The organism is Phytobacter diazotrophicus (assembly GCF_052061655.1).
Classification (GTDB): Bacteria; Pseudomonadota; Gammaproteobacteria; order Enterobacterales; family Enterobacteriaceae; genus Phytobacter; species Phytobacter diazotrophicus.
Genome location: NZ_CM125428.1, coordinates 113651 through 171321, shown reverse-complemented (window position 1 = coordinate 171321; position 57671 = coordinate 113651). Strand labels below are relative to the sequence as shown.

Below are 57671 nucleotides of genomic sequence, written 5' to 3'. Positions count from 1 at the left end.
TCGCATCTCTTAACCAGAAACGTCAATACGTTACGCTAAATGACTGTTGAGGCGGCTTTGTCGCAGCCTGATGGGATCGATGCAGGCTAATGCGCTGGTCGGGCAGGCTTCCACACAGGCAGGTCCGGTTTCACGGTGCAGACACAGGTCGCATTTTTGCGCCTGTACCTGGTCATTTTCCATCGTCACCTGCATGGCGCCGAACGGGCAGGCCAGCATGCAACTCTTACAACCGATGCACAGCGTCTGCTCCACATACACCGCGCCATTGACCCGGCTGATGGCCCCCACCGGACAAACATTGGCGCATGGGGCGTCTTCACAGTGACGACAGGTAACCGCCGTGGAAAAAGAGCCGGTTTTTACCACGCGAATCCGTGCGCTGAAGGTTTGCGGGGAGATCGCCGCGCAGTCCTGATCCTGCTGGTGTGAGACCACACAGGCGACTTCACAGGTACGACAGCCGATACATTTGGTCGAATCCGCAAGTATAAAACGGTTCATTTCTCCACACCCCTGATACAGAAAAATTCCGTTCAGAGTGCCAGAGAATGAACCGTCTTCGCTTTGATCCCGATGGGGAAAGCGGGTAAATCGTTCATTTGCCTGATCACATCTGGCCTTCTGCCTACACGCGCAGCGTAAATCCCAGCTCGTTAGAGATAGCCTGCGCCGTATCACGCAGCGGTTTGAGCAGGTTTTTCTCGCCAATCTGTTTCAGGCGTGATGTAGAAAGCGAAATAGAGATGGCGTACGGCACGCGGTGGTGAATATCGAACACCGGGACGGCAATGCAGGAGACGCCCAGCTCATTCTCTTCACGATCCATCGCCATACTGGTTTCGCGGATCTGCGCCAGCTCATCGTACATCGCGGGCAGGCCGGTAATGGTATTACGCGTCAACGGTTGAATCTGTTCCTGATGCGTCTCCCAGTACTCTTTCACATAATCGGGCTGACCGAAGGCCATATAGATTTTACCCATCGCCGAGCAGTACAGCGGCATATGCTGACCAATATAGGCGCGCGTACGTAGCATGCCCGTCGTCGGTTCCAGTTTGTAAATCAGAATGGCGTGATCGTCTTCGCGGCTGGAGAAATTGATGGTTTCCCCGGTCGCCAGGTTCAGCGCTTCCAGATGCGGCGCGGCAACATGGATAATATTCAGCGATGTGAGCGCCTTTTGTCCAACAGCGATAAATTTTGTGGTTAAGCGATAACTCCCGGCAGCGGGCGCGGGGGTCACGTAGCCACAGGATTGCAGCCCTTGCAGCAATCGGTGCACGGTACTTTTATTCAGCCCCGCCAGTTCGGACAAATGCGCCAGCGGGCAACCGTTCGGGTAATTGCTCAGTATCTCTATCAACATCAAACCGCGAAACAAGCTCTGGCTTCCTGCCGGCCTCTCTTTCTCCTGCGTGTTTTCACTCTCTTTGGTGTTCATCGCTTTCGCCTCCTTTTTGTGGCGACCTGATGGTAGCGCAAAGTGTGTTTCACTTCACGATCTGAACAGAAAATTTGTAATTTATTGATTTTATTACATTTCAAAAATATATCCAGCAATTGCTTTGTCAAAATATGATCGCTATATTTGAAATCAGATTTCGCATAGTGAAATTTACAGGTCGCACAACGTTCTCATTCCCTCGGTGGGAGGTCATCTTAAATGGCAGAAGCAGCAGTGTTATCTCCTTTGTTATCCATGCGCCATATCGTTAAGCGCTTTGGGGGAAATGTGGCGGTCAACAACGTCAGCCTGGATATCTATCCGGGCAAGGTTGTGGCGCTGCTGGGGGAGAACGGTGCGGGCAAATCCACGCTGATCAAAGTGCTGGCCGGTGTCTATTCCCGCGACGGTGGCGAAATCCTGTTTCGCGGTGAGCCGGTGGATTCTGCCGCCGCGCTGCGCCGGGGCAACGAGCAGCCTATTGCCTTTATCCATCAGGATTTAGGTCTGGTGGAGTGGATGACTGTCGCGGAAAACATGGCGCTGGTGATGGGTTTTCCCCGTCGCTTTGGGCTGATTGACTGGGCGGCAACACGCCGTCAGGCGCAAAAAGCGCTGGAAGACATCGGCATTCAACTTGATCCGGATGACCGCGTGTTCGACCTCTCCCGCACTGAAAAATCGCTGCTGGCAATAGCCCGTGCGGTAGCGGTAGATGCCTCGGTGCTGGTGCTTGATGAACCGACGGCCTCCCTTCCCGCGGACGATGTTCGCCACCTGTTCCGGGTAATGAACATCTTGCGGGAAAAACAGGTCGGCATGATTTATATCACCCATCGTCTGGATGAGGTGATGGAGATGGCCGATTCCGTCTGCGCCATGCGCGATGGTTGCTATGCAGGTGGTGGTGACATCGACCACTACACCCTGCGTGGTCTGGTCGAACTGATTGTTGGCGAAAGTCTGCGTGACGACCAGCGCCAGGCGTTACCCGACGGTGATGCGCCGGTGCTGTTAAAGATGGACAACGTCAAAGTGGGTGATACCGGCCCCGTCTCTTTCGAGCTTCGTGCCGGTGAGATGGTGGCGCTCGCCGGTCTGCGCGGCGCCGGACAGGAAGAGATTGGACGTTTGCTGTTTGCCTGCCGTACGCAGGAAAGCGGGCAAATCACATTAAATGGCGTGCCGTTTACGGCGACAACACCAGGGGAGGCGATGTCTGCGGGCGTCTCTTTTGTCGCAGGCGATCGCCTTCATGAAAGTCTGATTCCGGGCATGATGGTGCGTGAAAACTTGTTTATGAACCCGTGTAAACACGGTCACGCCCCGCTGTCCCGCTATAACGAAAAAAGCGAAGCGCCGATGAGCTGGGAGAAAATCCGCCAGTTCGATGTCCGGCCAGCGCAGATCAACATTGAAATCAGCGCGTTGTCCGGCGGCAACCAACAAAAAGTCGTGATGGCGCGCTGGCTTTCACTCAATGCTCCACTGCTCATTCTGGAAGACCCGTCCGCGGGCGTTGATGTCGGCGCGCGTGCGGAAATCTATGACCTGCTCAATCAGGCGCTGCAAAACGGCGTCGCCATTCTGGTCATCTCCAATGACCTGGAAGAGGTGGCGCATATCTGCAACCGGGCGCTGGTATTTAACCGTGGGCAAATTGTCGGCGAGCTTCTCAACCAGGATGTCACCTTCGCCAGATTGCTCGAACTGGCGTCAGGCAGCGGCACACTACATTAAGTCGGAGTGCGTTAGTTATGGCTAAAACATCAATGAAATCGACGGCCCTGGAATCACGCGTATCGCTTCATGAACACGGTGCCGCCGCCTGGCTTGGACAATTAACCACTCGTTACGGCCTGCCCGTGATCTGCGTGGTACTGGTTATCGTTTTTTCGCTGACGACGCCTTCATTCGCTTCACTGCTGACCTTACAGGCCATTCTCGACAGTAAATCGAAAATCGCTCTGCTGGCGCTGGCGGCAACCATCCCGATGATTGTCGGGAAAATTGACCTTAATGTTGGCTTTGGCATCGTGCTCTGGCACATCCTCGCCATCACGTTGCAGGTGGAATATGGCTTTTCCTGGCCGGTGGCCGTGGCCATCGTGCTGGCGCTCTCCGCGCTGTATGGCCTGCTGAACGGCATTCTGGTGGCGCTGGCCGACATCGATAGCTTCGTGGCTACGCTCGGCTCCGGTACCGTGCTCTACGCCATCGCGCTCTGGCACTCCGGTGGACGGCAGATTGTCGGCGACTTACCGGACGCCTTTATTGCCCTGCACCATTCAGATCTGTTTGGCATTCCGGTGGTAGCTTTTTATGTCCTGTTTGCCGCCGTAGTGCTGTGGATCATCACCGAACACACCCCGATTGGTCGCTGTATGTATGCGGTGGGCGGTAATCCGATCGCGGCTGCGCTCAACGGCATCGCCGTTAACCGTTACACCATCGGCGCCTTTATCGCCTCCAGCACCTTAACCGGGTTTACCGGGGTGATCATTGCCGCTGAGCAGGGCGTGGGCCAGGCCAGCGTCGGCATGGACTATCTGCTGCCTGCCCTTGTGGGGGCGTTCCTTGGCAGTACCACTATTCGTCCGGGGCGCGTGAACGTCTGGGGCACGGTGGTCGGGATTGCGGTACTGGCGATTGGTATCGCCGGGATTCAGCAGTTTGGCGGCGCATTCTGGGTCGAGCCGCTGTTTAACGGTGCGACGCTACTGTTGTCGATTACCCTGGCCGGTTATGCACAGCGCCGCCGGGCATTAAATAAAAAACTGGTGCAGCGTGCTCAAACGACCGCACCGGGCTCCTCTGTTACCCAATGACTCTCGCGTAAGGAACTGAAAATGTATAACAAAATAGTTCAATGCTGTCTGGCTGCCGGGTTGATGATGGCAAGCGGTTTCGCCCTGGCCGAGGACAGCTATGTTCAGCAGGCGCAGGCGGCGATTGCCAAAGCGACCGCGCCTGTCACCGTGTGGGATGGCCCAACGCAGGGCCCGGCGTTACAGCCGAACAAAAAGATTATCTTCATCGCGTCTGACATGAAAAACGGCGGCGTGCTGGGCGTTAAAGAGGGGCTTGAAGAAGCGGCAAAAATCGCGGGCTGGCAACTCGACGTGCTGGACGGTGCGGGTTCGGTAAAAGACCAACTGGCGGCGCTGAACCAGGCGATTGCCCGCAAACCGGACGGTATCGTGATCGGTGGCTGGAACCCGAACGTCGCCAAAATCCCGCTCAAAAAAGCGGTGAAAGAGGGAATCGTACTGACCGCATGGCACGCTGTTCCGGCACCGGGTCCGGTTCCGGCCTACAACATTTTCTACAACGTGACCTCCGACTCTAACGAAGTGTCACGCATGGCGGCACTCTACGCCGTCGCGAAATCCAACGGCACGGCAAAGGTGCTGATTTTCACCGACTCGCTCTACCAAATCGCTCTGGATAAAGCCAACGCGATGAAGAAAGTGATTGAGCAATGCAGCGGCTGCCAGGTGGTTGAATTTATCGATACCCCGCTTGCCGACACCTCTAACCGCATGCCGGGCATGACCTACAGCCTGATGCAAAAATATGGTGATAAGTTCGAATACTCTTTGGCCATCAACGACCTGTACTTCGACTTTATGGCCCCGGCCCTGCAAACCGCGGGTAAAGGTACGGATGGCAAACCGCCGTACAACATCTCAGCAGGCGACGGTTCCGTTACCGCCTATCAGCGCGTACGCGATGGCAAAGCGCAAGTCGCGACCGTGCCAGAGCCGCTGAAACTGCACGGCTGGCAGCTACTGGATGAGTTCAACCGTGCCTTCGCCGGTAAACAACCTTCTGGCTATGTCACCCCGGCGCACCTGGTCACCAAAGAAAACATCAGCGCCGACGGCGGCCAGAACAATGAATTCGACCCGGGTAACCAGTATCGCGATCACTACAAAGCCATCTGGGGAGTGAAGTGAGATGTTAGCCGTCGCGGGCAGTTTTGAACGCCTGTGTTCTCCGGCCATCTGGGCGGAAGGCCCGGTGTGGCTGGCAGAACAGCAGAGCGTGATTTTCAGCGATGTGAAGGGCAACAAGATGTACCGCTGGAGTGCGCAAAACGGCGTCAGCGTGTTTCGCGCTGAGTCCCACTTTGCCAACGGCAACGCGCTGGATAACGAAGGGCGTTTATTAACCTGCGAACATGGCCGTCGCGGTATCAGCCGGACAGATAAGCAGGGGAATCACACCCTGCTGGTGGACAAAATCGACGGGCTGCGTTTCAACTCGCCCAACGATATCGCAGTGCGCCAGGACGGGTCGATTTGGTTTACCGACCCACCCTACGGCATCGTCGGCGACGAAGAGGGTTATCGTGCGGCAAGCCAGGTCATCGGCTGCTACGTCTACCGTTTTGATGAAGCGGACAAGCGGGCGACGATCGCCATCAGCGATACTCAGCGCCCTAACGGGCTGGCCTTCTCGCCGGATGATAAATGGCTCTACGTGGCGGATATGTCGATTATTGATTTTCCGACGCAGGGCCGCCGGGAAATTCGCGCCTACCGTCTCGACGGCGATAGCGCGGTATTTTCTCACGTGGTCACCCAGGTTGCGCCGGGTATTCCGGATGGCTTTTGCGTTGACCCGACGGGGAATATTTTCTGTAGTTGCGAGACCGGTGTTTTGATTTTCTCGCCGCAGGGGAGGCTGCTGGAAACGATTCCCGTCCCTGAACGCGTCTCTAATTGCACGTTTGGTGGGCCTGACGGAAATACGCTGTTTATTACCGCGACCACATCGCTTTACCGGGTGACCATCGCCCCCTCCCGTATTCAGGGATAAACAGGATTAATACCGAAGCGCACCGGCCCTGCCGGCGCGTTTTCACAACCCAACATAGTTTAGTGGAATGCCATTCCACTATGTAAAACGAAGATGTGATGGAGAAAGCGTATGTTATTGAGTTTTTCTGATCTTAAAAATGAGTTTAACCGTGTCCTGCTGGCACGCGGTGTGGCGGCAGAAACCGCCGATGCCTGTGCGGAGATGTTTGCCCGCACCACCGAGTCAGGGGTCTATTCACACGGCGTAAACCGTTTCCCGCGCTTTATCCAGCAACTGGAAAATGGCGACATCATTCCGGATGCGCTGCCAAAACGCATCACGTCGCTGGGGGCGATTGAACAGTGGGATGCCCAGCGTTCTATCGGCAACCTGACCGCGAAAAAGATGATGGACCGGGCGATTGAACTGGCCTCCGACCACGGTATCGGCCTGGTGGCGGTACGTAACGCTAACCACTGGATGCGCGGCGGCAGCTACGGCTGGCAGGCAGCGGAGAAAGGCTACATCGGTATTTGCTGGACCAACTCCATCGCCGTTATGCCGCCGTGGGGTGCGAAAGAGTGCCGTATCGGGACTAACCCGCTGATCGTAGCCATTCCGTCCACGCCGATCACCATGGTGGATATGTCCATGTCGATGTTCTCCTACGGCATGCTGGAAGTGAACCGCCTGGCGGGCCGCCAGTTGCCGGTTGAGGGTGGCTTTGACGACGAAGGTAAGCTGACCAAAGACCCGGCGCCGATTGAGAAAAACCGTCGCATTCTGCCGATGGGCTACTGGAAAGGTTCTGGCCTCTCTATCGTGCTGGATATGATCGCCACCCTGCTGTCCGATGGCTCTTCCGTGGCCGCCGTCACCGAAGACAACAGCGACGAGTTCAACATTTCGCAGGTCTTTATCGCCATCGAAGTGGACAAACTGATCGACGGCGCCACCCGTGATGCCAAGCTGCAACGCATCATGGATTACATCACGACCGCTGAACGTGCCGATGAAAATGTCCCTGTGCGTCTGCCGGGCCATGAATTTACGCGTCTGCTGGAAGAAAACCGCCGCAACGGTATCACCGTTGACGACAGCGTGTGGGCGAAAATCAAGTCGCTCTAAGGATTATCATCATGATTTATGGACATATTTCTCAACCCAATGCCTGCCAGTATCCGGCAGCGATTGAAAAGGCACTGGAATTCCTGCGTACCACGGATTTCAGCAAGCTGGAGCCGGGCGTGGTGGAAATTGAGGGGCGCACGATTTACGCGCAGATCCTCGATCTGACCACTCGCCCTCACGATGAGTTGCGCCCGGAAGTGCATCGCCGTTATCTGGATATTCAATATTTATATTCCGGCGAAGAACAAATCGGTGTCGCCATTGATACTGGCAATAACGTGGTGAGCGAAGAATTACTTGAGCAGCGCGATATTATTTTCTATCACGACAGTGAAAACGAATCGTTGATTGAAATGGTGCCAGGTAATTACGCCATATTTTTTCCGCAGGATGTCCATCGTCCTGCCTGTAATAAACACAGAGAAACAGCGATCAGAAAAATAGTCGTTAAAGTTGCGGTTTCCGCATTGAATTAATCCGTTGTTTATTTATCGATACCTGATAAATAAAAGGAGCGAAACATGAAAACGAATGACGCCGGTTATATTATCGGCGCATACCCCTGTGCGCCTTCGTTTCACCAAAAAAGCGAACAGGAAGAGAAGGAATTCTGGCGTTTACTCGCGGATACGCCGCACATTCGCGGTCTGGAGCAGCCGTGCCACGAAAACCTGCACGCTTATGGCGATGAGTGGCTGTTCCGGCACACGCCGGGCGAATGGCAGATTGTGGTCACCGCGATCCCGGAGACCATGCGTCGTCGCAGCGGCGGTAATCTGGCCTTCGGTCTGGCCTCCAGCGATGAAGAACAACGTCGGGCATGCGTCGAGTTCCATCGTCATTTGCTGAACAAAATCAATGCGGTAAACCAGCGCTTCGCCAATAAAGTGATATCGCTGGAGCTGCAGGCTGCGCCGCTGGGCGGTAACGCTGATGTGGCACAGGCAACCGATGCGTTTGCCCGCTCCATCAAAGAAATCGCCAGTTGGGACTGGTCATGCTCGCTCGTACTGGAACACTGCGACGCCATGAACAAGCCCGCACCGCGCAAAGGTTTCCTGCCGCTGGAAAACGTGCTGGATACCCTCGCCGGTTACGACATTGATGTGTGCATTAACTGGGCGCGTTCCGCGATTGAAGGGCGTAATACCACCCTGCCGCTGGAACATACTCAGGCGGTGAAAGCCGCAGGAAAACTGGGGGCGCTGATGTTCTCCGGCACCGCCACCGAAGGGCCGTATGGTGAATGGACTGACCTGCATACGCCTTTCGCCCCTTTCTGCCCGGAAAGCCTGCTCACGGTAGAAAGTGCTAAAGAATTATTTAATGTGGCTGACACAGCAAAATTACAGTTTGCCGGTATTAAGTTGCTGGAAATTGATGCTAATGCTGATGCGAATCATCGCATAGCCATATTACGCGATGGCGTTACCGCGTTAAACAAAGCCAGACAATAAATATAAAGCGTCAATTTAATCGCAAGGCCTGTTACTTTTAACGAGAGATTAATATGAACACTTCCTCTTACGCTACATCTGCGGATATTCCGCGCCAACGCTGGTTAAGAATTATTCCCCCTATTCTTATCGCGTGTATTATTTCTTATATGGACCGCGTGAATATCGCATTCGCAATGCCTGGCGGGATGGACAAGGATTTAGGCATTACCGCCACCATGGCAGGTTTGGCTGGCGGTATTTTTTTCCTCGGTTATCTCTTCTTGCAGGTACCGGGCGGGAAAATCGCCGTGCACGGCAGCGGTAAAAAATTCATCGGCTGGTCACTGGTCGCCTGGGCGGTCATCTCTGTGCTTACCGGTATTGTCACCAACCAATATCAACTGTTAGCACTGCGTTTCCTGCTCGGTGTGGCGGAAGGCGGTATGCTGCCTGTGGTGCTCACCATGATCAGCAACTGGTTCCCGGATGCCGAACGTGGTCGCGCAAATGCTATCGTCATTATGTTCGTCCCGATTGCCGGGATCATCACCGCCCCGCTCTCCGGCTGGATCATTACCGCACTCGACTGGCGCTGGCTGTTCATCATCGAAGGTCTGCTGTCACTGGCTGTTCTGGTGCTGTGGGCGCTGACCGTGTATGACCGTCCGCAGGAAGCCCGTTGGATTAGCGAAGCCGAGAAGAAATATCTGGTGGAAACCCTGGCCGCTGAGCAGCGCGCCATTGCGGGTAAAACCGTAGTCAATGCTTCGCTGGGCGCGGTGTTGTCTGACCGTACCATGTGGCAGTTAATTGCCCTGAACTTCTTCTATCAAACCGGGATTTACGGCTACACCCTGTGGCTGCCCACCATCCTCAAAGAGTTGACCCACACCAGCATGGGCCAGGTCGGGATGCTTGCCATTCTGCCTTACGTTGGCGCTATCGCCGGGATGTTCCTGTTCTCTTCGCTGTCCGACCGAACCGGTAAACGCAAGCTGTTCGTCTCCCTGCCGCTGATTGGCTTCGCCACCTGCATGTTCCTCTCCGTCACCCTGAAAGAGAGCATCTGGCTGTCGTATGCCGCACTGGTTGGTTGTGGCTTCTTCCTGCAATCCGCTGCCGGGGTGTTCTGGACCATTCCTGCTCGTCTGTTCAGCGCGGAAATGGCCGGTGGCGCACGCGGGGTGATTAACGCCCTGGGTAACCTGGGTGGCTTCTGCGGTCCGTATGCCGTGGGTGTGCTGATCACCATGTACAGCAAAGATGCGGGCGTCTACTGCCTGGCGGTGTCTCTGGCGATTGCCGCGCTAATGGCGCTGCTGCTGCCGGCGAAGTGTGATGCCAACAGCCCGCGCGTGGGCGCGACGAATACGGCCAAACGTGCGGTCTGATGCCCTCACCCCAGCCCTCTCCCACAGGGAGAGGGTGAAAAAACAGGACAAAAAGATGAGTGAAAAAGAGACCTTCTGGCTGGGTATCGATTGTGGCGGTACTTATCTGAAAGCAGGACTGTACAACAGCCAGGGTAAAGAATTTGCTATTGAACGCCAGTCCGTCCGCACTCTTAGTCCGTATCCGGGCTGGGCGGAGCGCGACATGGCGGAACTGTGGCAGCACTGCGCGGCGACCATCTCACGCCTGTTGCAACGTACCGGCATTGGCGGTGAAAACATTAAGGGCGTGGGTATCTCCGCTCAGGGCAAAGGGCTGTTTTTACTTGATAAAAATGACCAGCCGCTGGGCACCGCGATCCTCTCTTCCGACCGCCGCGCCATGGAAATCGTCAAGCGCTGGCAGCAGGACGGCATTCCGCAAAAGCTCTACCCGTTAACGCGCCAGACCCTGTGGACGGGACACCCGGCCTCGCTGCTGCGCTGGGTAAAAGAAAACGAGCCGCAACGTTACGCACAGATTGGCTGCGTGATGATGGGTCACGACTACCTGCGCTGGTGTCTGACCGGCGTGAAGGGGTGTGAAGAGAGCAATATCTCTGAATCCAACCTCTACCATATGACCACCGGGCAGTATGACCCCTGCCTGACACAATGGCTGGGCATTAGCGAGATAGACCCCGCGTTGCCGCCAATTGTGGGTTCTGCAGAAATCAGCGGGGAAATCACCGCTCAGGCAGCCGCCATTACCGGTCTCGCAGCGGGAACACCCGTTGTGGGCGGTCTGTTTGATGTGGTTTCCACCGCGATCTGCGCCGGTCTGAAAGACGAATACACGCTCAATGCCGTGATGGGCACCTGGGCTGTCACCAGCGGTATTGCCGAAGGCCTGCGCGACAACGAAGCGCATCCCTATGTGTATGGCCGCTACGTCAATGACGGGCAATACATCGTGCACGAAGCCAGCCCCACCTCGTCCGGCAACCTGGAATGGCTGACCGCGCAGTGGGGCGATATCAGTTTTGCCGACATTAACCAACTCGTCGACAGCCTGCCGAAAGCCGCCAGCGAGGTCTTCTTCTTACCTTTCCTGTATGGCAGTAACGCCGGGCTCGACATGACCAGCGGCTTTTATGGCATGCAGGCGCTGCATACCCGCGCGCACTTGTTGCAGGCCGTCTACGAAGGGGTGGTGTTCAGCCATATGACGCACCTCAACCGCATGCGCGAGCGCTTTACCGACGTGCGCGCCCTGCGCGTCACCGGCGGCCCGGCCCATTCCAGAGTCTGGATGCAGATGCTCGCGGATGTCAGCGGCCTGCCCGTTGAGTTGCCGCAGGTGGAAGAGACCGGCTGCTTTGGCGCGGCCATCGCCGCACTGGTCGGCACCGGCGTCTATCAGAACTTTAGCGATGCCCAGCAGACGCTCAACTACGAGATGCACACCCTGACGCCGGACATGAACGCCCATGCGGCCTACCAGCGCAAATATCACCGTTACCAGATTTTAATTGAAGCACTTCAGGGCTTTCATGCCCGTATTAAGGAGCACTCTTTATGAGCCGACCACTACTGCAACTGGCGCTCGACCACACCAGCCTTGTCGCCGCCCAGCGCGACGTTGCGTTGCTAAAAGATCACGTCGATATCGTGGAAGCGGGCACCATCCTCTGCCTCAGTGAAGGGTTAAATGCCGTGCGCGCCTTACGCGCCCAGTGCCCGGAGAAAATCATCGTTGCCGACTGGAAGGTGGCCGATGCCGGTGAAACCCTGGCCCAGCAGGCGCTGGACGCAGGTGCAAACTGGATGACTATTATCTGTGCCGCACCGCTGGCTACCATCGAAAAAGGCCATGCCGTTGCCGCCGCACGCGGGGGAGAAATTCAGATTGAGTTGTTTGGTAACTGGACCTTCGACGATGCCCGCGACTGGTACAGCACCGGGGTGCGTCAGGCGATTTACCACCGTGGTCGTGATGCCCAGGCCAGCGGCCAGCAGTGGGGTGAAGCGGACCTGGCACGCATGAAAGCGCTGTCCGATATTGGTCTCGAACTCTCCATCACCGGCGGCATCACACCTGCCGATTTGCCGTTATTCAAAGAGATCAATGTGAAGGCGTTCATTGCCGGACGCGCGCTGTCTGGTGCGGCGAATCCGCAGCAGGTCGCCGAAGAATTCCACGCCCGCATCCACGACATCTGGGGAGCGTAAACATGCGCAACCATCCGTTAGGTATTTATGAAAAAGCGTTACCGAAAGACTTATCCTGGCCGGAGCGTCTGGTTCTGGCTAAAAGCTGCGGATTCGACTTCGTGGAAATGTCCGTCGACGAAACCGACGAGCGCCTCTCGCGACTCGAATGGACCACCGCCCAGCGCGCCTCGTTAGTGGAAGCGATGCTGGAAACCAATGTGTCGATTCCGTCGATGTGCCTTTCCGCCCATCGTCGCTTCCCGTTCGGCAGCCGCGATGAAGCCGTGCGCGAACGTGCCCGCGACATCATGACCAAAGCCATCAAACTGGCGCGCGACTTAGGTATCCGCACCATTCAGCTTGCGGGCTACGACGTCTATTACGAAGAGCATGACGCAGGCACCCAGCAGCGTTTCGCCGAAGGGCTGGCGTGGGCCGTTGAGCAGGCCGCAGGCGCACAGGTCATGCTGGCGGTGGAGATCATGGATACCGCGTTTATGAACTCTATTACCAAATGGAAAAAATGGGACGAGATGCTCGCCTCACCGTGGTTCACCGTCTACCCGGACGTGGGCAACCTCAGCGCCTGGGGTAACGACGTACCGGCAGAGCTGGCGCTCGGTATCGACCGTATCGCAGCTATTCACCTGAAAGACACGCAGCCCGTCACCGAAACCAGCCCAGGTCAGTTCCGTGATGTGCCGTTTGGCGAAGGCTGTGTGGATTTCGTCAATGTGTTCAGCACGTTGCAGAACCTGAATTATCGCGGCGCTTTTCTGATTGAGATGTGGACCGAAAAAGCCAAAGAGCCGGTGCTGGAGATCATCCAGGCCCGTCGCTGGATTGAAGCCCGTATGCAGGAAGGAGGATTCGTATGTTAGAGCAACTGAAAGCCGAGGTGCTGGCGGCAAACCTGGCGCTACCCGCACACGGGCTTGTCACCTTTACCTGGGGAAACGTCAGCGCCGTCGATGAAACCCGCAAACTGATGGTGATTAAACCGTCCGGCGTGGAGTACGGCGTGATGAAAGCCGAGGATATGGTGGTGGTGGATATCGCCACTGGCAACGTGGTCGACGGCAGTAAAAAACCCTCTTCTGATACGCCAACGCACCTGGCGCTGTATCGTCGTTTCCCGGAGATTGGCGGCATTGTACATACCCACTCCCGCCACGCGACTATCTGGTCGCAGGCGGGTCTGGATCTGCCCGCCTGGGGTACCACGCACGCGGACTACTTCTACGGCACCATTCCCTGCACGCGCCTGATGACGACCGAGGAAATCAACGGCGAGTACGAATACGAAACCGGCGAAGTGATCATCAAGACCTTTGAAGCGCGCGGCCTGAACCCGATGCAGGTTCCGGCCGTGCTGGTCCACTCCCACGGCCCGTTTGCCTGGGGCAAAAACGCGGCGGATGCGGTGCACAACGCGGTGGTGCTGGAAGAGTGCGCCTATATGGGTCTGTTCTCCCGGCAACTGGCGCCGCAGTTGCCGGATATGCAGTCTGAATTGTTGGATAAGCACTATCTGCGTAAGCACGGCGCGAACGCCTATTACGGGCAGTAATCCTCTGCGGTCTGATGCCCTCACCCCGGCCCTCTCCCACAGGGAGGCCAGAAGGCCTCGGCTCGATCGGTCCCCTCGCCCCTCTGGGGAGAGGGTTAGGGTGAGGGGAAAATACTGCGCAGCGCCCCATTCTTACCCCGAATTAATATGCTCCTTACAATACCGCCGTTTCCATGCGGCGGGCGTCAGCCCGGTGTGTTTGCGAAAGATCTGTCGGAAATAGCCCACATCATGAAACCCACACTGCCCCGCCACCTCTTTTAACGATAACGAGTCGCTGATCAGTAATTTTTCCGCTGCCCGTACCCGCTGGCGATGAATGGCTTCGGTCAGCGTCAGACGAAAGGCGCGCCGGTACACCCGCCCCAGGTAGTCGGCATTGCAGTGCAGCTCTTTTGCCAGCGTCGAGGCCGAAATCGGCAGATGAAATTGCGTACCAATCATTTGCCGGGCTTTCCAGGCGAGCGCCATTCCCGGATTATCCACGGCACGCTCGCTGAGCGCAGAGGCCGATATTTGTTGCAGAATCAGCAGTAAAATACATTCCATAGCCACGCTGCGATGGACATTTTCCTGCTCATGTAAAAACTGGCGAAATAATGCCGTCATATATTGCGGATCATTTAATGCTGTATGTTGCGGCAACATAAGCACACTGTTTTGTCCTGTTTTTTCCACCGCAGCCGTTAATTCAAAATGCAGCCAGTAGAATTTAAGATCTGCCGGAAATTCCCCTACACCAACATGTCGTCGCTGCGGCCAGAGTAAAAGTGTTTCGCCGGCATTAACCGTAAAGAGTTTCTCTTCTTCGCGGATCGTTAATGTCCCCTTTTCGACGAAAATCACCTCCCAGGAATGCAGAGTCCGTGACGGATGGCTTCCCACGCCGCGCGAGATAAATAAGCCGCCATTTTGCACACGAAGCGGAAATGTTATGGATAATTCAAGCATAAATATGTCAATTCTCGCTACAAGAGGGCAATTACACTGCATCTTGTTTTTGATTATTAACGAAATGTAAGCCCCGCGCCGGATCAAAATCACACTTTGCGCATCAGGTCGGAATCGTCATCTTTTTGTACTTTTCCCTTCCCTTGTTGTGTGGTCAATTCAATGCAAAATAAATAACGTACTTTGCAAACTACACAACAAAATCTGCAAATAAGCGGGTTACTTTTGGAATATCCGTGAGGCGTTTTCCATGACTTCAACATTAATTTCCAATACCGATTCAGCGCAAAAAGCGCTGGACGATAAATTATCCGTACGTGAAAAAATAGGCTATGGGTTGGGTGACGCAGGCGGAACGGTAATTACCTGCTTAATCATGAATTTCCTGACCTTTTTTTATACCGATATTTTTGGCTTAACCCCGGCACTGGTCGGCACACTGTTTATGGCATTACGTGTATTCGATGCCATATCCGACCCGGTAATGGGGATCATCGCTGACCGCACCCAAAGTCGCTGGGGCCGTTTTCGCCCCTGGCAGCTATGGATTGCCCTGCCTATCGGCATTATCGGCGTGCTGACCTTCACCGTCCCCGATGCCAGCATGAACGTGAAAATTGCCTGGGCATTTGGCACTTATCTTCTGCTTTCTGTGGGTTATACCGCCATCAACGTGCCCTACTGCGCGCTAATCAATACGATGACCACGCGCCACAGCGAAGTGATCTCCTGCCAGTCCTGGCGTTTTGTGCTCTGTGGCGTGGCGGGTTTTCTGGTCTCAGTAGGCCTGCCGTGGCTGGTCTCCTCACTGGGTAAAGGGAATGCCGCGCAGGGTTATCAACTTGGTGTCGGCGTGCTGTGCGCCATCGCCGTAGTGATGTTCCTGTGCTGTTTCTTCTGGGTGCGTGAACGGGTGCCGCTGTCGACGATGGGTAAATTCACCCTGCGTGAACACCTGGCGGGGTTGCGTAAAAACGACCAGTTGTTACTGATGCTGCTGATGTCTTTCCTGCTGATCAATGTGTTCAACATTCGCGGCGGCGGCTACATGTACTTCATCACCTATGTACTGCAAGGCAGCACCGGTTATACCTCGCTATTTTTCACCATGGTGACCTTTGCCTCGATTCTTGGTTCGGTGCTGGTTAACCCGCTGTCAAAACGCTTCGACACGGTGAAATTCTACTACTACACCAACCTCGTGCTGGCCGCGCTGTCGGTGATGATGTGGCTCCTGCCTACCGGACCGGCCTGGCAGACCCTGTGGCTGGCAGTCATTCTGGGTAATGGCGTGATCCTCGGCTTTACCCTGCCGCTGCACTTCTCACTGATGGCCTTCGCCGATGATTACGGCGAGTGGAAGACCGGCGTGCGTTCGTCCGGTATGAACTTCGCTTTCAACCTCTTCTGCATCAAGCTCGCCTGGGCGTCCAGCGCCGTCATCATCAGCCTGGTGTTCGTTTTCGTCGCCTATCAGCCCGGCGCAGGGAATCAGACACCCGCCTCGTTACAAGGCATCACCGCAATGGAGACGCTGCTGCCTGCCCTGTTCCACCTGCTGCTGGCGTTCGCTATCCGCGCCTGCAAGCTCAACAATCCCATGATGGCGCGCATTGCCACCGATCTGCGCCAGCGTCATGTTCAGTCTTAAGGAGTCTGTAATGGAAGTCGATCTGCACAAACTGAAAGTCAGCGATGCATTTCTTGGTCAGTATCAACAACTGGTACGCGAGGTTGTTATTCCCTACCAGTGGGATGCACTGAATGACCGTATCGCCGAAGCCGACCCCAGCCATGCGATTGAAAACTTTCGTATCGCCGCAGGGCTGCAGGAGGGGGAGTTTTACGGCATGGTCTTTCAGGACAGCGACGTCGCCAAGTGGCTGGAAGCGGTGGCCTGGTCACTGTGCCAGAAGCCGGATGCGGAACTGGAGAAGACCGCTGATGAGGTGATCGAGCTGGTCGCCGCAGCCCAGTGTGACGATGGTTATCTCAACACCTATTTCACGGTCAAAGCGCCGCAGGACCGTTGGACCAACCTGGCCGAATGCCATGAGCTCTATTGCGCCGGGCATATGATTGAGGCGGGGGTGGCTTATTTTCAGGGCACCGGGAAACGCCGTCTGCTGGAGGTGGTCTGCCGCCTGGCGGATCATATCGATTCGGTCTTCGGCCCCGGTGAACGACAGTTGCACGGCTACCCAGGGCATCCGGAGATCGAACTGGCGCTGATGCGTTTGTACGAAGTTACTCAGGAGCCGCGCTATCTGGCGCTGGTGAATTACTTTGTTGAGCAGCGTGGCACGCAGCCGCATTTCTACGATGTCGAATATGAAAAGCGCGGGCGGACCTCTTACTGGCATACCTACGGCCCGGCGTGGATGGTCAACGACAAAGCCTACAGTCAGGCACACCAGCCGTTAGCCGAACAGCAAACGGCTATCGGCCACGCGGTACGCTTCGTCTACCTGATGACCGGCGTGGCCCACCTGGCGCGCTTAAGCCAGGACGAAGGGAAGCGTCAGGATTGCCTGCGGCTATGGAACAATATGGCGCAGCGCCAGCTTTACATCACCGGCGGCATCGGCTCGCAGAGCAGCGGCGAGGCGTTCAGCAGCGATTATGATCTGCCCAACGATACGGTGTATGCCGAAAGCTGTGCCTCCATTGGGCTGATGATGTTCGCCCGCAGAATGCTGGAGATGGAGGCCGACAGCCAGTATGCCGATGTGATGGAGCGTGCGCTCTACAATACGGTGCTCGGCGGCATGGCACTGGACGGGAAACACTTCTTCTACGTTAACCCGCTGGAAGTGCACCCGAAGTCGCTGAAATTCAACCATATCTATGACCATGTGAAACCGGTTCGTCAGCGCTGGTTTGGCTGTGCCTGCTGCCCGCCGAATATCGCCCGCGTGCTCACCTCGCTCGGCCATTATCTCTACACTCCGCGCGAGGATGCGCTCTATATCAACCTCTACGTTGGCAATAGCGTGGAGATCCCGGTGAGCGGTCAGGCGCTGCGGCTGCGGGTAAGCGGCAACTATCCGTGGCAGGAGCAGGTCACCATTACCATCGAGTCACCGCAGGCGGTTGACCACACGCTGGCGTTGCGTCTGCCGGACTGGTGCGCCGCTCCGCACATCACGCTGAACGGTGCGGAGGTGGCCAGCGATGTCCGTAAAGGCTATTTGCATATTCAGCGCCGCTGGCAGGAAGGCGATACCCTGACGCTCACCCTGCCAATGCCGGTACGCCGGGTTTATGGCAATCCGCTGCTGCGTCATGTGGCGGGTAAAGTGGCGATTCAGCGCGGGCCGCTGGTTTACTGCCTGGAGCAGGCGGACAACGGGGAAGAGCTGCATAATCTGTGGCTCTCACCGCAGGCGACATTCACCGTTTTTGAGGGTAAGGGGATTTTCGCCCATAAAATGCTGATTCAGGCGCAGGGCTATAAGCAAACAGCGGCTGACGCGGGGCAGCAGGCCCTGTGGCGTTATGACAAAACGCCAGGCGAACGTCAGGCGCAGACGCTGACCTTTATTCCGTGGTTTTCCTGGGCAAATCGCGGCGAAGGGGAGATGCGGATTTGGGTTAACGAGGAAAGGTAACCGGGTGCTGTAATCGCCGGAATGTCCCGGATGTCGGCGTAACGCCTTATCCGGGTTACCGTTCACCGTCTTACTTGAGCAGGCGCACCCGGCAGGCTTTGCCTTTGATTTTGCCCTGCTGGAGTTGCTTCCAGGCCTGTTTTGCCACGGACTGACGCACGGCAACATAGGCATGCATCGGATGCATATCAATCTTGCCGATATCCGCACCGTCCAGGCCAATATCACCGGTCAGTGCGCCCAGAATATCACCGGGGCGCATTTTGGCTTTCTTACCGCCATCGATGCACAGGGTCGCCATCTCCGCTTCCAGCGGCTTGATGTTGTTGCTGATAACCGGGGATTGCCAGTCGAGCGAAATAGCCAGCATTTCACCGAGAATAGCCGCACGCTGCGCTTCTTCCGGTGCGCACAGACTAAGCGCCATACCGCTCTGCCCGGCGCGCGCGGTACGGCCAATGCGGTGTACGTGCACTTCCGGGTCCCAGGACAGCTCGTAGTTGATGACCATTTCCAGCGCTTTGATATCCAGCCCGCGCGCGGCGACGTCGGTAGCCACCAGAACACGGCTACTGCCGTTGGCAAAGCGCACCAGCGTCTGGTCGCGGTCACGCTGTTCCATATCGCCATGCAGCGCCAGCGCGCTCTGGTTACGCTCATTCAGCGCATCGCATACTTCCTGGCAATCTTTTTTGGTGTTGCAGAACACCACGCAGGAAGCTGGCTGATGCTTGCTTAACAGACTCAGCAGCAGCGGAATTTTTTCCCGGCGCGAGACTTCATAGAAATGCTGCTCCACCGCCGGTAAGGCTTCGACCGAGTCGATCTCAATGGTTTGCGGAACGCGCTGGAAACGGGTGCTGATGGCCGCAATAGCCGCAGGCCAGGTGGCGGAAAAGAGCAGCGTCTGACGACGTTCCGGCGCATGGCGCAGGATGGCGTCAATAGCGTCGCTAAAACCCATATCGAGCATACGATCGGCTTCGTCCAGGACCAGCGTTTTCAGGGCCTCCAGGGTGACGGTGGCTTTTTCCAGATGATCCAGCAGACGACCCGGCGTGGCGACGATGATATGCGGCGCATGCTGGAGCGAATCGCGCTGTGCGCCAAACGGCACACCGCCGCACAAGGTCAGAATTTTAATGTTGGGCAGATAACGTGCCAGACGACGAAGCTCTTTGGCGACCTGGTCGGCCAGCTCACGCGTTGGGCATAGCACCAGAGATTGGGTCACAAACTGGCTGGCATCGATGTGCTGCAGCAAGCCTAAGCCAAACGCGGCGGTTTTGCCGCTGCCGGTCTGCGCCTGTACGCGCACGTCTTTGCCTTCAAGGATCGCCGGCAATGCCGCCGCCTGGACCGGGGTCATGGAGTGATAACCCAGCTCATCAAGGTTGGCGAGGAGTTCAGCGGGCAAAGCATTTAAGGTTGAAAAGGCGGTCACGGTGTTATCTCTGTGTAGTTGCAGGCCGCTATGCTAGCAGACTCTGTGTGTCCGGTCATTGCGGCTACATATGTTTGCCTTTAGCTCGCTTTAAAAGGGTCTTTCTGGTCGTCCTTGCTGTCATCGCGCTTACGAGGGATTTCCCCCTGTTTGTTTGGCGCGTCTTTAACATCTTTGGTGTGTTGGTCATCGGACTGGTGATGTGTGGCCATATTTTCCTCCCGTGTTGTTTTATCGAGTATAGACAATCGGGATCGTGGACCGGAGGAATGGCGAATACTCTTTAGCATTCAGCCTGTTCCCCACCCGGTCATAACCCCGGATGGCGGCGCAAACGCCTTATCCGGGCTACACCCCGTAGCCCCGGTAAGCGCAGCGCCATCGGGGGTTCAGGCTATTTCGTAAACAGCGCTTTATCGCGCAGCACGTGGTCATTGCCGCGACGGCGGGTAAAACCGATGCGGTCGAAGTATTCCAGGATCTGAATCGCCAGCTTACGCCCGACGTTAAGGGTGTCGCGGAAATCCGCTGCGCTGGTCGAACCGTGAATCGGATCGCGGTCGCGGATCATACTGGCGAAAGCGACAATCCGATCGTTGCGGTAATAACGATCTTTGACGATCGCCGTTATCAGCCCTTGTTGTGCCGCCTGGCGCAACACGCTGCGCATCACCTGCTCATCCGCGCCCGTCTCACGCGCTAAATCACGCACCCACCAGGGTTCGTCGCCGAACAACGGCTCGGCACGCTGCCAGATGGCGGCCTGCTCGTCGGTAAAGCCCGCTTTATGATCCGGCAGATGCAGCCAGCCGTGGTGGCTGTGGATCTCGCCGCTGTCGCGCATCTGCTCAATCAGCGTCAGCACCAGCGCTTCATCTTCCATCGGCAGCGCCATACGCCGTAAACGTTCGCGTCCAGGACCGGGTTCATCCGCATGCTGATCGTGATATTGGGCAAGTGTGGCGAGCAATTTACGCTGCCAGCCTGCGGCCACGGGCGCACTGAGCAGGTTGTCTCCCGCACGAATAAACCCAGGCTCGCTCACCAATGCCTCAAGCCCGGTATCGTTCAACTGCCGCGCCCAGGCAAAGGCCGGAAGGTTCACCGCCCCGCGTTGCAGATGCACGGCCAGCGCCTGCGCATCGCTTTCTGTTGCCGCCAGTGCGCCAAGCCACTGCTGATACTCCTGTTTACGCTTGCCGCGACGCGGTGGGTGCAACGTCACCACGCGCGCGCCTGCCAGCGTTTCACGCGCGGAAATGTCCCGCAGCACCAGCCTGTCGTTATCGGCCAGCCATAACGGCGTATCAAGCACCAGCTCCGCCAGGTTGTTATCCAGCAATGATACGCGCCCGGTGATATGACTCGCAGCATGGTGAATATGCAGCGGTTGCCACTGGGTCAACGGCGTATGGGTTTGCAGCGCCACAATGACACGCTCCGAAGGTTCGGGCGGCGTGACGGAAAGCAGCCAGTCCCCACGGGTCAGGGCCTCTTTTTCCGCATCACCGGCGATATTCAGGGCGATGCGTTGCCCGGCATACGCCCGCTCGGTCGGCTGATTTTGGGCATGCAATCCGCGCACGCGCATCGGCTTATTCACCCCGGTGAGCCACAGCGTATCGCCCACGCGCACTTCACCCGACAGCGCGGTTCCGGTCACCACCAGCCCCGCCCCTTTCACCGTAAACGCCCGGTCGAGCGCCAGGCGAAAACGTTGATGCTGCGGATGCGCACGCGCAGGCAGTTGCAGCAGGTGCGCGCGCAGTTCGTCAATGCCACGCGCTTCGGTTGCCGCCGTCACAAACAGCGCCGCCTCTTTCCAGCCAAAGTCGTTTAACGTCGCCAGTACCTCGTGGCGGACGGCATCAATACGCGCCTCATCCACGCGATCGGCTTTGGTCAGCGCAACAGTCAGCGCCGGGTTACCGGTGAGTTGCAAAATAGCCAGATGCTCGCGGGTTTGCGCCATCACGCCATCGTCGCAGGCCACCACAAGCAGCGCATGGTCGATACCGCCCACACCTGCGAGCATATTGGACAGAAACTTCTCGTGGCCCGGCACATCAATAAAGCCTGGCACGCTGCCATCCGGCTGCGGCCAGTAGGCATAGCCAAGATCGATGGTCATACCGCGCGCTTTCTCTTCCGGCAAACGGTCAGCATTCACGCCGGTTATGGCCTGTAGTAATGTCGTTTTGCCGTGGTCGACGTGCCCGGCGGTGGCAATAATCATTTCAACAACATCTCCAGAAATCGGGGTTCATTCTCAAGACAGCGTAAATCCAGCCATAAGCGGCCATCAGAGATCCGCCCCAGCACCGGCTCTGGCAGGTTACGCCAGGATGCAGCGAGCGCTTCCAGGCGACGCCCGCTGCCGTCACGCGGGGTAAACGTCAGTGCGGCGCTGGGCAGCCTGTCCACCGGCAAGGAACCGCTGCCGATTTGCGATAAACACGCTTCCACACGCAGGTCAAACGCATCGTAATGGTCGGCCAGCACCCCGGCAAGGCGCAACGCTTGCTGGCGAATCTCGTCTGGTTTTCGCGTCAGCAAACGCAGGGTGGGTAAATTGTCCCGCAGCTTTTCCGGGTGCAGATACAGACGCAGCGTCGCTTCCAGTGCTGCCAGCGTCATTTTATCTGCCCGTAGCGCACGCTTGAGCGGGTGGCGCTGCAACTGCGCGATCAGCGCTTTTTTCCCCACAATGATGCCCGCCTGCGGGCCGCCAAGCAGTTTATCGCCGGAAAAACTCACCAGACTCACGCCTGCGGCAATCAGTTCCTGCGGCATCGGCTCTTTTGGCAAACCATAGAGACTTAAATCCACCAGCGAGCCGCTGCCCAAATCCGCAATCACCGGCACATTTAACTCATCACCGAGCGTCACCAGCTCCGCTTCGTCTACCGTTTTGGTAAAGCCTTCAATGTGATAGTTGCTGGTATGAACCTTCATCAGCAACGCGGTATTGTTGTTGACCGCCTCACGATAATCTTTCGCATGGGTGCGATTGGTGGTGCCGACTTCATGCAGAAAGCAGCCCGCCTGGCGCATGACATCCGGAATACGAAACGCGCCGCCGATCTCCACCAGCTCGCCACGAGAGACCACCACCTCTTTACCACTGGCCGTTGCCGCCAGCATCAGAAGAGCCGCCGCTGCATTGTTATTGACGATGCAGGCATCCTCCGCGCCCGTCAGGCGGCAGAGGATATCGGCGAGCGCCTGGTCGCGGTGCCCGCGCCCGGCGTCATCCAGCGAATACTCCAGCGTTACGGGTGAACGCATCACCTGCGCGACGGCGTCGATCGCCGCTTGCGCCTGTAACGCGCGCCCAAGATTGGTGTGTAACACGGTGCCCGTCAGGTTGATAACCGGGCGCAGCGCGCTGACATTTTCATCCAACAAGCGCTGGTACGTTGCCTGTGCCCAGTCATTACACCAGACGGGCAGAACCTGGCGCTGGCGGACGTCATCACGGGCTTCGTCCTGCAACTGGCGCAGCGTCTGCGCCACACGGTTATGCCCAAATTCGGTCAGTAACAGAGTGAACGCCTCATCACGTAACAGGCGATCGGTTGAGGGGATCTGGCTGTAAAGCGAGTGATTTTCCGTTGTCATGAAATGGCCTGGCTGAGGGTTGCCCCCTCCCGTTGGGAGAGGGGTTCGACATGAGGGGGATTGTACAGCGACTTGGTTCAGCCTGACATAACGGGCGTCAATCCTTTGGCGGTTCTGTGCGCGCAAAGCTTTCACGCTGAAAGAGATTTTCCACCATTTTAACCAATTGCGGACGATCCACACACCAGCCAGGGGAGACACGGCGGAAATTGAGATAGCTAATGGCGCAGGCAATGGCGATAGTGGCGAGGTTCATCTCATCAACGCGTAATGCCCCTTCGTTGATATAGCTCTCCAGGGTGTCGAGGCCGCGATTGATTTTTTCGCGCTGGCGTAAGAGCTCCGTTTCCGATTGCTGGGCCACCGGACGCGCTTGCTCACGCACGGAAACCAGCGCCGCATCCATAATACCGTCCGCCAGCGCTTCAATCTGACGAATTTTCAGCGCGGCTTTGGGATCGGCAGGCAGCATGGCCGGAGCGATACCCAACAGATCGATATATTCGGCAATGATCGGCGAGTCGTACCACACTTCACCGTCATCGGTTACCAGGGCCGGTACTTTTCCCAACGGGTTGTAATGCGCCACGCCGTTAATGGCGTTATAGGGCTGTTCATTCACAAATTCGAAGGTGATGCCCTTCTCGAGCAGGATGACCGATATTTTTCGTACAAAAGGGCTGGTATAGCTGCCGATAAGTTTCATTGCCTTCTCCTCTTCGCCAACAAAACAGTAAGTATGTACTACCCGACCAAAGCGCGCGCTGACCATTTCATAAATGTGAAAACTGCTCTGACTATAGTGCGTTACGCCTTGCCTTCGAAGCCGCGCAAAAAGTGAAAGGGAATTACAGTGGCTCAGGCCAGGAAAAACCACAGTTTGCGACCGATCACACTCGGAAAACTCCTGGCAAAAATATCTTGTGATTTAGATCACAAACAAACAACAAACTCACCGCTAACAATTGTGATTAACATCACATTAACAGGCGCATAGCGGTGAAATTTTAGCCTTTGTTCTTTTTTTACACATAATTTTTGTGACGAATATCACTTCATTGGATGGTATACCCCCTGCATTAACGTGATCTCCATCACACAAATTAGCACCATCTGGACAGTTCATCGATTCGGTGCGAGATTTCGCAGCACAGATCATGGGTCCGGCTACCTCTGCCGCCACGTTAACAACAAAACCTCGGGCTTCCGGCCTGTGAGATAGCAAACATAAGAAGGGGTGTTTTATGTCATCCGATATCAAGATCAGAGTGCAAAGCTTTGGTCGCTTCCTCAGCAACATGGTAATGCCCAATATCGGCGCGTTTATCGCGTGGGGTATTATTACCGCATTGTTTATTCCTACAGGATGGTTACCAAACGAAACGCTGGCGAAACTCGTCGGCCCAATGATTACTTTCCTGCTGCCGCTGCTGATCGGTTTTACCGGTGGTCGTCTGGTGGGCGGCGATCGTGGTGGTGTGGTAGGTGCAATCACCACCATGGGTGTTATCGTCGGTGCTGATATGCCGATGTTCCTTGGTGCAATGGTTGCCGGTCCTCTGGGCGGCCTGTGCATCAAGAAATTTGACGCTGCTGTAGACGGTAAGATCAAATCCGGTTTCGAAATGCTGGTAAATAACTTCTCCGCTGGCATCATCGGTATGATCCTGGCACTGCTGGCGTTTAAAGGCATCGGCCCTGCGGTTGAAGTTCTGTCCAAAGGCCTGGCTGCTGGCGTTAACTTCATGGTGGCGCACGACATGCTGCCGCTGGCGTCTATCTTTGTTGAACCGGCGAAAATCCTGTTCCTCAACAACGCCATCAACCACGGTATCTTCTCGCCGCTGGGTATTCAGCAGTCTCATGACCTCGGCAAGTCTATCTTCTTCCTGATCGAAGCAAACCCGGGTCCGGGGATGGGCGTTCTGCTGGCGTACATGTTCTTTGGTCGTGGTAGTGCTCGTCAGTCTGCTGGCGGCGCGGCTATCATCCACTTCCTGGGCGGTATCCACGAAATTTACTTCCCGTACGTGCTGATGAACCCACGTCTGCTGCTGGCGGTAATCCTCGGCGGTATGACTGGCGTGTTCACGCTGAGCGTGCTGAACGGCGGCCTGGTTTCTCCGGCTTCTCCGGGTTCCATCCTGGCCGTACTGGCAATGACGCCGAAAGGCACTTACTTCGCGAACCTCGTGGCTATCTTTGCTGCGCTGATCGTCTCCTTCGTTATCTCCGCGATTCTGCTGAAAACCAGCAAAGTGAAAGAAGAAGACGACGATATCGAAGCGGCTACCCGTCGTGTACAGGACATGAAAGCACAGTCTAAAGGCGCTACCCCGCTGACCGCTGGCGACGTGACCAACGACCTGAGCCACGTTCGTAAAATCATCGTTGCGTGTGATGCCGGTATGGGTTCCAGCGCAATGGGCGCCGGTGTGCTGCGTAAGAAAGTTCAGGATGCCGGTCTGACCAACATCTCTGTGACCAACAGCGCTATCAACAGCCTGCCGTCTGACGTTGACCTGGTGATTACGCACCGTGACCTGACCGAGCGCGCTATGCGTCAGGCTCCTCAGGCACAGCACATTTCACTGACCAACTTCCTGGACAGCGGCCTGTACACCAACCTGACTGAACGCCTGGTTGCCGCACAGCGCCACGTGGACAACAGCGTAAAGGTTCAGACCAGCTTGCAGGATAGCTTTGACGCTGGCGACAGCAACCTGTTCAAGCTGGGCGCAGAAAATGTGTTCCTGGGTCGTACAGCCAGTAACAAAGAAGAAGCTATCCGTTTTGCCGGCGAGCAACTGGTGAAAGGCGGTTATGTTCAGCCGGAATATGTTGAAGCGATGCTGGAACGCGAAAAACTGACCCCGACTTACCTGGGTGAGTCCATCGCGGTACCGCACGGCACCGTTGAAGCGAAAGATCGCGTGCTGAAAACCGGCGTAGTATTCTGCCAGTACCCGCAAGGCGTGCGCTTCGGTGAAGAAGAGGATGACATCGCCCGTCTGGTTATCGGTATCGCTGCGCGCAATAACGAGCACATTCAGGTGATTACCAGCCTGACCAACGCACTGGATGATGAAACCGTTATCGAGCGTCTGGCAAATACCAACAGCGTTGAAGAAGTGCTGGCGCTGCTGAAAGCGTAACCCTGGTCCCGGATGCGGCTCCGCCTTATCCGGCTACCAAAAACGTAGACGCGTCTCCCGGATAAGCGAAGGGCATCCGTGGGACACCTCCCCTCTCCCTCAGGGAGAGGGTTAGGGTGAGGATAATTTCACGTGGTTCCTCACCCCAGCCCTCTCGGGTAAAAACATTGATTAAGGTTAATTCTATGAAAGCATTACATTTTGGCGCAGGTAATATCGGACGTGGCTTCATCGGCAAACTGCTGGCTGACGCGGGGATTACGCTGACATTCGCCGATGTTAATCAGGTGGTTCTCGACGCCCTTAATGCCCGTCATAGCTATCAGGTTCACGTTGTTGGTGAAAAAGAGCAGGTAGACACCGTTTCCGGCGTCAATGCGGTAAGCAGCATCGGCGACGATGTGGTTGATCTGATTGCCTCTGTTGATCTGGTGACAACCGCCGTTGGTCCGGTGGTTCTGGAGCGTATCGCCCCGGCCATCGCCAAAGGCCTGGCAAAACGTAAAGCGCAGGGCGTAGAAGCGCCGCTGAATATCATTGCCTGTGAGAACATGGTGCGCGGTACCTCTCAGTTAAAAGGCCATGTGTTCAATGCGCTGGCAGCAGAAGATAAAGCGTGGGTTGAAGCCCATGTCGGCTTCGTTGATTCCGCAGTAGACCGCATTGTTCCGCCTTCTGAATCTGCAACTAACGATCCACTGGAAGTGACCGTAGAAACCTTTAGCGAGTGGATTGTTGATAAAACCCAATTTGTTGGCGACCTGCCAAACATTCCAGGCATGGAATTAACCGACAATCTGATGGCGTTTGTTGAGCGCAAGCTCTTCACGTTGAACACCGGGCATGCTATAACCGCGTACCTTGGACAACAGACCGGTCATCAGACCATTCGTGACGCCATTCTGGATGACAGCATCCGTGCAGTGGTGAAAGGCGCAATGGAAGAGAGTGGCGCGGTTCTGATCAAGCGCTACGGCTTCGATGCTGCCAAACACGCCGCGTATATCGAAAAAATCCTTGGTCGTTTTGAGAACCCATACCTGAAAGATGATGTTGAGCGCGTAGGCCGTCAGCCGCTGCGTAAACTGAGCGCAGGCGATCGTCTGATCAAGCCGCTGCTCGGCACGCTGGAATATGGTTTACCACACGCGAACCTGGTAAAAGGTATCGCCGCTGCCATGCATTACCGCAGTGAACAGGATCCGCAGGCGCAGGAATTAGCGACCTTAATTGAAGAAAAAGGCCCACAGGCCGCGCTGGTGCAGATCTCCGGTCTGGACGCAGCAAGCGACGTGGTAGCCGAAGCTGTTAACGCATACAACGCAAAGGCATGATGCCGAGTTTGGCGCGGGACATCCCGCGCCTGTTAACAAGATTGTCAGATATGCAGGCAATAATGGAACTAACACAGGCTTTCGAAAACCGTGTGCTCGAGCGTCTGAATGCTGGCAAAACCGTACGAAGCTTTCTGATTGCCGCCGTCGAGTTATTGACCGAGGCGGTGAATATCCTGGTGCTTCAGGTCTTCCGCAAAGACGACTATGCAGTGAAATATGCTGTAGAGCCGTTGCTTGACGGAGATGGACCGCTGGGCAATTTGTCCGTGCGCTTAAAACTGATTTATGGGCTTGGCGTAATCAGTCGGCATGAGTATGAAGATGCGGAATTGTTGATGGCGTTACGTGAAGAACTGAATCACGACGGCACAGAATACGCTTTCACCGATGATGAAATCCTGGGACCGTTTGGCGAACTGCACTGCGTGGCGGCGCTGCCTGCAACACCGCCCTTTGATACCAGCGACCCCGACCTGTTTGCTATGCAAAAACAGCGTTACCAGCAGGTCGTTCGTTCAACCATGGTGCTTTCCCTGACGGAGTTGATTTCCCGAATCAGCCTGAAAAAAGCATTCCAGAAATAAGCTTATTCTGTCTCTTCTTCATGAACACATGCAGGCCGATAAAGCTGGCGATAATATTCCAGCCGTTCACGGTACATATCGACCTTATCTGTGGGAATATCATCAGGAACACGGTCTTTCTTATGCTGATGCGCCAGGTACTCACGGAACGCCTGGCTTGAAGCCATAAAATCGATCGCTTTATCGATGATTTGTGGGGTGTAGTCACCTAATTTAGCCATTTTCTCCTCTCCTTTTTGCCCAACCGTAAAACAAAGATGGACCTGCATGCGGGATACTTTTAGTGTTTCCGTGCTTTTCTGGGGTTGTTCGCCGCAATGCGGTATCCTTATATTTTAATCAGCAGAAACACATTCCTATGAAAGAAGTTGAAAAGAACGAAATTAAACGCCTGAGCGACCGTCTGGACGCTATCCGTCACCAGCAGGCCGGTTTATCGCTGGTGGAATCCGCCGAAAAATACGCGGAGCTGGAGAAAGAAAAAGAGACTATCGAAGCTGAAATTGAACGTCTGCGTGGTCAGTACAGCCAGAAACTCAGTAAAGAAGCACAAAAGCTGGTAAGCATGCCGTTCAAGCGCGCCATCACCAAAAAAGAGCAGGCCGATCTGGGCAAGCTGAAAAAAAGCGTGCGGGGTATTATTGTTGTGCACCCGATGACCGCGCTGGGCCGCGAAATGGGCCTCAAAGAGATGACAGGCTTCTCGAAAACCGATTTCTGATCCCGCTTCCCCTTCTTCACCGAAGGGGAGCCCTTTTTCTGCGTAAAAATCCATCCCACCAGGCGTAATCGGCGCAGGAAGTTTAAGCCTGGACTGCGCGGAAAAACCGGAGCGTACACGGAGCACGTGAGGATTCTGCGCTTCGCTTATCCCTACGGGACCGCCTGAGGGCGTTCAAAACGCTCTGCGTTTTGTTTGAGCACTACCCATGTTCAAACGGGCAAGCAAGAGAGCCTGATGGAATGGATTTCAAGTGGCCCTACCACTTCACGCATTTATGCGCGTCGCTTCACACCCCGCAAAATCACATAAAATTAACATTGCCATTACAAACCAGCCAATTAACCTTGTGCTAATGGCATTGTGCTGCCGCTAACTGGCAGTACCACTTTCCCCCCGAATTTGACTGACACGGAGCAGACCATGACCGCGATTGCTGAACGGCTTTCTGAGGATGTTGCCCGGCGAATCAGAACGCTTATTCGTGAAAAAGGGCTTGAGGCGGGCATGCGTTTGCCCTCTGAGCGCCAGCTCGCCCTGCAACTTGGCGTGTCGCGCAACTCTCTGCGCGAAGCCATCGCAAAACTCATCAGCGAAGGCGTTTTGCTGAGTCGCCACGGCGGCGGCACTTTCGTGCGCTGGCAGCATGAGGCATGGTCGGAACAGAACATTGTGCAGCCGTTAAAAACGCTGCTTGAAGATGACCCAGATTACAGCTTCGATATCCTCGAAGCGCGCCATGCTATTGAAGGCAGCACCGCCTGGCATGCGGCCTTACGCGCCACACCCATCGAAAAAGAAAAGATTCGTCTGTGCTTTGAGGCCACCCTGGCCGAGGACCCGGATCTTGCGTCCCAAGCGGACGTCCGCTTTCACCTGGCAATTGCCGAGGCGTCGCACAATATCGTACTGCTGCAAACCATGCGTGGCTTTTTCGACCTGTTGCAAAGCTCGGTGAAACAGAGCCGCCAGCGCATGTACCAGGTTCCCCCGGTCTTTACGCAGCTCACCGTGCAGCACCGTGAAATTATGGACGCCATTTTTGCCGGAGATGCCGATGGCGCCCGCGAAGCGATGATGGCGCACCTTGGTTTTGTTCACACCACGATTCGTCAGTTTGATGAAGACCAGGCGCGCAGCGCGCGCATCACTCGCCTGCCCAATGAACGGCATTCGCATTCTTTTGGAGACCCAGCATGATCATTTCCGCCGCCAGCGACTACCGCGCTGCCGCCCAACGCATACTGCCCCCCTTCCTGTTCCACTACATTGACGGTGGTGCCTATGCAGAATACACGCTGCGTCGGAACGTAGAGGATTTGGGTCAGGTTGCTCTACGCCAGCGGGTGCTGAAAAACATGTCAGCGCTGAGCACGGAGACCACCCTCTTTGGCGAGAAACTGTCTATGCCGGTTGCGCTCGCCCCGGTGGGATTATGCGGCATGTACGCGCGGCGGGGGGAAGTCCAGGCGGCAGGCGCGGCGGATGCGAAAGGTATACCTTTTACTTTATCGACCGTATCTGTTTGTCCGATTGAAGAGGTAGCGCCGACCATTAAACGCCCGATGTGGTTTCAGTTGTATGTTCTGCGCGACCGTGGATTTATGCGCAACGCCCTGGAGCGCGCCAAAGCGGCGGGGTGTTCCACGCTGGTCTTTACTGTCGATATGCCCACACCCGGGGCGCGATACCGCGATGCCCATTCCGGCATGAGTGGACAAAACGCCGCATTGCGCCGCTACTGGCAGGCAGTGACGCATCCACAATGGGCGTGGGATGTGGGTCTGCATGGCAGACCGCACGATTTAGGCAATATCTCGACCTACCTGGGTAAACCCACCGGGCTTGAAGATTATATCGGCTGGCTGGCCAACAATTTCGATCCCTCTATATCCTGGGAAGACCTTGAATGGATCCGCGAGTTTTGGGATGGCCCGATGGTGATCAAAGGGATCCTCGATCCCGAAGATGCGCGGGACGCGGTGCGCTTTGGCGCAGACGGGATTGTGGTGTCGAACCACGGCGGGCGTCAGCTTGATGGCGTGCTCTCTTCCGCGCGAGCATTGCCCGCCATTGCCGATGCGGTGAAAGGCGATATCGCAATTCTGGCGGACAGCGGTATTCGCAACGGGCTGGACGTGGTGCGGATGCTTGCGCTGGGCGCAGACACGGTGCTGCTGGGCCGCGCTTATCTTTACGCGCTGGCGACACATGGCCGCGCCGGGGTGACAAACCTGCTGAATCTGATCGAAAAAGAGATGCGGGTGGCGATGACCCTGACCGGCGCGAAGTCCATCAGCGAAATCAGCAAAGACTCGCTGGTGCAGGAGCTGAATAAGATCCCGGCGGCGCTGGCACCGTTGTCGCAAGGGGATGCGGCTTAAATAAGAGCTGCCTGATGCCCTCACCCCGGCCCTCTTCCACAGCGAGAGGGAGAAAAAAGCATCCAGTCTTACACCGGGGAGAGGGAGAAAAAAGCACCCAGTCTCACACCGGGCAGAGGGAAAGTTCCCTCTCCCACAGGGAGAGGGTTAGGGTGAGGGCAAAATTCTGCTATGCTCCCCCCGCTATCAAGGGGGCAGCATGTTAAATATCGTTTTATTCGAGCCAGAAATCCCACCGAATACCGGGAACATCATCCGCTTATGCGCTAACACCGGCTTTCGCCTGCACATTATCGAGCCCATGGGGTTTACCTGGGATGATAAGCGCCTGCGCCGTGCCGGGCTGGATTACCATGAGTTTGCCGCCGTGAAGCGTCACCATGATTATGCCGCGTTTGTTGAGGCCGAAAAGCCGGAACGTCTGTTTGCTCTCACCACCAAAGGAACACCAGCACACAGCGCGGTGAGTTATCAGGACGGCGATTATCTGATGTTTGGCCCGGAAACGCGCGGATTACCGATGTCGATTCTGGACGCGCTACCTTCAGAACAAAAAATCCGTATTCCGATGATGCCGGACAGCCGCAGCATGAACTTGTCTAACGCAGTGTCGGTAGTGGTGTATGAAGCCTGGCGCCAGTTAGGATATGCTGGCGCGGTATTGCGAAGCTGAGTCAGCGTTCTTCCGGAGGCGGCGCGTGGCATCGCCTCCGGGCACTCAATCAAATCCCGTCGCCGTACTCAAACCCGTGGTTAATCCCATTAAAATGCTGATCCATATCCATCGCGGGTTTGTCTGATTCCGGCTTGCCGACAATGCGCGCCGGAACGCCTGCGGCGGTGGTGTGCGGCGGTACAGGTTGCAACACCACGGAACCTGCGCCGATTTTCGCACCGCGGCCTACTTCGATATTGCCGAGGATTTTCGCCCCGGCGCCAATCATCACCCCTTCACGGATTTTCGGGTGACGGTCGCCGCTGGTTTTGCCTGTCCCGCCCAGCGTCACCGACTGCAGAATCGACACGTCATCTTCAATCACCGCGGTTTCACCCACCACAATGCCTGTAGCATGGTCGAGCATAATGCCACGCCCGATTTTAGCCGCCGGGTGGATATCAACCTGGAACGATACGGAGACCTGATTTTGCAGGAAAATGGCCAACGCGCGGCGTCCCTGGTTCCACAGCCAGTGGCCGATGCGGTACGCCTGTAGCGCGTGAAAACCTTTCAGATACAAAAGCGGCGTAGAGTATTTATCCACCGCCGGATCGCGGGTACGCACCGCCTGAATGTCGCAGGCCGCTGAGGCGATCATCTCCGGGTCAGCCGCATAGGCTTCCTCGACCACTTCACGAATGGCGATGGCAGGCATGATGGGTGATGCCAGCTTATTTGCCAGCATATAGCTTAGCGCGCTGCCCAGGTTTTCATGCTTGAGTAACGTTGCGTGGTAAAAACTGGCCAGCATTGGCTCACAGTCCGCCAGCGCCCGGGCTTCGGCTTTAATATTATTCCAGACGATATCCAGTTCTTCACACGGCATTGCTTACTCCAGACGTAATAAGTTCAGCCAGTCACTGCTTAACTGGCTGAGGACATAAACACAAAATCATTCTTACTGTGTCGCGACGACGAGGCTGGAAACCCCAGGCGCTTACATAAGTAAATGACGGGGGTACGCAGCCGAAGCCAACAACCAGGCAGCATGAAAGATGACGTATGTGCTAAATACTACTGCGCTCGTCCTTGCGCGCACGACCTAATAAGGTCAATGCTGCCTCGCGCGCATTTTTTCCGCAATACAATACCTGATAAATTTCCTCGGTTATTGGCATTTCGACACCAAACCGATGCGCCAGAGCGCGAACTTCTTTGGTATTGCGGTAGCCCTCGACGACCTGACCAATCTGGTCCTGCGCCGTTTGCACGTCCATCCCCTGCCCCAGCGCCATACCGAAACGACGGTTGCGCGACTGATTATCGGTACAGGTCAGCACCAAATCCCCTAAACCCGCCATGCCCATAAAGGTGGCCGGATCGGCACCCAGCGCCGCGCCCAGACGCGACATTTCGGTCAAACCACGGGTGATAAGCGCTGTTCGGGCGTTAGCGCCAAAACCGATGCCGTCCGACATGCCTGCGCCAATCGCAATGACGTTTTTCACCGCGCCGCCAAGCTGCACGCCAATGAAATCCGGATTGCTGTAGACGCGGAAGCTTTTACCACAGTGCAGCAATTGCTGGAGATCATCGGCAAACACCGGGTCAGTCGACGCCAGAGAAATCGCCGTTGGTAACCCTGCCGCCAGCTCCTTCGCGAAGGTCGGCCCGGAGATAACCGCCAGAGGAATCTCATCGCCCAGCACTTCACGCGCGACGTCTTGCAACAGGCGCCCCGTCTCAGCTTCCAGACCTTTGGTGGCCCAGACAATGCGCGCATCGCTGCGCATTAGCGGTTTAATCTGCTGTAAAACAGTGCCAAACACGTGGCTTGGCACAACCACGAGAATGTTACGGCTGGCCGCCAGAGCACAAGCGAGATCGCTTTCCAGCGCAAGCGTATCAGGAAAAGGGACATCAGGAAGGAAAGCGGCGTTACAACGGTCATGCTGTAAGGTCGCAATATGTTTCGGGTCATGGCCCCAAAGAACAACCTGGTGGCCATTTCTTGCCAGTGTGATGGCAAGAGCGGTGCCGTAAGAGCCGGCACCGATCACAGTCATTTCAGCATTGCGTGCGTTCATCAGGCATCCTGATGTTGTTCAGCACCTTCGCCAGCCTGCTGCTGCAGATAGTTCATGAACAGCGCATCAAAGTTCACCGGCGCAAGGTTCAGTTGCGGGAAAGTACCGCGGGAAACCAGGCTGGTGATGCACTCACGCGCGTAAGGGAACAGGATGTTCGGGCAATACGCACCGAGGCAATGCGCCAGCTGGTTACCATCGATACCGTCAATGGAGAAGATACCGCCTTGCTGTACTTCGCACAGGAAGCCCGTTTCTTCACCCAGGGAAGCGGTAACGGTAACACGCAGTACCACTTCATAAACGCCTTCAGCCAACTGAGTGGATGCAGTATCCAGGTCCAGTTTCACTTCCGGCTGCCAGTCTTTCTGAAACACATGCGGAGCATTCGGTGCTTCGAAAGAGATATCTTTAGTGTAGATGCGTTGAATCTGGAAAGTCATTTCCGTGTTGTTTTGTTCAGACATGTCTAAAACCCTTAAGTGTTGTCCTTAATACGCTTTATTCTTCAGGCTGCCTCTGTTTGTCGGCCTTGACGCAACGTGAATCACTTCTTCTATGCATTAACGCAACAGGGGATCGAGCCCACCGCGCGCGTCCAGCGCATATAAATCATCACAGCCGCCAATGTGCTGTGCATCAATAAAAATCTGCGGTACCGTCGTACGGCCACTACGTTTAATCATCTCTTCGCGTTTCACCGCGTCGCCATCGATCGGCAGTTCTTCAAAAGAAACGCCTTTGCTGCTCAGCAGCGCTTTTGCGCGATGGCAAAACGGGCAGGTTGCTTTGGTGTAGATCTCAATATTGGCCATGACTTTGCTCCAGTTGTTTCACCCAATGGATTTCATATTGCAGGAAGGCGACAAAATTATGAATCCCAGGAGCTTACCTCAGTAAGTGACCAGGTTGAATAATTGCAGCCAACGCGCCTGCGGCATGAAAGACAACGGGTAAGTTACTTACCGCGTACCAGCGGAAGATTCTCACCGCTCCAGCCTGCGATGCCTTCTTTGAGCACAAAAACTTGCTCAAAACCGGCTTTGATCAGTGCGTTTGCAGGTTCCTGAGCCTGCATCCCGGAGCCGTCCACGACGATAACCGGTTTGCTTTTGTGTTTCTCAAGCTCACCTACATTATTGGCCTTGATTTCGGTTGGCAGCAAATTCACTGAGCCTGCGATGTGACCTTTTCGGAAATCATCGCGCTGGCGCAAGTCCACGATAACAGCATCTTCTTTGTTGATCAGACGCGTCGCTTCACCACGAGTGATCACTTTCACTTTCGATGCGAGGCCTTTGAACGTCATGAACAGCACCGCCCCCAGTAATACAATCCAGGCGAGGCAAAGTACGGGGTGGCGACTAACAAATTGCATAATTTCTTGCATGGGGGGTAACAGCTCCCGAATCAGTGAGTAAAAACCAGGAAAGGAGTATACCTGTGCGGTGTAGCAAATACAGCCAGCGAGCGTAATGGAATGCATTTTCTGCGGACTGTTACGAAAAAAATTCATCAACGCCGTGAAATCCTCACCTCCTGCGGCGGTATTCTTTGATCTTCTGCGGCTATTTTATCGATTCAGCTGTAGTAAAATTACGCAAATTTTTCGTCTTTGAGCATGAGGTTGTCGCAATGTCGGTTTCTAAAAAACCTATGGTACTGGTGATCCTGGATGGCTATGGCTACCGTGAAGAGCAACAGGATAACGCAATTTACAGCGCAAAAACTCCCGTTATGGACGCATTGTGGGCCAAACGTCCACATACTCTGATTGACGCTTCTGGTCTGGAAGTCGGCCTGCCGGATCGCCAGATGGGTAACTCCGAAGTGGGTCACGTCAACCTGGGTGCTGGCCGCATCGTGTATCAGGATTTGACCCGTCTGGATGTTGAAATCAAAGAGCGTACCTTCTTCACCAACCCGGTACTGGCGGGCGCGGTGGATAAAGCCGTTGCTGCGGGCAAAGCCGTTCATATCATGGGTTTGCTGTCTGCCGGTGGCGTTCACAGCCATGAAGATCACATCCTGGCCATGGTAGAGCTGGCCGCTGAGCGCGGTGCGGAAAAAATCTACCTGCACGCATTCCTGGATGGTCGCGATACGCCGCCGCGTAGCGCCGACTCCTCACTGAAACGTTTTGAAGACAAGTTTGCCGCCCTGGGCAAAGGCCGGGTGGCATCTATCATTGGTCGTTACTACGCCATGGACCGCGACAACCGCTGGGACCGCGTTGAACAAGCCTATGACCTGATGACGCTGGCAAAAGGTGAATTCCAGTTCGCGACCGCGGTTGAAGGCCTGGCTGCTGCCTATGCGCGTGACGAAAACGACGAATTCGTGAAAGCCACCGTGATCCGCGCCGAAGGCCAGCCCGATGCGGCAATGGAAGACGGCGACGCGCTGATTTTCATGAACTTCCGTGCAGACCGCGCGCGTGAAATCACCCGTGCATTTGTTAACAGCGATTTCGACGGTTTCGCCCGTAAGAAAGTAGTGAACCTCGATTTTGTCATGCTGACCGAATATGCCGCAGACATCAAAACCGCCGTTGCATACCCGCCAGCCTCCCTGGCGAACACCTTCGGCGAATGGATGGCGAAGAAAGACAAAACGCAGTTGCGTATCTCTGAAACGGAAAAATATGCTCACGTTACGTTCTTCTTCAACGGCGGCGTTGAAGAGCCGTTCCCGGGCGAAGATCGTATTCTGATTAACTCTCCGAAAGTGGCGACCTACGATCTGCAGCCGGAAATGAGCTCCGCAGAGCTGACAGAAAAACTGGTTGGCGCTATCACCAGCGGTAAGTACGACACCATCATCTGTAACTACCCGAACGGCGACATGGTCGGTCATACCGGTGTGATGGAAGCGGCAATCAAGGCAGTAGAAGCGCTGGACCACTGTGTTGAGCAGGTAACCAAAGCGGTGGAATCCGTTGGCGGTCAGTTGCTGATCACCGCTGACCACGGTAACGCTGAGCAGATGCGTGACCCGGCAACCGGCCAGGCGCACACTGCCCATACCAACCTGCCAGTCCCGCTGATTTACGTTGGCGATAAAGCGCTGAAAGCGGTCGAAGGTGGCAAACTTTCCGATATCGCACCGACCATGCTGACCCTGATGGGCATGGAAATCCCGAAAGAGATGACTGGTAAGCCGCTGTTCATCGTGGAATAATCGCTCCCCATGAGGGGAAAGGCGATTTTTTCTGTCACATTGGCCGCAGTCAGGCCTTTGCTTTGCGCCAGCGCTTTTAGCGCTGGCGCATTGTTGTGCGCCTTTTCTGCCCACGCGGATGACCGCGACCAGTTAAAATCCATTCAGGCGGATATCGCCGCAAAAGAACGCGACGTACGCCAGCAGCAACAGCAGCGTTCCGGTCTGCTTGCGCAACTCAAAGAGCAAGAAGTCGCCATCTCCGCAGCCACACGTCAGTTGCGCGAAACGCAGAACACCCTCGCCCAGCTCAATAAGCAAATCGATGCCATGAACGCATCTATCGCCAAACTGGAAAAACAGAAGGCGACGCAAGAGCATAATCTGGCCGCCCAGTTGGATGCCGCGTTCCGCCAGGGTCAACATACTGGCGTTCAGTTGATTCTCAGCGGGGAAGAAACCCAACGCGGGCAACGTCTGCAGGCCTACTTCGGCTATCTCAACCAGGCCCGGCAGGAGACCATCGCGCAACTCAAGCAAACGCGCGAAGAGGTTGCCACGCAGAAAGCGGAGCTGGAAGAGAAGCAGAGTCAGCAGCAAACGCTGATGTACGAACAAAAAGCACAGCAGGCGAAGCTCGAACAAGCGCGCAACGAGCGTAAGAAAACGCTCGCCGGGTTGGAGTCATCTATTCAGGAAGGGCAGCAGCAGTTAGGCGAACTGCGGGCGAACGAATCCCGTTTGCGCGATCGTCTGGCCCGTGCCGAAGCCGCAGCCAAAGCCCGCGCCGAACGTGAAGCTCGCGAAGCGCAGGCCGTGCGTGAAAAACAGCAGGATGCATCCCGTAAAGGCACCACCTACAAACCGACCGAAGGCGAACGTTCACTGATGTCCCGTACAGGTGGGCTGGGCGCGCCATCCGGCCAGGCTTTCTGGCCTGTTCGCGGTCCGTTGCTACATCGTTATGGCGAACAACTGCAGGGTGAGCTACGTTGGAAAGGGATTGTTATCGGTGCGTCTGAGGGTAGCGAAGTCAAAGCCGTGGCCGACGGGCGGGTGATCCTCGCCGACTGGCTGCAGGGATATGGCCTGGTGGTCGTGGTTGAACACGGCAAAGGCGATATGAGTTTGTACGGCTACAACCAGAGCGCGCTGGTGAGCGTAGGCGCGCAAGTCCGCGCCGGTCAGCCGATAGCCCTTGTCGGGAGCAGTGGCGGTCAGGGTAGACCTTCACTTTATTTCGAAATTCGCCGCCAGGGTCAGGCGGTCAATCCACAGCCGTGGTTGGGAAGATAAGTTTTGCTTCAATTTCGTCGCGTTGTTGTTGTCGCTGCCAGCATGCTGGCTTTTTCTGTGCCAGCGTTTGCCGGCAAACTCGCCATTGTTATTGATGATTTCGGTTATCGTCCACAGACCGAAAATCAGGTTATTGCCATGCCTGCGGCGGTCACCGTCGCCGTGCTGCCAAACGCGCCGCACGCAAGAGAGATGGCCACCAAAGCCCATAACGCCGGGCATGAGGTGCTGATCCATCTGCCCATGGCACCGCTCAGCAAACAGCCACTGGAAAAAGATACCCTGCGCCCGGATATGAGCAGCGCGGAGATTGAGCGCATCATCAGCGATGCGGTCAGCAAAGTGCCGTATGCCACCGGGTTAAACAACCATATGGGCAGTGCCATGACATCCAGCCTGTTTGGCATGCAAAAGGTAATGCAGGTTCTGGGGCATTACGATCTCTACTTTCTGGACAGCATGACCATCGGCAACAGCCAGGCGATGCGCGCCGCAAGCGGTACGGGCGTGAAGGTCATCAAACGTAAAGTGTTTCTTGATGACACGCAAAACGAGAGCGATATTCGCTATCAGTTTAATCGTGCCGTCGATCAGGCTCGTCGTAGCGGTTCTGCTATCGCTATCGGTCACCCGCACCCGACCACAGTACGTGTGCTGCAACAGATGCTTTACAACCTGCCTGCGGATATCACCCTGGTTCGCGCGGGAAGCCTGCTGAATGAACCGCAAACGGATACCTCAACACCGGGCCAGATGCCGCCACGCAATCAGCCACCGCGTAACCCGTTCCGGGGCGTGAAGTTATGCAAAGCGCCACATAAACCGCAGCCCGTTTATGCCAGCTATTTCTTTACGGTCGTGAAGGACAGCATCAGTGAGAGTACGCTGGTGAAATATGTCACGAATGAGTGGCAAGGCTGGGGTAAAAAACACCCCTAAACCGTACGGGTGTTTTTCTTTTCTTCTGCCACAACGTTTTTTTCATCGTTGTGGCCATTGTGGGCATACCAGGCTTTGAAATATTTAAGAAAGCTGTACAAGGTGGCATATAAACCTGTCACCGCGCCCACTTTGCCGTTACGCCATGCGCCGCTAAATAAATACCATTTAAAGAACGCACCGATGGCGCTAATAATTCCACGGCCAATGGATGGGCGGACTTTCTGATATTTCACCAGTCGCGTGGTGTAACTATTAAGTTTGCTGAATACTTCATGCAGCGAATAAAACGTATCGTGACGCACATGTCCCGGTATTTTTGTCGATGCCGAATAACCTTCCACCTGATCATCAACTGCACGATTGTTAAAACGCGCCGTGCGGCGGTTATATAAACGCACGGGGAAATCAGGCGATGATACAGGATATATCGTGCGGGTTTGTTCAGCCAGCACATACCAGTAACGCGGCAAACGCCATGCCTGGTCAGCACCTGGCTCATCACCTGCTTTTAGCTGCAAAATAAAGTTTACCGTCTGCTCATCGAGGATTTCATCGCTATCCATACAGAGCACCCAGTCATGCGCAGCCAGGCTGGTTGCGTGATTCATCTGCGCGCCATGCATCGCATAGGGATGATAATGAACATGAAGATCATATTCCCGACAAATATCCAGCGTCTCGTCTGTACTGCCGGAATCCAGAACCACAAAATCATCCGCGATTTTAAGCAGTGGCGGGAGAACGTCCCGTAATAAGCGAGCGGAATTGCAGGTTAACAGACACACCGAAAGTTTGAACATAATTAGCCGCACTGAAAAGGTTAAACGGATCGTCAACGAACTCTACTTTCTAATGTAGAACACTGTTACGGAAATTGTGCCTTTAGTGCGACTTAAGGTTGAAAACAGGAAAAGGATAAGAGAAAGACGCCCGCAGGCGTCTTTATTTTTAGTTCCAGCTAAGGATTACCTTACCTGACTGACCAGAACGCATAGCATCAAAACCTTTCTGGAAGTCATCAATGCCGAAACGGTGGGTGATAATAGGCGACAAATCCAGTCCGGACTGGATTAATGCCGCCATTTTGTACCAGGTTTCAAACATTTCACGGCCATAGATACCTTTAATAAAGAGACCCTTGAAGATCACTTTATTCCAGTCGATAGCCATATCAGACGGCGGAATGCCCAGCATCGCAATACGACCGCCGTGGTTCATGGTATCAAGCATGGTACGGAAGGCTGGCGGCGCGCCGGACATTTCCAGACCGACATCAAAACCTTCGGTCATTCCCAGCTCTGCCATCACATCGGAGAGGTTCTCTTTCGCTACGTTGACCGCACGGGTAACACCCATTTTACGCGCCAGATCCAGACGGTATTCATTCACGTCAGTGATAACCACATGGCGCGCGCCAACGTGTTTTGCCACCGCCGCCGCCATAATCCCAATTGGGCCAGCGCCGGAAACCAGCACATCTTCCCCAACGAGGTCGAAGGAGAGCGCGGTGTGAACCGCGTTGCCGAACGGATCGAAAATAGAGGCCAGGTCGTCGGAAATGTTGTCCGGGATTTTGAAAGCGTTAAAGGCAGGAATAACCAGGTATTCTGCAAAACAACCGGGACGGTTGACGCCAACACCCACGGTGTTACGGCATAAGTGCGTGCGTCCAGCGCGGCAGTTACGGCAATGGCCGCAGGTAATGTGGCCTTCACCGGAAACGCGGTCGCCGATGTTAAAGCCTTTCACTTCCTGGCCGATGCCAACCACTTCACCCACGTACTCGTGCCCAACCACCATCGGTACCGGGATCGTTTTTTGCGACCATTCGTCCCAGTTATAGATATGCACATCGGTACCGCAAATAGCCGTCTTGCGAATTTTAATCAGCAGGTCGTTATGTCCGACTTCCGGGGCCGGAACATCGTTCATCCAGATGCCTTCTTCCGCTTTCAGCTTAGATAGCGCTTTCATCTTACGTCCTCAGGCGATGACGCCCAGTTGTTTACCGATGCGGGTAAAGGCTGCCACCGCACGTTCGATTTGCTCAGGGGTATGAGCAGCAGACATTTGGGTACGAATACGCGCCTGGCCTTTTGGCACAACCGGGAAGAAGAAGCCCGTCACGTAAATCCCCTCTTTTTGCAGCTCGCGGGCAAAGTTCTGCGCCACTACCGCATCACCGAGCATTACCGGAATGATGGCGTGATCGGCGCCCGCCAGGGTAAAGCCTGCGGCACTCATCTTTTCACGGAACAGACGCGCGTTAGACCACAGACGGTCACGCAGCTCGCTCCCCGCTTCCACCATCTCCAGCACCTTAATGGAGGCAGCGACAATCGCCGGGGCCAGCGAGTTGGAGAACAGATACGGGCGTGAGCGCTGACGCAGCCACTCAACGACCTCTTTACGCGCTGCGGTATAACCGCCAGACGCGCCGCCGAGCGCTTTACCCAGCGTACCGGTGATGATGTCCACACGGCCCATGACGTCGCAGTACTCGTGCGAGCCACGGCCGTTATCGCCGACAAACCCCACCGCGTGGGAGTCATCAACCATTACCAGCGCATCGTACTTATCTGCCAGGTCGCAGACGCCTTTCAGGTTGGCAATCACGCCGTCCATCGAGAAGACGCCGTCGGTGGCAATCAGCACATGGCGGGCACCGGCTTCGCGAGCCTCTTTCAGACGCGCTTCCAGCTCCTGCATATCGTTGTTGGCGTAGCGGAAACGCTTCGCTTTACACAGACGCACGCCGTCAATGATCGAGGCATGGTTCAGGGCATCAGAGATAATGGCGTCTTCTGCGCCTAGCAGGGTTTCGAACAGACCGCCGTTGGCATCAAAGCAGGAGGAATAGAGGATCGCATCTTCCATACCGAGGAATTCAGCGAGTTTCTTTTCAAGCTCTTTGTGGCTGTCCTGCGTACCGCAAATAAAACGTACAGAGGCCATGCCGAAGCCGTGGCTGTCCATCCCCGCTTTCGCGGCGGCAATCAATTCAGGATGGTTGGCCAGACCGAGGTAGTTGTTGGCGCAGAAGTTAATGACGTGGCTTCCATTCGCCACGGTGATATCAGCTTGCTGGGCCGACGTGATAATGCGTTCTTCTTTAAACAACCCTTCCGCACGTGCGGTCTCCAGGTCGCTCGTTAACTGCTTGTAAAAATCCCCACGCATCGCAATTCTCCAGACTGGGCAAATTTCGGCACATATTACCCAAAGCTATACGTTGATACGAGATGACGCATCACCTGTTGCGCATTTTGTAGCATAAATCACGTGTAAGATTATGGCCTGTCCGTGAATGGCTGTCGGGCTGGCAATGAGATGGTATGATAAGAATCATTAGTGTCTGAGATAGTCTCGGAGCTCCACAATTCAAAGGTCATAGTTATGATTATCGTTACCGGCGGCGCGGGTTTTATCGGCAGCAATATCGTTAAAGCCCTGAATGATAAAGGCATCACCGACATTCTGGTGGTGGACAATCTGAAAGACGGCACCAAGTTTGTGAACCTGGTGGATCTGGATATTGCCGACTACATGGACAAAGAAGACTTCCTTATCCAGATTATGGCGGGTGAAGAATTCGGCGATATCGAGGCTATTTTCCACGAAGGTGCCTGCTCCTCTACCACTGAGTGGGACGGTAAGTACATGATGGATAATAACTATCAGTACTCTAAAGAGGTCCTGCACTACTGTCTGGAACGTGAAATTCCGTTCCTGTATGCCTCTTCTGCGGCGACCTACGGCGGGCGCACCAGCGACTTTATCGAATCACGTGAATATGAAAAACCGCTGAATGTCTACGGTTACTCTAAATTCCTGTTCGATGAGTATGTGCGCCAGATCCTGCCGGAAGCCAACTCTCCGGTTGTCGGTTTCCGCTATTTCAACGTTTACGGGCCGCGCGAAGGACACAAAGGCAGCATGGCGAGCGTAGCGTTCCACCTCAACACCCAGTTGAATAATGGCGAAAGCCCGAAACTGTTTGAAGGCAGCGACAGCTTCAAACGCGACTTCGTCTATGTAGGCGACGTGGCTGCCGTCAACCTGTGGTTCTGGGAAAATGGCGTATCCGGTATTTTCAACCTCGGGACCGGCCGTGCGGAATCTTTCCAGGCCGTTGCCGATGCCACGCTGGCGTTCCACAAAAAAGGCAGCATCGAATACATTCCGTTCCCGGATAAACTGAAAGGCCGCTATCAGGCATTCACCCAGGCTGACTTAACCAACCTGCGTGCCGCGGGCTATGACAAGCCATTCAAAACCGTTGCCGAAGGCGTAACGGAATATATGGCCTGGCTGAACCGCGATAACGGCACCCATTCATAAAATCATTAAAGCGGTATCAAGGCGGCAACGGAGTGAGTCCCCAGGAGCATAGAATAACGATGTGACTGGGGTGAACTAAGGCAGCCAACGCAGAGACAGCTTGAAGGATGAAGTGAATGAAAATATTGGTGATCGGCCCGTCCTGGGTGGGCGACATGATGATGTCGCAAAGTCTCTATCGCACGCTCAAAGCGCGCTACCCCCAGGCGATAATCGACGTGATGGCTCCCGCGTGGTGCCGTCCGCTGTTATCGCGGATGCCGGAAGTCAACGAGGCGATTCCGATGCCGCTGGGCCACGGCGCGCTGGAACTTGGCGAACGCCGTAAGCTGGGTCACAGCCTGCGGGAAAAACGCTATGACCGGGCATACGTCCTGCCAAACTCCTTTAAATCGGCGCTGGTGCCGTTCTTTGCCAACGTGCCTCACCGTACCGGCTGGCGCGGCGAAATGCGCTACGGCTTACTGAACGATGTGCGCGTTTTGGACAAGCAGGCCTGGCCGCTAATGGTCGAACGCTATGTTGCATTGGCCTACGATAAAGGCGTAATGGCATCGGCGAAAGATTTGCCGCAACCGCTGTTGTGGCCGCAGTTACAGGTGACTGAGAGCGAAAAAGGCCAGACCTGTGCTGCCTTTAGCCTCTCAGCAGAACGTCCGCTTATCGGTTTTTGCCCCGGCGCTGAGTTTGGTCCGGCCAAGCGCTGGCCACACTATCACTATGCGGAACTGGCAAAACAGCTGATTGATGAAGGCTTCCAAATTGTGCTGTTTGGTTCGGCGAAAGATCATGAAGCAGGCAATCAAATTCTCGCGACGCTAAGCGTTGAACAGCAGGCCTGGTGCCGTAATCTGGCCGGAGAAACCCAACTGGAACAGGCGGTCATTCTGCTCGCGTCCTGTAAAGCGGTCGTCAGCAATGACTCTGGCCTGATGCATGTTGCCGCAGCACTCAATCGCCCGCTGGTCGCACTTTATGGGCCAAGCAGCCCGGATTTCACGCCACCGCTGTCGCACAAAGCGCGGGTGATTCGCCTGATTACCGGCTACCACAAAGTACGCAAAGGCGATGCCGCCGAAGGCTATCATCAGAGCCTGATCGACATTACCCCGCAGCAGGTATTGAGCGAACTAAACACGCTGTTGCTGAATGAAGAAGGATAACGCATGCGGGTTCTTATCGTTAAAACCTCTTCAATGGGTGATGTACTGCATACCCTGCCCGCGTTAACTGATGCGGTGCGGGCCATTCCCGGTATTCGCTTTGACTGGGTGGTAGAAGAAAACTTTGCGCAAATCCCGTCGTGGCATGATGCGGTCGACAGGGTTATTCCCGTGGCGATTCGCCGCTGGCGTAAAGCGTGGTTTTCTGCGCCTGTAAAAGCAGAGCGTCGCGCATTTCGTCACGCCGTGCAGGCCGAATATTACGACGTTATCATCGATGTTCAAGGGCTGGTAAAAAGCGCCGCGCTGGTGACACGCCTGGCCCACGGCATCAAACATGGGATGGACTGGCAAACCGCGCGTGAACCGCTGGCGAGCCTGTTCTATAACCGCCGTCACCACATTGCAAAGCAGCAGCATGCGGTGGAACGTACCCGTGAACTGTTCGCGAAAAGCCTGGGCTACGACAAACCGCAAATTCAGGGTGATTACGCCATTGCCCGTCATTTTCCCAATAGCAGCGGCCTGAAAGCGCCGTATGCTGTCTTTTTACATGCCACAACGCGTGATGATAAGCACTGGCCTGAGAGCCACTGGCGCGAGCTGATTGGCCTGCTGGCTAACAGCGGTCTGCGTATTAAGCTCCCCTGGGGCGCGCCGCATGAAGAGGCACGGGCAAAACGCCTTGCCGAGGGCTATGATTTCGTTGATGTCCTGCCACGCATGAGCCTGGAGAATGTCGCTCAGGTGCTGGCCGGGGCAAAGTTTGTGGTTTCCGTAGATACCGGTCTGAGTCATTTAACGGCGGCATTGGATCGCCCGAATTTGACGCTCTACGGGCCAACAGATCCAGGGTTGATCGGCGGTTACGGTAAAAACCAGCGCGAGATGACTAGCGCAACACGAAGTATGGACACAATCACGGCAGATCGTATTTTTGAAATTCTAAAAAACGATCACTATATCGACTCCCTTTAGAAAAATACGCATGCTTATTCCTCTTTTATCACCACCTGCATCTGTGCATAAGATTGTCGTGGTCTGCTGGCCCGGTATCACATCAGACATCACAGTAAATCCTGCACCTAAGGAATATTGCTCAAATCCAGGAATACATAATGAAACCGCATAAGCAGAAAAAATTTGCGACCCTACGCGCATGGAACCGGAAACGTAACTATTTCATGAAAGCATTGCGCATGCGAATGGCAAAATGGATATGGGATGAACCGGTCAGAAGATCCTTTGATTTGCGGGCGATCAGTAAAGTACTGCTTCTGCGCAACGACGGTAAGATTGGCGATATGATTGTCTCAACATCGCTGATCAGAGAACTTAAGACCAACGGCTATACGGTTGATATTCTGGCAACGCGCAGTAATGTTGTGGTTATTGAGCACAATCCGCACATCCGAAAAATACACTTCGATGATAACCCAAACATCACGACTGAACTGGCGGCTGAGGATTACGATCTGGTGATCGATATGGGTGATAAGATATCGCCCGCCAGTTTCCATTTTTTAAAGAAAATTAAAGCGAAAAACGTTCTCGGTTTTAATAAAGAGCAATATAACCTCTACAATAAAACCATCGCCTTTCTGGGTTATCAGGAACATATCACTCATCGCTACGCCTTGCTCATGAATGAGCTAAATTTTAGCCATTCCAGTACAGATTACGAACTGTTCTATCCGGACGCTATCAATACCGAAACAGCGGCTTTCCTACAAACCTTGCCTAATGCAAAAAATATTATCATTAACCCTTTTGCTGCCGATGCTAAAAGAGAAATGTCTGTCACACAGGTGCGGCAACTCTTTTCTGAACTACGTCAAAAACACCCTGATTATAATATAGTCTATTTTGATCCCAATAAGCGATTTGATATCGAGTTACCCGATGGTGTTTACAAAAATCCACACCCGACTTTATACAGCGCAATGGCTTTGATTGCCCATGCTGATCTGATCATATCGCCGGATACCGCTATCGTACATATTGCTGCGACGTATAATAAACCGCTTGTTGCATTATATGGTAACGAGATGCATGGTAAATATCATAACAATGATATTTGGGGGCCGGGATATGATGCAGCCGTTCAGATCATGACTAAGGACAAATATCACCCTATTTCAACCATTAAAGTCAGTGATATTGTCGATGCTGTTGAAAATATGCTTCATAAGCATACGATGAATAGTCATGCATAATAAAGGAGGGGGTATCCCCCCCTCACACTATCTTTGCTTGTTAAAAGAAAGAGCACACAAAGTTAGCGAAATCAGAAAAAGCATAGCCGTCTGAGCATTAATCAATACGGAATCCGCCAGACCGCAGACAAACATAACGGACAGTGGGAACGCCGCTGACGTAAATACTCTTTTGGTTATCGCAACTCGCAGATAGGAAAGATAAATCAGCGCAAAAAATAGCAACCCCAAAACACCCTGCAAGGTTAATATTTCAAGGAATTCATTGTGCATATTGTATCTGACATTGGTATATCCTTCCAGATTACCTGGATGGTGTTCCTTAATATATGTCTGCGCAAATGTCGTCCTTTGATATGGCGTACTGAAAAGAAAATGATGGCTGGCAAAGTGAATGCCACTATCCCAAATTGCTACCCTTGCCCCCAACGATGTTGAGCTATTTGTTTGATAATCTTCAATGTTTTTTATCCCTTCGGCCCAGCGCTGGCTTGTAATACCAATAATGAAGAGAGCTAAAACAAAGCTAGCAATGATAATTGTCCGACCCTTTACATACCTTTTTAAATCGCCATTCATTAAGAGATACAGTACTGTCACGACAATAAATGCCAGAACGGAAATCCGGGTTTCACAAAGTATTAATAACGCGAAAGTGATCGTGGCAAAAAACAGGTCAAAGAGATGCTCTAAGGCTTGTGATGTTTGCCTCGATAGCGCCAGATATGAAGCATAAGCCATCAGAATCATATACGATGAACTGCTTGCTGCATCCGCCGTTAGTTTTATCCGCTCATGAGTCACATAAAAATATTCATAGCAGCCAACACCAGCAGTTATAACAATAGCCACAAAAAGAATGACTTTACAAATTGTAATGGTTTTTGCTGTAATGAACTTAGATAAAACCAATGCAGCACCGATCATAAACGCTGACAAAATAAAGCGTTTACCACTGAGATCATAATTCCTTAGATTATTAAAGTCATACTCACTAAAATTTGTGGTGTCTGACTTAGAATAAACAAACCAGCAATATCGAATGACGCCTGTTATTAGCAAGGCCAAAATCAAGGGAAATACTGGCGTAATGACTGCAAACAGTTCACGGCGTTTAAAATACGCATAGCAAACAATGAAAAAAGAGACATAACCTAACGTATAAAATATTTTTTGAGAAAACCCAATAGTAAAAAGGGTAGTAGATAATGACAGTACCAGCATGATAAAAAACAGATTAGCACTTAATTCTGGATAATTCTTTCTTATTGATACATTCTTCATAATGTACCTTTCTTACATTGCTGCAATATATTTTTGAAATTAATCATATAGGCATCTTCATAAAAATCATGGATACTGTTTTTCACAAGCTCCTGATCCGGCAGTTTTTTACAAAAATCAGGCGCATCAAGGATACTCACTAACTCATCGACATTATACGTCTCATAGAGTTGCCCATTGATGCCTTCTTTAATGATATCCGAAGGACCACTGACACAATCAGAAGATACACAATAAATACCACGAGCGATGGCCTCTAACAGAACCAGTGGCAATCCTTCCATCGAGGAAGTCAGCACCAGGCAGGTAACCTCTTTAATATTTTTCTCGATGTAATCCCAACTGTTATCCTGCCAGCCATGCCAGGTAATGTGCTGCGCAATTCCCAGGCTGTCGGCATAGGCCAGGCATCGAGCATAATCCTCACCGTCCCCCAGAATATCAAGAGACCAGGTGGTTGTTAATTTGCTCGCAGCATCAAGCAGGTCTTTAAGATTCTTTTGCCCGGTGAAATGGATGCGGCCGAGGTATAACATCTTCAAACTCTCGGGCCGCTTAATCACAGTCGCCACCTTTCTGACGGGGTTAAATACCACGTCGATAGACTCTGGCGCCGCCCCTAATGCGACCAGTTGATTTGCAATGTCTCTACTGATAGCGAAATGGTGGTCAGCGCGCATCAGGTAACGAGGCCGATATCTGCCATTGGGCGGCAAATGCATCCAGGTGGATAAAACTGTCTTTACACGAGAAAGCGTAATTGCGCGCCTGGCAATGAGACATGGAATGGTGTTCATCGCAATGACATGATCTGGTTTATGTTTCGCAATAAATAACGCCAGCATGACAGCATGCATCAAGCGTGTAATTTTTGGGTTACGAGTAATCCTTTTGCTTTGTCCCCAAACGATACCTTCACGCCAGGAGGAAGCGGAAAATTCGCAATCGCTATCAAGAAGAAAAAGACCTGCCGAATACTCAGGATCGCCATTTAATTGCAATATGACCTGCCGAGTAACATTTTCCATACCTCCTCTTCCTGCCAGCATTTCAGCGATAAAGAGGATTTTTTTCTTTTCGATCATGAGTATTCTTCTGAGTAATTACTATCATCATAAACATGGTGACTTAACGTAAATCAGTCAAATCCCATGAGTGTCCCACAACACGGCAGTGGGGCGTAAGTCTTATATTTTTGTTATTTTCTGCTGATAATAGTCCGCCAGAGTCATTCCCTGAACGCGCGGCCGCAGCCATGTAAAGAAGGACTCAAGGTCATCGTACAGACGCTCGATATCCTGTTCATTCTTAAACGTCGGGCTCCCGCCTGGCATATATTCAGACGAGTGCAGCATGTACTCAACGTAGTCGTTGCCCTGCGCCAGCGTCTGTTCCACAACACGCTGCATCGTCTCAACATTGCCGCCCATCGGGCGTAGCCAATGGACAGAAGGCGAACGCAATTTACCGCGCAGTTTGTCGTAGCCCTGTTTGATACTGTTCATCAGCGCCGAGTGCTTGAACTGAATGCTCATTGGCACCTCAAGCAGCGGCGAATTGCCGGGCTTACTGATGTCGTTTTCATCAAGAAAATAGGCCTGCAGCGGGAACTGGCGATAATCTGTGCCCCCGGTTCCCTGGGGTGCCCCTTTCGCGGTTTTCCAGTTCACTTTTGGTGTGACGGAACAGTCCACCTCGTAGCCATATTCGATCAGCAGACGCGCATAACGCTCATCAAAGGCCCAGCGACCGGCACGATGGCTGCGCATTTTGGTCTGGAAGGTGTCCTGCAGGAGTTTGGTCATAAAATCGACCTTTTCCCGCATCAGTGCGTCGGAATATTCAATGAGGTAGGGTTTGTAGCGCCAGTCGTTATCGGTCAGCGGCGTCTCTGGCGGGCTATTCCAGGCATGTAAATGCATGCCGATTTCTGCCGTCCCCCGGGCAATCACATCCTGGCCAAACTCAATAAAAAACGGGTCGATGGCCATTTCGTAGTTAGTCAGATAGACCGGTTTAAAACCGTACTTTTCACACACAGCCTGAAAACGCGGCAAATATTTCGCATTTTCCGTGGTGATACTGTCATTTTTTTGCCAGAGGTTGTCACCCTCTGTATCGATCGTGATAAGAAATGCCGGTTTCTGCACGTCTTTGTCCTCAGGCTTAGTTATCCGGTCATGGTAGAGCAATACAACGCTTCTCTCAATGCATCTGATAACCTAGAATCAGAGGCTTGTGATCGGATTAAGAAGACCGTATGACGCCCGAAACCCGCCCTTTCGACAGCAAAATGCCTGCGCGCATTTTAGTGATAAAGCTACGCCATCATGGCGATATGCTGCTGATTACACCCGTGATTCAGACACTTCGCCAGCGCTATCCTGACGCGAAAATCGACGTTTTGCTGTATGAAGAGACACGGGATATGCTCGCCGCCAACACCGATATCCATCACATTTACGGCATTGACCGAAAATGGAAAAAACAGGGGCAGCGGCACCTGATCGCGATGGAATGGGGGCTTCTGCGCACTTTACGCAAGCAACACTACGACCTGGTACTGAACCTGGCCGATCAATGGCGCAGCGCTATCGTCACCCGCTTTACCGGCGCCCCACAGCGCATCGGCTTTGATTTCCCGAAACGCCGTCACCCCATTTGGCGTTTTTGCCATACCGTTCTGGCTTCTACGCAGGCACATAACAGCCTGCATACGGTCCAGCAAAATCTCTCCATTCTGGCGCCGCTGGGCATAGAGGTACAAAATGCCCCGGCCAAAATGGGCTATAGCGAGGCGGACTGGCAGACCTGCAAGGCATTGTTACCAGAAAGGTTAACCGGGGGCTATATCGTCGTGCAACCCACCTCACGCTGGTTCTTTAAATGCTGGCGAGAGGATCGGATGAGCGCGGTGATTAACGCGCTCTCGGCTGACGGATACACCGTTGTGCTCACCTCTGGCCCGGACGCCAAAGAAAAACAGATGGTCGATACCATTATCGCAGGCTGCCCGGATGCGCGCCTGGTCTCGCTGGCCGGTAAACTGACGCTGCGCCAGCTCGGTGCGCTGATTGACCACGCCCGCCTGTTTATTGGCGTCGATTCCGTACCGATGCACATGGCCGCCGCGCTGAATACGCCGCTGGTTGCCTTGTTTGGCCCCTCTAAACTGACCTTCTGGCGTCCCTGGCAGGCTCAGGGCGAAGTCATTTGGGCTGGCGATTACGGTCCGCTTCCCGATCCGGATGCGATTGATACCCGCACTGATGAACGCTACCTGGATTTAATTCCTGAGGAAGAGGTTATCGCCGCGGCAAGAAGGGTTTTAGCATGAGTAAATTTCGCCTGGCGCTGGTCAGACAGAAATACCGCCCTGATGGCGGCGCGGAACGTTTTGTCTCCCGCGCGCTGGAAGCGCTCGATAGTAGCAATCTCGAACTGAATGTCATCACCCGCGAGTGGCAGGGGCCGGTAAAACCGGATTGGCATATTCATATCTGTAACCCCAGAAAATGGGGACGCATCAGCCGCGAACGCGGGTTCGCCAACGCCGCAAGAGCACTCTGGGAAAACAAACAGTTCGACCTTGTGCAAAGCCATGAGCGCATCCCAGGCTGCGACCTGTATCGCGCCGGGGATGGCGTGCACCGCCGCTGGCTGGAGCAACGCGCGCGTATTCTCCCCGGCTGGAAACAAGCCTTGCTGTTCGCTGACCGCTATCACCGCTATGTGATGAATGCCGAACGCGAGATGTACCAGCATGACCATCTGCGCGGCGTCATTTGCAACGCTGAGATGATAAAGCAGGAGATCATTGCGGATTTCGGCCTGCCGGCAGATAAAATCCACGTCATTTACAACGCCATCGATAATCAGCGTTTCATACCGCCGGATGAAGAGACGTTTGCAGCCCTGCGACAAGCGCGCGGGATCCCGCTACAGGCAACCTGCCTGGTCTATGTCGGCTCGGGCTTTGAACGTAAGGGACTGGATGCGGCCATTCGCGCTATTGCCCCCACGGATCGCCACCTATTCGTCGTTGGCAAAGATAAAGACCAGCGTCGCTACGAATCTCTGGCGGCATCGCTCAATTGCGCCAGTCGGGTGCATTTCTTTGGCATGCAAACAGAGACGCTACCGTTCTATCAAATGGCGGATGGTCTGCTGCTGCCAACCCTTTACGATCCGTTCCCCAATGTGATTCTGGAAGCAATGGCCTGCGGTTTACCGGTCATCACCACGACCGGCTGCGGCGGCCAGGAATTCATAGTGCAGGGGCAGAATGGCTACGTATGCGATGCGCTGGATATTCCCGCATTGCAGGACGCCGTTATGGCGCTCCCCGCACGCGCGTTAGGATCCAGCGAAGGCCAGCATGCCCGTGAACGTATTTTGTCCTGCACCGCCGGGCGTCTGTCGACGCAATTACTTGCCCTTTACCAGAAGCTGGTGAAATGACCATGCGCATACTGTTTATCATTGATGGATTACCGGGCGGCGGCGCCGAGAAAGTCGTTTTGACGCTCGCAGAGACTTTTTTACGCCAGGGCGATGAGGTATCACTCTTTTCACTGCGCGACGTCTGCGAATATCCTCTGCCTGAGGGGCTGGATTACCGGGTTATCGCCGATAAATGTCGTAAGCCCTGGCGTAAGCTGACGGAGATTTCACGTCGTGCGCGCCAGCTTGACGATGCGGTCGTTGATGCCGAACGGTCTGGTCGTTTCGACCTTGTGTTATCAAACCTGCATAAAACCGATCGTATTGTGTCGCGCAGTAAAACGCTGCGCTCGCACAACCTCTGGTTCTGTCTGCATGGCGTGTTTTCAACCTCTTATCTTGGTCATCGCACAGGCTTTGACCGCTGGCTGAAACAGCAGAAAATTAAACGCGTTTACCAGGGGCGTAATATCGTTAGCGTCTCCAGCGCCGTTGGGCAGGACCTGGTCGAACAATTCGCCATTCAGCCTGCACAACTGAAAACCATTTATAACCCTTTTGATATTGCCGCGATCCGCGCAAGCGCCGAGGCTCCCTTTGAGATGGCCGGGCAGGATTACATTATCCACGTCGGGCGCCTGCATCCCGGAAAACGTCAGGACCGCCTGATTGAAGCCTATGCGCTGAGTCACATCGACGCGCCGTTAGTGATGCTCGGCCAGGGCAAACCAGAGCAAGAAGAGCGTTTGCGCGCATTGGCTGAAAAACTGGGTGTGGCGGACCGCGTGCTGTTTAAAGGTTTTCAGAGCAACCCACATTCATGGATGAAGCAGGCACGCATGCTGGTACTCAGCTCCGATAGCGAAGGCCTGGGCAATGTCGTCATAGAAGCGCTGATTCTGGGCACACCTGTTGCCAGTACGCGTTGTCCGGGCGGCATACCGGAGATCCTGACGGGCCCGCTGGCGCAAGGTCTTGCAGACCTCAATAGCCCTGCGCTGGCTCAGGCGATGCAAAACATTTACACTAATCCGCCGATTATAGAGCAAGCTGCGCTGGAAAAATTCAGCGTGGAGACAGTCTGTCAGCAATATCGCCAGTTGGGCAAAGAGTAACTGGCCCCCTTACCGATACCGGATCTTTTATGAGTCAAAACCCTTTACTAAGCATCGTGGTCGCGGTGTATAACGGCGGAAAATTTCTCGCACAGTTTTTTGAATGCATTGAACAACAGCAGCTTGAAAGCTATGAACTGATCCTGGTAAACGATGGTTCGACCGATGACAGCCTGGCCGTTATCGATGCCTGGCGCGACAGAATGCAAAACGTTACGCTAATTCAGCAGGAAAACCAGGGCGTTTCCGTCGCGCGAAATTCCGGCCTTGCCATTGCGAAAGGTAAATACCTGACCTTTCCGGATATTGACGACAAGCTCTACCCTGGGATGTTCCGCACGCTGTTGGGTATGGCTGAAAAAGGCAATCTTGATGTTGCCACCTGTAATGGTCGCTATGTTTACGAAAAGAACCGTGAAAGCCACCCTATTTTCCCACCTGAGCGCTTATCTTCCACACCGGTATTGCCGGGCCACGTCTGGCTGAAAACCGCGCTCGACTCACGCAAATTTCTGCACGTCACCTGGCTGAATATCTATCGCCGGGAATTTATTACCCGGCACAATTTTCATTTCGAACCGGGGTTGCGTCATCAGGATATTCCCTGGACCACGGAAGTGCTACTGGCTGCAGAACGCGTGCAGTACACCAGTGAATCCTTTTATGACTACTACATTCATTCGGAATCGGTGTCGCACAAGCCGGACAATGACGATACGCTGATGCGCTCAGCGCGCCATTACATGAAAATTCTTGAGATGCTGGACGCCATCAATAAGCGTTACCCGGATAAGGCGCGTAACATCTCCGCCTGTCGCTGGCAAATCGCCAAAGAGGGACTTGGCATTATTCATACGTTCGATGAAATGAAAGATGAAGCGAAAAAACGTATTATAATCAGTGAGTTTTTCGATCGTGGAATCTGGCGGCTGATTTGGACCAATGCCAGCTCGTTGCGTTTACGCTGGCGTCTGGGGCGCCGTTATTTCCGGATTAAAAAATACCGCGATGTCGCATAGCGTGTGCCGCGTTCCTGCTATAGCCCTGGCGCAGTATCAATGCGCCAAAGAGATAGCTTTAAGCGGGCTAAATGCTTAGAATTTGCCCGCCGAAACTCAAAAAACGGATAATCGCTTGGAATTGTTGTATACCATCCTGCTCTACTTAATTCAGCCTCTGGTGTGGCTGCGGCTTCTGCTTCGCAGCCGCAAGGCCCCGGCTTACCGTAAACGCTGGGCTGAACGCTATGGTTTTTGCCGTAATAAAGTGAAGCCGGACGGTATTTTGCTGCATTCCGTCTCCGTTGGCGAAACGCTGGCGGCCATTCCGCTGGTACGTGCATTACGCCACCGCTATCCCATGCTGCCCATTACCGTCACCACCATGACACCGACGGGCTCAGAACGGGTGATGTCTGCCTTTGGCAAAGATGTTCATCATGTCTATCTCCCTTACGATCTGCCCGGCGCGATGGGCCGTTTTCTCGATACGGTTCGCCCAAAGCTGGTGATCGTGATGGAAACCGAACTGTGGCCCAATATGATTGCCGCGCTGAACCGTCGCAAAATTCCGCTGGTGATCGCCAATGCGCGCCTGTCGGACCGTTCGGCCAAAGGCTACGGCAAACTGGGGCGATTTATGCGTCGTCTGCTCAGCAGAATCACCTTGATTGCCGCGCAAACTCAGGAAGATGGCGATCGTTTTCTGCAGTTGGGCCTGAAACGGGGCCAGCTTGCCGTTACCGGCAGCCTGAAATTTGATATCTCCGTCACCCCGGAATTAGCCGCCAAAGCCATAACACTGCGGCGTCAGTGGGCGCCTCGCCGTAAAGTATGGATTGCTACCAGCACCCACGACGGCGAAGAGACGATTATCCTGCAGGCACATCGCAAGTTGCTGGAGACGTTCCCTGATTTACTGCTGATCCTGGTGCCGCGTCACCCGGAGCGCTTCCCCGACGCCCGCGAAATGGTGCGCAAAGGCGGCTTTAGTTTCATCATGAGAAGCTCGGGTGAAATTCCTTCCGGCAGTACTCAAGTCGTTATTGGCGATACCATGGGTGAACTGATGCTGCTTTACGGTATTGCTGATATGGCCTTTGTCGGCGGCAGCCTGGTCGAGCGCGGCGGTCATAACCCGCTGGAGCCGGCAGCACATGCCATTCCTGTGCTGATGGGGCCACACACCTTCAACTTCAAAGATATCTGCGCGCGCCTGCAAGCGGCTGATGGCCTGATTACCGTCACCGATGCCGACTCGCTGGTCAAAGAGGTCTCGACCTTGCTGACCGACGAAGATTACCGTCTGTGGTGTGGTCGCCACGCCGTTGAAGTTCTGCATCAGAACCAGGGCGCGCTGACGCGTCTGCTGCAACTCCTGCAACCGTATTTGCCTCAGCGGAGCCATTAATGTCTCAACGCCTGTCGGTGGTCATGATCGCCAAAAACGCGGCAGACCTGCTGCCAGATTGCTTAGCGTCAGTCGCATGGGCCGATGAAATTATCCTGCTCGATTCCGGCAGCCAGGATGCAACATCAGAGGTCGCGCGCGCGGCAGGGGTAAAGGTTTTCACTGATACCAACTGGCAGGGCTATGGTATTCAGCGCCAGAAGGCGCAACGCTTTGCCAGCGGTGACTATGTTTTGATGATTGACACCGATGAACGGGTCACACCGGAACTGGCGCAATCTATCCGCGCGGTGCTTGATGCCCCACAGCCAGATGCGGTTTACAGCATCGCCCGCCGTAACTTTTTCCTGGGACGTTTTATGCGTCACAGTGGCTGGTACCCTGACCGGGTGATGCGGCTCTACCCACGCGAGCGCTACCAGTACAACGCCAGTCTCGTACATGAGTCACTGGACACCCAGGGCGCAAAAGTTATCGAGCTGAAAGGCGACCTGCTGCATTTAACCTGCCGTGATTTCGCCAGCTTTCAGCGCAAACAGCTCAATTACGCCACAGCCTGGGCGCAAGAACGTCATCAGAAGGGCAAGAAGGCATCGCTGGCGGGTATTTTCACTCATACGCTGGGGGCGTTCCTGAAAACGCTGCTGCTGCGCGGTGGCGTGCTGGATGGCAAACAAGGCTGGCTGCTCGCGGTGGTCAATGCGCAGTATACTTTCAACAAATACACCGAACTGTGGGCGCTAAACCACGGTTACAGCGAGAAAGCCTAAGCG

Annotated in this window: 54 protein-coding genes; 34 read left to right on the top strand and 20 right to left on the bottom strand. The window is 54.4% G+C overall.

Going from position 1 to position 57671, the window contains the following annotated elements; all coding sequences use genetic code 11:
• Positions 1-30: 30 nt before the first annotated feature.
• Both ACS0RQ_RS00830 and yiaJ read right to left on the bottom strand, forming a co-directional pair.
• Entirely contained in the window at positions 31-504 is a 474-nt protein-coding gene (locus ACS0RQ_RS00830) for a 4Fe-4S dicluster domain-containing protein (RefSeq protein ID WP_071195052.1), read from the bottom strand.
• 124 nt (positions 505-628) lie between these two features.
• A complete protein-coding gene (gene yiaJ, locus ACS0RQ_RS00825; RefSeq protein ID WP_039080164.1) occupies positions 629-1444 on the bottom strand; it encodes an IclR family transcriptional regulator YiaJ in 816 nt (271 codons plus the stop codon).
• Between the two features lie 222 nt (positions 1445-1666).
• On the opposite strand from yiaJ, the gene ACS0RQ_RS00820 reads away from it, so the two are divergent.
• The 12 genes from ACS0RQ_RS00820 (at position 1667) to araD (ending at position 13977) form a co-directional block, all read left to right on the top strand.
• The gene (locus ACS0RQ_RS00820; RefSeq protein ID WP_039080163.1) at positions 1667-3187 is read left to right on the top strand and encodes a sugar ABC transporter ATP-binding protein; all 1521 of its coding nucleotides are present in this window, start codon (positions 1667-1669) and stop codon (positions 3185-3187) included.
• Positions 3188-3204: 17 nt separating this feature from the next.
• On the top strand, positions 3205-4275 hold the full coding sequence (locus ACS0RQ_RS00815; RefSeq protein ID WP_271849243.1) for an ABC transporter permease: 1071 nt from the start codon (positions 3205-3207) through the stop codon (positions 4273-4275).
• 63 nt (positions 4276-4338) lie between these two features.
• Positions 4339-5406, top strand: a complete 1068-nt coding sequence (locus tag ACS0RQ_RS00810) for an ABC transporter substrate-binding protein (protein WP_271849262.1) — start codon at positions 4339-4341, stop codon at positions 5404-5406.
• 1 nt (position 5407) lies between these two features.
• Positions 5408-6271, top strand: a complete 864-nt coding sequence (locus ACS0RQ_RS00805) for an SMP-30/gluconolactonase/LRE family protein (protein WP_271849242.1) — start codon at positions 5408-5410, stop codon at positions 6269-6271.
• Between the two features lie 111 nt (positions 6272-6382).
• Complete coding sequence (yiaK, locus tag ACS0RQ_RS00800) at positions 6383-7381, top strand: 3-dehydro-L-gulonate 2-dehydrogenase (RefSeq protein WP_039080160.1); 999 nt, start codon at positions 6383-6385, stop codon at positions 7379-7381.
• Positions 7382-7392: 11 nt separating this feature from the next.
• Positions 7393-7860, top strand: coding sequence for a NanQ anomerase/TabA/YiaL family protein (locus tag ACS0RQ_RS00795; RefSeq protein WP_271849241.1), 468 nt, complete (start codon positions 7393-7395; stop codon positions 7858-7860).
• Between the two features lie 45 nt (positions 7861-7905).
• Entirely contained in the window at positions 7906-8841 is a 936-nt protein-coding gene (locus ACS0RQ_RS00790) for a DUF4862 family protein (RefSeq protein WP_271849240.1), read from the top strand.
• A gap of 53 nt (positions 8842-8894) precedes the next feature.
• Positions 8895-10214, top strand: coding sequence for an MFS transporter (locus tag ACS0RQ_RS00785; protein WP_271849239.1), 1320 nt, complete (start codon positions 8895-8897; stop codon positions 10212-10214).
• A gap of 55 nt (positions 10215-10269) precedes the next feature.
• Entirely contained in the window at positions 10270-11775 is a 1506-nt protein-coding gene (locus ACS0RQ_RS00780) for an FGGY-family carbohydrate kinase (RefSeq protein ID WP_271849238.1), read from the top strand.
• Positions 11772-12425: a 3-keto-L-gulonate-6-phosphate decarboxylase UlaD gene (ulaD, locus tag ACS0RQ_RS00775; RefSeq protein ID WP_271849237.1), complete on the top strand. Its 654-nt coding sequence runs from the start codon at positions 11772-11774 to the stop codon at positions 12423-12425. Before ACS0RQ_RS00780 ends, ulaD begins: the two co-directional genes overlap by 4 nt.
• 2 nt (positions 12426-12427) lie before the next feature.
• Complete coding sequence (locus tag ACS0RQ_RS00770; protein ID WP_193794670.1) at positions 12428-13288, top strand: L-ribulose-5-phosphate 3-epimerase; 861 nt, start codon at positions 12428-12430, stop codon at positions 13286-13288.
• Positions 13282-13977, top strand: coding sequence for an L-ribulose-5-phosphate 4-epimerase (araD, locus tag ACS0RQ_RS00765; protein ID WP_271849236.1), 696 nt, complete (start codon positions 13282-13284; stop codon positions 13975-13977). The genes ACS0RQ_RS00770 and araD overlap by 7 nt, the downstream gene beginning before the upstream one ends.
• Before the next feature lie 132 nt (positions 13978-14109).
• On the opposite strand, the gene ACS0RQ_RS00760 is transcribed toward araD, so the two are convergent.
• Positions 14110-14928: an AraC family transcriptional regulator gene (locus ACS0RQ_RS00760; RefSeq protein WP_271849235.1), complete on the bottom strand. Its 819-nt coding sequence runs from the start codon at positions 14926-14928 to the stop codon at positions 14110-14112.
• Between the two features lie 250 nt (positions 14929-15178).
• On the opposite strand from ACS0RQ_RS00760, the gene ACS0RQ_RS00755 reads away from it, so the two are divergent.
• A complete protein-coding gene (locus ACS0RQ_RS00755) occupies positions 15179-16579 on the top strand; it encodes an MFS transporter (protein WP_039080151.1) in 1401 nt (466 codons plus the stop codon).
• A complete protein-coding gene (locus ACS0RQ_RS00750; protein WP_271849234.1) occupies positions 16566-18539 on the top strand; it encodes a glycoside hydrolase family 127 protein in 1974 nt (657 codons plus the stop codon). Before ACS0RQ_RS00755 ends, ACS0RQ_RS00750 begins: the two co-directional genes overlap by 14 nt.
• A 70-nt stretch (positions 18540-18609) precedes the next feature.
• Here the strand turns inward: ACS0RQ_RS00750 and dbpA are convergent, their stop codons facing one another.
• From dbpA to ACS0RQ_RS00725, 5 genes are all read right to left on the bottom strand, one after another.
• On the bottom strand, positions 18610-19983 hold the full coding sequence (gene dbpA, locus ACS0RQ_RS00745; protein ID WP_271849233.1) for an ATP-dependent RNA helicase DbpA: 1374 nt from the start codon (positions 19981-19983) through the stop codon (positions 18610-18612).
• Between the two features lie 80 nt (positions 19984-20063).
• Complete coding sequence (locus ACS0RQ_RS00740) at positions 20064-20195, bottom strand: hypothetical protein (protein ID WP_223878750.1); 132 nt, start codon at positions 20193-20195, stop codon at positions 20064-20066.
• A 182-nt stretch (positions 20196-20377) separates the two neighbouring features.
• Positions 20378-22219 (bottom strand): selenocysteine-specific translation elongation factor, encoded by a 1842-nt coding sequence (gene selB, locus ACS0RQ_RS00735; protein WP_271849232.1) that lies wholly within the window; start codon positions 22217-22219, stop codon positions 20378-20380.
• The gene (selA, locus tag ACS0RQ_RS00730) at positions 22216-23604 is read right to left on the bottom strand and encodes an L-seryl-tRNA(Sec) selenium transferase (RefSeq protein ID WP_271849231.1); all 1389 of its coding nucleotides are present in this window, start codon (positions 23602-23604) and stop codon (positions 22216-22218) included. The genes selB and selA overlap by 4 nt, the downstream gene beginning before the upstream one ends.
• Positions 23605-23701: 97 nt before the next feature.
• Positions 23702-24310, bottom strand: a complete 609-nt coding sequence (locus ACS0RQ_RS00725; protein WP_039080146.1) for a glutathione S-transferase — start codon at positions 24308-24310, stop codon at positions 23702-23704.
• 538 nt (positions 24311-24848) lie between these two features.
• On the opposite strand from ACS0RQ_RS00725, the gene ACS0RQ_RS00720 reads away from it, so the two are divergent.
• The 3 genes from ACS0RQ_RS00720 (at position 24849) to mtlR (ending at position 28680) form a co-directional block, all read left to right on the top strand.
• Positions 24849-26759, top strand: coding sequence for a PTS mannitol transporter subunit IICBA (locus ACS0RQ_RS00720; RefSeq protein WP_271849230.1), 1911 nt, complete (start codon positions 24849-24851; stop codon positions 26757-26759).
• Positions 26760-26944: 185 nt separating this feature from the next.
• Complete coding sequence (gene mtlD, locus ACS0RQ_RS00715; RefSeq protein WP_039080144.1) at positions 26945-28093, top strand: mannitol-1-phosphate 5-dehydrogenase; 1149 nt, start codon at positions 26945-26947, stop codon at positions 28091-28093.
• Positions 28093-28680: a mannitol operon repressor MtlR gene (gene mtlR / locus ACS0RQ_RS00710; RefSeq protein WP_103245146.1), complete on the top strand. Its 588-nt coding sequence runs from the start codon at positions 28093-28095 to the stop codon at positions 28678-28680. Before mtlD ends, mtlR begins: the two co-directional genes overlap by 1 nt.
• Before the next feature lie 2 nt (positions 28681-28682).
• Here mtlR and ACS0RQ_RS00705 read toward each other — a convergent pair whose 3' ends face one another.
• Complete coding sequence (locus ACS0RQ_RS00705; RefSeq protein ID WP_039080142.1) at positions 28683-28901, bottom strand: hypothetical protein; 219 nt, start codon at positions 28899-28901, stop codon at positions 28683-28685.
• A 137-nt stretch (positions 28902-29038) separates the two neighbouring features.
• On the opposite strand from ACS0RQ_RS00705, the gene ACS0RQ_RS00700 reads away from it, so the two are divergent.
• The 4 genes from ACS0RQ_RS00700 to trmL all read left to right on the top strand — a co-directional run bounded on the left by ACS0RQ_RS00700 (position 29039) and on the right by trmL (position 32458).
• Entirely contained in the window at positions 29039-29401 is a 363-nt protein-coding gene (locus ACS0RQ_RS00700; protein ID WP_271849229.1) for a YibL family ribosome-associated protein, read from the top strand.
• Positions 29402-29824: 423 nt separating this feature from the next.
• On the top strand, positions 29825-30601 hold the full coding sequence (gene lldR, locus ACS0RQ_RS00695) for a transcriptional regulator LldR (protein ID WP_071195064.1): 777 nt from the start codon (positions 29825-29827) through the stop codon (positions 30599-30601).
• Positions 30598-31785: an FMN-dependent L-lactate dehydrogenase LldD gene (gene lldD / locus ACS0RQ_RS00690; protein WP_271849228.1), complete on the top strand. Its 1188-nt coding sequence runs from the start codon at positions 30598-30600 to the stop codon at positions 31783-31785. Before lldR ends, lldD begins: the two co-directional genes overlap by 4 nt.
• Before the next feature lie 199 nt (positions 31786-31984).
• Complete coding sequence (gene trmL / locus ACS0RQ_RS00685) at positions 31985-32458, top strand: tRNA (uridine(34)/cytosine(34)/5-carboxymethylaminomethyluridine(34)-2'-O)-methyltransferase TrmL (protein WP_125123722.1); 474 nt, start codon at positions 31985-31987, stop codon at positions 32456-32458.
• Positions 32459-32507: 49 nt separating this feature from the next.
• On the opposite strand, the gene cysE is transcribed toward trmL, so the two are convergent.
• The 5 genes from cysE to ACS0RQ_RS00660 all read right to left on the bottom strand — a co-directional run bounded on the left by cysE (position 32508) and on the right by ACS0RQ_RS00660 (position 35920).
• Positions 32508-33329 carry a serine O-acetyltransferase gene (gene cysE, locus ACS0RQ_RS00680; RefSeq protein ID WP_047372612.1) on the bottom strand — a complete coding sequence of 274 codons (822 nt, stop codon included), beginning with the start codon at positions 33327-33329 and terminating at the stop codon, positions 32508-32510.
• Positions 33330-33510: 181 nt separating this feature from the next.
• Complete coding sequence (gene gpsA, locus ACS0RQ_RS00675) at positions 33511-34530, bottom strand: NAD(P)H-dependent glycerol-3-phosphate dehydrogenase (protein ID WP_039080136.1); 1020 nt, start codon at positions 34528-34530, stop codon at positions 33511-33513.
• Entirely contained in the window at positions 34530-34997 is a 468-nt protein-coding gene (gene secB, locus ACS0RQ_RS00670) for a protein-export chaperone SecB (RefSeq protein ID WP_039080135.1), read from the bottom strand. The genes gpsA and secB overlap by 1 nt, the downstream gene beginning before the upstream one ends.
• Positions 34998-35093: 96 nt before the next feature.
• On the bottom strand, positions 35094-35345 hold the full coding sequence (gene grxC, locus ACS0RQ_RS00665) for a glutaredoxin 3 (RefSeq protein ID WP_039080134.1): 252 nt from the start codon (positions 35343-35345) through the stop codon (positions 35094-35096).
• A gap of 143 nt (positions 35346-35488) precedes the next feature.
• On the bottom strand, positions 35489-35920 hold the full coding sequence (locus ACS0RQ_RS00660; protein ID WP_110296564.1) for a rhodanese-like domain-containing protein: 432 nt from the start codon (positions 35918-35920) through the stop codon (positions 35489-35491).
• Between the two features lie 245 nt (positions 35921-36165).
• Here ACS0RQ_RS00660 and gpmM point away from each other — a divergent pair, with 245 nt between their 5' ends.
• The 3 genes from gpmM to ACS0RQ_RS00645 are packed head-to-tail and all read left to right on the top strand — an operon-like array spanning position 36166 to position 39924.
• Entirely contained in the window at positions 36166-37710 is a 1545-nt protein-coding gene (gene gpmM, locus ACS0RQ_RS00655) for a 2,3-bisphosphoglycerate-independent phosphoglycerate mutase (protein ID WP_039080264.1), read from the top strand.
• A 9-nt stretch (positions 37711-37719) separates the two neighbouring features.
• Complete coding sequence (gene envC / locus ACS0RQ_RS00650; RefSeq protein ID WP_271849227.1) at positions 37720-38985, top strand: murein hydrolase activator EnvC; 1266 nt, start codon at positions 37720-37722, stop codon at positions 38983-38985.
• Between the two features lie 3 nt (positions 38986-38988).
• On the top strand, positions 38989-39924 hold the full coding sequence (locus ACS0RQ_RS00645) for a divergent polysaccharide deacetylase family protein (protein ID WP_271849226.1): 936 nt from the start codon (positions 38989-38991) through the stop codon (positions 39922-39924).
• Here ACS0RQ_RS00645 and ACS0RQ_RS00640 read toward each other — a convergent pair.
• From ACS0RQ_RS00640 to kbl, 3 genes are all read right to left on the bottom strand, one after another.
• A complete protein-coding gene (locus ACS0RQ_RS00640) occupies positions 39921-40727 on the bottom strand; it encodes a glycosyltransferase family 2 protein (protein ID WP_271849225.1) in 807 nt (268 codons plus the stop codon). The two genes, ACS0RQ_RS00645 and ACS0RQ_RS00640, sit on opposite strands and share 4 nt — an antisense overlap.
• A 148-nt stretch (positions 40728-40875) precedes the next feature.
• Positions 40876-41901, bottom strand: coding sequence for an L-threonine 3-dehydrogenase (gene tdh, locus ACS0RQ_RS00635; RefSeq protein ID WP_039080130.1), 1026 nt, complete (start codon positions 41899-41901; stop codon positions 40876-40878).
• Positions 41902-41910: 9 nt separating this feature from the next.
• Positions 41911-43107: a glycine C-acetyltransferase gene (gene kbl / locus ACS0RQ_RS00630; RefSeq protein ID WP_039080129.1), complete on the bottom strand. Its 1197-nt coding sequence runs from the start codon at positions 43105-43107 to the stop codon at positions 41911-41913.
• Positions 43108-43323: 216 nt separating this feature from the next.
• On the opposite strand from kbl, the gene rfaD reads away from it, so the two are divergent.
• The 4 genes from rfaD to ACS0RQ_RS00610 all read left to right on the top strand — a co-directional run bounded on the left by rfaD (position 43324) and on the right by ACS0RQ_RS00610 (position 47647).
• On the top strand, positions 43324-44268 hold the full coding sequence (gene rfaD / locus ACS0RQ_RS00625; RefSeq protein WP_039080128.1) for an ADP-glyceromanno-heptose 6-epimerase: 945 nt from the start codon (positions 43324-43326) through the stop codon (positions 44266-44268).
• Between the two features lie 116 nt (positions 44269-44384).
• On the top strand, positions 44385-45431 hold the full coding sequence (gene rfaF, locus ACS0RQ_RS00620) for an ADP-heptose--LPS heptosyltransferase RfaF (protein ID WP_071195066.1): 1047 nt from the start codon (positions 44385-44387) through the stop codon (positions 45429-45431).
• A gap of 3 nt (positions 45432-45434) precedes the next feature.
• A complete protein-coding gene (gene rfaC / locus ACS0RQ_RS00615; protein ID WP_271849224.1) occupies positions 45435-46409 on the top strand; it encodes a lipopolysaccharide heptosyltransferase RfaC in 975 nt (324 codons plus the stop codon).
• Between the two features lie 140 nt (positions 46410-46549).
• Positions 46550-47647, top strand: a complete 1098-nt coding sequence (locus ACS0RQ_RS00610; protein ID WP_271849223.1) for a glycosyltransferase family 9 protein — start codon at positions 46550-46552, stop codon at positions 47645-47647.
• A 27-nt stretch (positions 47648-47674) separates the two neighbouring features.
• Here ACS0RQ_RS00610 and ACS0RQ_RS00605 read toward each other — a convergent pair whose 3' ends face one another.
• From ACS0RQ_RS00605 to ACS0RQ_RS00595, 3 genes are all read right to left on the bottom strand, one after another.
• Entirely contained in the window at positions 47675-48931 is a 1257-nt protein-coding gene (locus tag ACS0RQ_RS00605; RefSeq protein WP_334632751.1) for an O-antigen ligase family protein, read from the bottom strand.
• Positions 48928-50016 (bottom strand): glycosyltransferase, encoded by a 1089-nt coding sequence (locus ACS0RQ_RS00600; RefSeq protein WP_271849221.1) that lies wholly within the window; start codon positions 50014-50016, stop codon positions 48928-48930. Before ACS0RQ_RS00600 ends, ACS0RQ_RS00605 begins: the two co-directional genes overlap by 4 nt.
• A 102-nt stretch (positions 50017-50118) precedes the next feature.
• Complete coding sequence (locus ACS0RQ_RS00595) at positions 50119-51081, bottom strand: polysaccharide deacetylase family protein (protein WP_271849220.1); 963 nt, start codon at positions 51079-51081, stop codon at positions 50119-50121.
• Positions 51082-51191: 110 nt separating this feature from the next.
• Here ACS0RQ_RS00595 and rfaQ point away from each other — a divergent pair, with 110 nt between their 5' ends.
• From rfaQ to ACS0RQ_RS00565, 6 genes are all read left to right on the top strand, one after another.
• Positions 51192-52268, top strand: coding sequence for a putative lipopolysaccharide heptosyltransferase III (gene rfaQ / locus ACS0RQ_RS00590; protein WP_271849219.1), 1077 nt, complete (start codon positions 51192-51194; stop codon positions 52266-52268).
• Positions 52265-53392 carry a glycosyltransferase family 4 protein gene (locus ACS0RQ_RS00585; RefSeq protein WP_271849218.1) on the top strand — a complete coding sequence of 376 codons (1128 nt, stop codon included), beginning with the start codon at positions 52265-52267 and terminating at the stop codon, positions 53390-53392. The genes rfaQ and ACS0RQ_RS00585 overlap by 4 nt, the downstream gene beginning before the upstream one ends.
• Positions 53393-53394: 2 nt before the next feature.
• Positions 53395-54489 carry a glycosyltransferase gene (locus ACS0RQ_RS00580; protein WP_271849261.1) on the top strand — a complete coding sequence of 365 codons (1095 nt, stop codon included), beginning with the start codon at positions 53395-53397 and terminating at the stop codon, positions 54487-54489.
• Positions 54490-54518: 29 nt separating this feature from the next.
• The gene (locus ACS0RQ_RS00575) at positions 54519-55508 is read left to right on the top strand and encodes a glycosyltransferase (RefSeq protein ID WP_271849217.1); all 990 of its coding nucleotides are present in this window, start codon (positions 54519-54521) and stop codon (positions 55506-55508) included.
• A 115-nt stretch (positions 55509-55623) separates the two neighbouring features.
• Positions 55624-56898 carry a lipid IV(A) 3-deoxy-D-manno-octulosonic acid transferase gene (gene waaA / locus ACS0RQ_RS00570; protein WP_039080119.1) on the top strand — a complete coding sequence of 425 codons (1275 nt, stop codon included), beginning with the start codon at positions 55624-55626 and terminating at the stop codon, positions 56896-56898.
• The gene (locus ACS0RQ_RS00565; protein ID WP_039080118.1) at positions 56898-57668 is read left to right on the top strand and encodes a glycosyltransferase family 2 protein; all 771 of its coding nucleotides are present in this window, start codon (positions 56898-56900) and stop codon (positions 57666-57668) included. The genes waaA and ACS0RQ_RS00565 overlap by 1 nt, the downstream gene beginning before the upstream one ends.
• The last annotated feature ends 3 nt before the right edge of the window (positions 57669-57671 follow it).

Excerpts from the sequence above, each read along its gene's own strand:
- rfaF (WP_071195066.1), top strand. The coding sequence starts at position 44,385 with ATGAAAATATTGGTGATCGGCCCGTCCTGGGTGGGCGACATGATGATG.
- lldD (WP_271849228.1), top strand. The coding sequence starts at position 30,598 with ATGATCATTTCCGCCGCCAGCGACTACCGCGCTGCCGCCCAACGCATA.
- araD (WP_271849236.1), top strand. The coding sequence starts at position 13,282 with ATGTTAGAGCAACTGAAAGCCGAGGTGCTGGCGGCAAACCTGGCGCTA.
- yiaJ (WP_039080164.1), bottom strand. The coding sequence starts at position 1,444 with ATGAACACCAAAGAGAGTGAAAACACGCAGGAGAAAGAGAGGCCGGCA.
- ACS0RQ_RS00795 (WP_271849241.1), top strand. The coding sequence starts at position 7,393 with ATGATTTATGGACATATTTCTCAACCCAATGCCTGCCAGTATCCGGCA.
- secB (WP_039080135.1), bottom strand. The coding sequence starts at position 34,997 with ATGTCTGAACAAAACAACACGGAAATGACTTTCCAGATTCAACGCATC.
- ACS0RQ_RS00575 (WP_271849217.1), top strand. The coding sequence starts at position 54,519 with ATGAGTCAAAACCCTTTACTAAGCATCGTGGTCGCGGTGTATAACGGC.
- ACS0RQ_RS00600 (WP_271849221.1), bottom strand. The coding sequence starts at position 50,016 with ATGATCGAAAAGAAAAAAATCCTCTTTATCGCTGAAATGCTGGCAGGA.
- ACS0RQ_RS00815 (WP_271849243.1), top strand. The coding sequence starts at position 3,205 with ATGGCTAAAACATCAATGAAATCGACGGCCCTGGAATCACGCGTATCG.
- ACS0RQ_RS00810 (WP_271849262.1), top strand. The coding sequence starts at position 4,339 with ATGATGGCAAGCGGTTTCGCCCTGGCCGAGGACAGCTATGTTCAGCAG.
- selB (WP_271849232.1), bottom strand. The coding sequence starts at position 22,219 with ATGATTATTGCCACCGCCGGGCACGTCGACCACGGCAAAACGACATTA.
- cysE (WP_047372612.1), bottom strand. The coding sequence starts at position 33,329 with ATGCCGTGTGAAGAACTGGATATCGTCTGGAATAATATTAAAGCCGAA.
- ACS0RQ_RS00720 (WP_271849230.1), top strand. The coding sequence starts at position 24,849 with ATGTCATCCGATATCAAGATCAGAGTGCAAAGCTTTGGTCGCTTCCTC.
- ACS0RQ_RS00660 (WP_110296564.1), bottom strand. The coding sequence starts at position 35,920 with ATGCAAGAAATTATGCAATTTGTTAGTCGCCACCCCGTACTTTGCCTC.
- ACS0RQ_RS00785 (WP_271849239.1), top strand. The coding sequence starts at position 8,895 with ATGAACACTTCCTCTTACGCTACATCTGCGGATATTCCGCGCCAACGC.
- ACS0RQ_RS00770 (WP_193794670.1), top strand. The coding sequence starts at position 12,428 with ATGCGCAACCATCCGTTAGGTATTTATGAAAAAGCGTTACCGAAAGAC.
- rfaC (WP_271849224.1), top strand. The coding sequence starts at position 45,435 with ATGCGGGTTCTTATCGTTAAAACCTCTTCAATGGGTGATGTACTGCAT.
- kbl (WP_039080129.1), bottom strand. The coding sequence starts at position 43,107 with ATGCGTGGGGATTTTTACAAGCAGTTAACGAGCGACCTGGAGACCGCA.
- trmL (WP_125123722.1), top strand. The coding sequence starts at position 31,985 with ATGTTAAATATCGTTTTATTCGAGCCAGAAATCCCACCGAATACCGGG.
- ACS0RQ_RS00585 (WP_271849218.1), top strand. The coding sequence starts at position 52,265 with ATGAGTAAATTTCGCCTGGCGCTGGTCAGACAGAAATACCGCCCTGAT.
- ACS0RQ_RS00790 (WP_271849240.1), top strand. The coding sequence starts at position 7,906 with ATGAAAACGAATGACGCCGGTTATATTATCGGCGCATACCCCTGTGCG.
- grxC (WP_039080134.1), bottom strand. The coding sequence starts at position 35,345 with ATGGCCAATATTGAGATCTACACCAAAGCAACCTGCCCGTTTTGCCAT.
- ACS0RQ_RS00610 (WP_271849223.1), top strand. The coding sequence starts at position 46,550 with ATGAAACCGCATAAGCAGAAAAAATTTGCGACCCTACGCGCATGGAAC.
- ACS0RQ_RS00780 (WP_271849238.1), top strand. The coding sequence starts at position 10,270 with ATGAGTGAAAAAGAGACCTTCTGGCTGGGTATCGATTGTGGCGGTACT.
- ACS0RQ_RS00830 (WP_071195052.1), bottom strand. The coding sequence starts at position 504 with ATGAACCGTTTTATACTTGCGGATTCGACCAAATGTATCGGCTGTCGT.
- ACS0RQ_RS00750 (WP_271849234.1), top strand. The coding sequence starts at position 16,566 with ATGTTCAGTCTTAAGGAGTCTGTAATGGAAGTCGATCTGCACAAACTG.
- ACS0RQ_RS00760 (WP_271849235.1), bottom strand. The coding sequence starts at position 14,928 with ATGCTTGAATTATCCATAACATTTCCGCTTCGTGTGCAAAATGGCGGC.
- ulaD (WP_271849237.1), top strand. The coding sequence starts at position 11,772 with ATGAGCCGACCACTACTGCAACTGGCGCTCGACCACACCAGCCTTGTC.
- gpsA (WP_039080136.1), bottom strand. The coding sequence starts at position 34,530 with ATGAACGCACGCAATGCTGAAATGACTGTGATCGGTGCCGGCTCTTAC.
- selA (WP_271849231.1), bottom strand. The coding sequence starts at position 23,604 with ATGACAACGGAAAATCACTCGCTTTACAGCCAGATCCCCTCAACCGAT.
- ACS0RQ_RS00820 (WP_039080163.1), top strand. The coding sequence starts at position 1,667 with ATGGCAGAAGCAGCAGTGTTATCTCCTTTGTTATCCATGCGCCATATC.
- ACS0RQ_RS00640 (WP_271849225.1), bottom strand. The coding sequence starts at position 40,727 with ATGTTCAAACTTTCGGTGTGTCTGTTAACCTGCAATTCCGCTCGCTTA.
- yiaK (WP_039080160.1), top strand. The coding sequence starts at position 6,383 with ATGTTATTGAGTTTTTCTGATCTTAAAAATGAGTTTAACCGTGTCCTG.
- ACS0RQ_RS00605 (WP_334632751.1), bottom strand. The coding sequence starts at position 48,931 with ATGAAGAATGTATCAATAAGAAAGAATTATCCAGAATTAAGTGCTAAT.
- ACS0RQ_RS00580 (WP_271849261.1), top strand. The coding sequence starts at position 53,395 with ATGCGCATACTGTTTATCATTGATGGATTACCGGGCGGCGGCGCCGAG.
- gpmM (WP_039080264.1), top strand. The coding sequence starts at position 36,166 with ATGTCGGTTTCTAAAAAACCTATGGTACTGGTGATCCTGGATGGCTAT.
- ACS0RQ_RS00740 (WP_223878750.1), bottom strand. The coding sequence starts at position 20,195 with ATGGCCACACATCACCAGTCCGATGACCAACACACCAAAGATGTTAAA.
- lldR (WP_071195064.1), top strand. The coding sequence starts at position 29,825 with ATGACCGCGATTGCTGAACGGCTTTCTGAGGATGTTGCCCGGCGAATC.
- ACS0RQ_RS00565 (WP_039080118.1), top strand. The coding sequence starts at position 56,898 with ATGTCTCAACGCCTGTCGGTGGTCATGATCGCCAAAAACGCGGCAGAC.
- ACS0RQ_RS00700 (WP_271849229.1), top strand. The coding sequence starts at position 29,039 with ATGAAAGAAGTTGAAAAGAACGAAATTAAACGCCTGAGCGACCGTCTG.
- ACS0RQ_RS00725 (WP_039080146.1), bottom strand. The coding sequence starts at position 24,310 with ATGAAACTTATCGGCAGCTATACCAGCCCTTTTGTACGAAAAATATCG.
- mtlD (WP_039080144.1), top strand. The coding sequence starts at position 26,945 with ATGAAAGCATTACATTTTGGCGCAGGTAATATCGGACGTGGCTTCATC.
- envC (WP_271849227.1), top strand. The coding sequence starts at position 37,720 with ATGAGGGGAAAGGCGATTTTTTCTGTCACATTGGCCGCAGTCAGGCCT.
- ACS0RQ_RS00805 (WP_271849242.1), top strand. The coding sequence starts at position 5,408 with ATGTTAGCCGTCGCGGGCAGTTTTGAACGCCTGTGTTCTCCGGCCATC.
- rfaD (WP_039080128.1), top strand. The coding sequence starts at position 43,324 with ATGATTATCGTTACCGGCGGCGCGGGTTTTATCGGCAGCAATATCGTT.
- mtlR (WP_103245146.1), top strand. The coding sequence starts at position 28,093 with ATGCCGAGTTTGGCGCGGGACATCCCGCGCCTGTTAACAAGATTGTCA.
- ACS0RQ_RS00705 (WP_039080142.1), bottom strand. The coding sequence starts at position 28,901 with ATGGCTAAATTAGGTGACTACACCCCACAAATCATCGATAAAGCGATC.
- ACS0RQ_RS00755 (WP_039080151.1), top strand. The coding sequence starts at position 15,179 with ATGACTTCAACATTAATTTCCAATACCGATTCAGCGCAAAAAGCGCTG.
- rfaQ (WP_271849219.1), top strand. The coding sequence starts at position 51,192 with ATGACGCCCGAAACCCGCCCTTTCGACAGCAAAATGCCTGCGCGCATT.
- tdh (WP_039080130.1), bottom strand. The coding sequence starts at position 41,901 with ATGAAAGCGCTATCTAAGCTGAAAGCGGAAGAAGGCATCTGGATGAAC.